Annotated in this window: 47 protein-coding genes and 2 pseudogenes; 15 read left to right on the forward strand and 34 right to left on the reverse strand. The window is 63.2% G+C overall.

Annotated features, from left to right (window positions below; all coding sequences use genetic code 11):
• The 6 genes and pseudogenes from EG19_RS13520 to EG19_RS00020 all read right to left on the reverse strand — a co-directional run.
• Nucleotides 1-740: hypothetical protein (locus EG19_RS13520; protein WP_038046088.1), on the reverse strand; the 740-nt coding region annotated here is incomplete at its 3' end.
• A gap of 32 nt (nucleotides 741-772) precedes the next feature.
• Entirely contained in the window at nucleotides 773-1,441 is a 669-nt protein-coding gene (locus EG19_RS00010) for a pilus assembly PilX family protein (RefSeq protein ID WP_038046090.1), read from the reverse strand.
• Between the two features lie 9 nt (nucleotides 1,442-1,450).
• The gene (locus EG19_RS13940; RefSeq protein ID WP_162472264.1) at nucleotides 1,451-2,221 is read right to left on the reverse strand and encodes a hypothetical protein; all 771 of its coding nucleotides are present in this window, start codon (nucleotides 2,219-2,221) and stop codon (nucleotides 1,451-1,453) included.
• A gap of 131 nt (nucleotides 2,222-2,352) precedes the next feature.
• Nucleotides 2,353-2,529: a hypothetical protein gene (locus EG19_RS13945; protein WP_235208672.1), complete on the reverse strand. Its 177-nt coding sequence runs from the start codon at nucleotides 2,527-2,529 to the stop codon at nucleotides 2,353-2,355.
• Nucleotides 2,530-2,659: 130 nt separating this feature from the next.
• Nucleotides 2,660-2,764 (reverse strand): annotated as a pseudogene (locus EG19_RS14355) (prepilin-type N-terminal cleavage/methylation domain-containing protein); the annotation flags it as partial.
• The gene (locus EG19_RS00020) at nucleotides 2,742-3,260 is read right to left on the reverse strand and encodes a type II secretion system protein (protein ID WP_038046095.1); all 519 of its coding nucleotides are present in this window, start codon (nucleotides 3,258-3,260) and stop codon (nucleotides 2,742-2,744) included. The gene EG19_RS00020 and the pseudogene EG19_RS14355, both read right to left, overlap by 23 nt.
• Before the next feature lie 191 nt (nucleotides 3,261-3,451).
• Here EG19_RS00020 and EG19_RS00025 point away from each other — a divergent pair, with 191 nt between their 5' ends.
• Nucleotides 3,452-5,491 carry a hypothetical protein gene (locus EG19_RS00025; protein ID WP_152543820.1) on the forward strand — a complete coding sequence of 680 codons (2,040 nt, stop codon included), beginning with the start codon at nucleotides 3,452-3,454 and terminating at the stop codon, nucleotides 5,489-5,491.
• A 127-nt stretch (nucleotides 5,492-5,618) separates the two neighbouring features.
• Nucleotides 5,619-7,427, forward strand: a complete 1,809-nt coding sequence (locus tag EG19_RS00030; protein WP_161685230.1) for a glycosyltransferase family 39 protein — start codon at nucleotides 5,619-5,621, stop codon at nucleotides 7,425-7,427.
• Here the strand turns inward: EG19_RS00030 and EG19_RS00035 are convergent.
• The 5 genes from EG19_RS00035 to EG19_RS00055 all read right to left on the reverse strand — a co-directional run bounded on the left by EG19_RS00035 (nucleotide 7,424) and on the right by EG19_RS00055 (nucleotide 11,093).
• The gene (locus EG19_RS00035) at nucleotides 7,424-7,984 is read right to left on the reverse strand and encodes a prepilin-type N-terminal cleavage/methylation domain-containing protein (RefSeq protein WP_038046101.1); all 561 of its coding nucleotides are present in this window, start codon (nucleotides 7,982-7,984) and stop codon (nucleotides 7,424-7,426) included. The two genes, EG19_RS00030 and EG19_RS00035, sit on opposite strands and share 4 nt — an antisense overlap.
• 35 nt (nucleotides 7,985-8,019) lie before the next feature.
• Complete coding sequence (locus tag EG19_RS00040) at nucleotides 8,020-8,847, reverse strand: UbiA prenyltransferase family protein (RefSeq protein WP_053334669.1); 828 nt, start codon at nucleotides 8,845-8,847, stop codon at nucleotides 8,020-8,022.
• A 29-nt stretch (nucleotides 8,848-8,876) separates the two neighbouring features.
• Nucleotides 8,877-9,653, reverse strand: a complete 777-nt coding sequence (locus tag EG19_RS00045) for a DUF4214 domain-containing protein (RefSeq protein WP_038046103.1) — start codon at nucleotides 9,651-9,653, stop codon at nucleotides 8,877-8,879.
• A gap of 60 nt (nucleotides 9,654-9,713) precedes the next feature.
• Nucleotides 9,714-9,932: a hypothetical protein gene (locus tag EG19_RS00050; RefSeq protein ID WP_038046105.1), complete on the reverse strand. Its 219-nt coding sequence runs from the start codon at nucleotides 9,930-9,932 to the stop codon at nucleotides 9,714-9,716.
• A gap of 63 nt (nucleotides 9,933-9,995) precedes the next feature.
• Complete coding sequence (locus EG19_RS00055; RefSeq protein ID WP_053334670.1) at nucleotides 9,996-11,093, reverse strand: UDP-N-acetylmuramate dehydrogenase; 1,098 nt, start codon at nucleotides 11,091-11,093, stop codon at nucleotides 9,996-9,998.
• 103 nt (nucleotides 11,094-11,196) lie between these two features.
• Between EG19_RS00055 and EG19_RS00060 the strand changes: the two genes are divergently transcribed.
• A complete protein-coding gene (locus EG19_RS00060) occupies nucleotides 11,197-13,161 on the forward strand; it encodes a PAS domain-containing hybrid sensor histidine kinase/response regulator (protein WP_038046107.1) in 1,965 nt (654 codons plus the stop codon).
• Here the strand turns inward: EG19_RS00060 and EG19_RS00065 are convergent, their stop codons facing one another.
• Nucleotides 13,162-16,701 (reverse strand): multifunctional oxoglutarate decarboxylase/oxoglutarate dehydrogenase thiamine pyrophosphate-binding subunit/dihydrolipoyllysine-residue succinyltransferase subunit, encoded by a 3,540-nt coding sequence (locus EG19_RS00065; protein WP_038046109.1) that lies wholly within the window; start codon nucleotides 16,699-16,701, stop codon nucleotides 13,162-13,164.
• 119 nt (nucleotides 16,702-16,820) lie between these two features.
• Between EG19_RS00065 and EG19_RS14360 the strand changes: the two genes are divergently transcribed.
• The coding region (locus EG19_RS14360) for a lipoate--protein ligase family protein (RefSeq protein WP_407702142.1) at nucleotides 16,821-17,214 on the forward strand (394 nt) is incomplete at its 3' end.
• A gap of 347 nt (nucleotides 17,215-17,561) precedes the next feature.
• Nucleotides 17,562-18,392: a ferredoxin--NADP reductase gene (locus tag EG19_RS00075; RefSeq protein ID WP_038046113.1), complete on the forward strand. Its 831-nt coding sequence runs from the start codon at nucleotides 17,562-17,564 to the stop codon at nucleotides 18,390-18,392.
• A 3-nt stretch (nucleotides 18,393-18,395) separates the two neighbouring features.
• Here EG19_RS00075 and acpS read toward each other — a convergent pair whose 3' ends face one another.
• Both acpS and EG19_RS13295 read right to left on the reverse strand, forming a co-directional pair.
• The gene (acpS, locus tag EG19_RS00080; protein ID WP_038046115.1) at nucleotides 18,396-18,761 is read right to left on the reverse strand and encodes a holo-ACP synthase; all 366 of its coding nucleotides are present in this window, start codon (nucleotides 18,759-18,761) and stop codon (nucleotides 18,396-18,398) included.
• Nucleotides 18,758-18,988 carry a hypothetical protein gene (locus EG19_RS13295; RefSeq protein WP_152543821.1) on the reverse strand — a complete coding sequence of 77 codons (231 nt, stop codon included), beginning with the start codon at nucleotides 18,986-18,988 and terminating at the stop codon, nucleotides 18,758-18,760. The genes acpS and EG19_RS13295 overlap by 4 nt, the downstream gene beginning before the upstream one ends.
• Nucleotides 18,989-19,048: 60 nt before the next feature.
• Between EG19_RS13295 and EG19_RS00085 the strand changes: the two genes are divergently transcribed.
• Nucleotides 19,049-19,402, forward strand: coding sequence for a hypothetical protein (locus EG19_RS00085; RefSeq protein WP_038046117.1), 354 nt, complete (start codon nucleotides 19,049-19,051; stop codon nucleotides 19,400-19,402).
• Here the strand turns inward: EG19_RS00085 and EG19_RS12080 are convergent.
• The 11 genes from EG19_RS12080 to EG19_RS00140 form a co-directional block, all read right to left on the reverse strand.
• Nucleotides 19,399-21,915: a serine/threonine-protein kinase gene (locus EG19_RS12080; protein WP_152543822.1), complete on the reverse strand. Its 2,517-nt coding sequence runs from the start codon at nucleotides 21,913-21,915 to the stop codon at nucleotides 19,399-19,401. The genes EG19_RS00085 and EG19_RS12080 overlap by 4 nt on opposite strands.
• Nucleotides 21,916-21,958: 43 nt before the next feature.
• Nucleotides 21,959-23,323 (reverse strand): CheR family methyltransferase, encoded by a 1,365-nt coding sequence (locus tag EG19_RS12085; RefSeq protein ID WP_053334673.1) that lies wholly within the window; start codon nucleotides 23,321-23,323, stop codon nucleotides 21,959-21,961.
• Entirely contained in the window at nucleotides 23,323-24,750 is a 1,428-nt protein-coding gene (locus EG19_RS12090) for a GGDEF domain-containing response regulator (RefSeq protein WP_053334674.1), read from the reverse strand. Before EG19_RS12090 ends, EG19_RS12085 begins: the two co-directional genes overlap by 1 nt.
• The gene (gene cheB / locus EG19_RS00105) at nucleotides 24,747-25,766 is read right to left on the reverse strand and encodes a chemotaxis-specific protein-glutamate methyltransferase CheB (RefSeq protein WP_038046120.1); all 1,020 of its coding nucleotides are present in this window, start codon (nucleotides 25,764-25,766) and stop codon (nucleotides 24,747-24,749) included. The genes EG19_RS12090 and cheB overlap by 4 nt, the downstream gene beginning before the upstream one ends.
• On the reverse strand, nucleotides 25,766-27,772 hold the full coding sequence (locus tag EG19_RS00110; protein WP_081799775.1) for a hybrid sensor histidine kinase/response regulator: 2,007 nt from the start codon (nucleotides 27,770-27,772) through the stop codon (nucleotides 25,766-25,768). Before EG19_RS00110 ends, cheB begins: the two co-directional genes overlap by 1 nt.
• On the reverse strand, nucleotides 27,751-29,385 hold the full coding sequence (locus EG19_RS12095) for a methyl-accepting chemotaxis protein (protein WP_053334675.1): 1,635 nt from the start codon (nucleotides 29,383-29,385) through the stop codon (nucleotides 27,751-27,753). Before EG19_RS12095 ends, EG19_RS00110 begins: the two co-directional genes overlap by 22 nt.
• On the reverse strand, nucleotides 29,382-29,678 hold the full coding sequence (locus tag EG19_RS00120; protein ID WP_038046124.1) for a hypothetical protein: 297 nt from the start codon (nucleotides 29,676-29,678) through the stop codon (nucleotides 29,382-29,384). Before EG19_RS00120 ends, EG19_RS12095 begins: the two co-directional genes overlap by 4 nt.
• Nucleotides 29,675-30,100, reverse strand: coding sequence for a chemotaxis protein CheW (locus EG19_RS00125; RefSeq protein ID WP_038046126.1), 426 nt, complete (start codon nucleotides 30,098-30,100; stop codon nucleotides 29,675-29,677). Before EG19_RS00125 ends, EG19_RS00120 begins: the two co-directional genes overlap by 4 nt.
• A gap of 79 nt (nucleotides 30,101-30,179) precedes the next feature.
• Entirely contained in the window at nucleotides 30,180-31,652 is a 1,473-nt protein-coding gene (locus tag EG19_RS00130) for a class I adenylate-forming enzyme family protein (RefSeq protein ID WP_038046128.1), read from the reverse strand.
• Nucleotides 31,649-32,536, reverse strand: a complete 888-nt coding sequence (locus EG19_RS00135) for a cyclic nucleotide-binding domain-containing protein (RefSeq protein ID WP_038046129.1) — start codon at nucleotides 32,534-32,536, stop codon at nucleotides 31,649-31,651. Before EG19_RS00135 ends, EG19_RS00130 begins: the two co-directional genes overlap by 4 nt.
• Nucleotides 32,533-33,867: an amidohydrolase family protein gene (locus EG19_RS00140; protein ID WP_053334676.1), complete on the reverse strand. Its 1,335-nt coding sequence runs from the start codon at nucleotides 33,865-33,867 to the stop codon at nucleotides 32,533-32,535. The genes EG19_RS00135 and EG19_RS00140 overlap by 4 nt, the downstream gene beginning before the upstream one ends.
• Nucleotides 33,868-33,926: 59 nt before the next feature.
• Between EG19_RS00140 and EG19_RS00145 the strand changes: the two genes are divergently transcribed.
• The 6 genes from EG19_RS00145 (at nucleotide 33,927) to pyrE (ending at nucleotide 40,087) form a co-directional block, all read left to right on the forward strand.
• Nucleotides 33,927-35,309 (forward strand): sensor histidine kinase, encoded by a 1,383-nt coding sequence (locus EG19_RS00145; RefSeq protein ID WP_038046130.1) that lies wholly within the window; start codon nucleotides 33,927-33,929, stop codon nucleotides 35,307-35,309.
• Entirely contained in the window at nucleotides 35,299-36,015 is a 717-nt protein-coding gene (locus EG19_RS00150; protein ID WP_038046131.1) for a response regulator transcription factor, read from the forward strand. Before EG19_RS00145 ends, EG19_RS00150 begins: the two co-directional genes overlap by 11 nt.
• Before the next feature lie 83 nt (nucleotides 36,016-36,098).
• Nucleotides 36,099-37,118 carry a recombinase RecA gene (gene recA, locus EG19_RS00155; RefSeq protein ID WP_152543824.1) on the forward strand — a complete coding sequence of 340 codons (1,020 nt, stop codon included), beginning with the start codon at nucleotides 36,099-36,101 and terminating at the stop codon, nucleotides 37,116-37,118.
• A gap of 9 nt (nucleotides 37,119-37,127) precedes the next feature.
• Entirely contained in the window at nucleotides 37,128-38,147 is a 1,020-nt protein-coding gene (locus EG19_RS00160) for a quinone oxidoreductase family protein (RefSeq protein WP_038046133.1), read from the forward strand.
• 9 nt (nucleotides 38,148-38,156) lie between these two features.
• Nucleotides 38,157-39,518, forward strand: a complete 1,362-nt coding sequence (locus EG19_RS00165) for a sigma-54-dependent transcriptional regulator (protein WP_200867088.1) — start codon at nucleotides 38,157-38,159, stop codon at nucleotides 39,516-39,518.
• Entirely contained in the window at nucleotides 39,518-40,087 is a 570-nt protein-coding gene (gene pyrE, locus EG19_RS00170; RefSeq protein ID WP_081799776.1) for an orotate phosphoribosyltransferase, read from the forward strand. The genes EG19_RS00165 and pyrE overlap by 1 nt, the downstream gene beginning before the upstream one ends.
• Here pyrE and EG19_RS00175 read toward each other — a convergent pair.
• The 5 genes from EG19_RS00175 to EG19_RS00195 all read right to left on the reverse strand — a co-directional run bounded on the left by EG19_RS00175 (nucleotide 40,084) and on the right by EG19_RS00195 (nucleotide 43,900).
• Complete coding sequence (locus EG19_RS00175) at nucleotides 40,084-40,473, reverse strand: DUF2752 domain-containing protein (protein ID WP_038046137.1); 390 nt, start codon at nucleotides 40,471-40,473, stop codon at nucleotides 40,084-40,086. The two genes, pyrE and EG19_RS00175, sit on opposite strands and share 4 nt — an antisense overlap.
• Entirely contained in the window at nucleotides 40,470-41,186 is a 717-nt protein-coding gene (locus EG19_RS12100) for a YIP1 family protein (protein ID WP_053334677.1), read from the reverse strand. Before EG19_RS12100 ends, EG19_RS00175 begins: the two co-directional genes overlap by 4 nt.
• A 216-nt stretch (nucleotides 41,187-41,402) precedes the next feature.
• Complete coding sequence (gene lat, locus EG19_RS00185) at nucleotides 41,403-42,746, reverse strand: L-lysine 6-transaminase (protein ID WP_038046139.1); 1,344 nt, start codon at nucleotides 42,744-42,746, stop codon at nucleotides 41,403-41,405.
• Between the two features lie 81 nt (nucleotides 42,747-42,827).
• On the reverse strand, nucleotides 42,828-43,364 hold the full coding sequence (gene infC, locus EG19_RS00190) for a translation initiation factor IF-3 (protein WP_038046141.1): 537 nt from the start codon (nucleotides 43,362-43,364) through the stop codon (nucleotides 42,828-42,830).
• A gap of 89 nt (nucleotides 43,365-43,453) precedes the next feature.
• Nucleotides 43,454-43,900: a CoA-binding protein gene (locus EG19_RS00195; protein WP_053334679.1), complete on the reverse strand. Its 447-nt coding sequence runs from the start codon at nucleotides 43,898-43,900 to the stop codon at nucleotides 43,454-43,456.
• Nucleotides 43,901-44,041: 141 nt separating this feature from the next.
• Here EG19_RS00195 and EG19_RS00200 point away from each other — a divergent pair, with 141 nt between their 5' ends.
• From EG19_RS00200 to EG19_RS00210, 3 genes are read left to right on the forward strand one after another with little or no spacing between them, the layout of a single operon-like run.
• Nucleotides 44,042-44,404: a cytochrome c gene (locus EG19_RS00200; RefSeq protein ID WP_053334680.1), complete on the forward strand. Its 363-nt coding sequence runs from the start codon at nucleotides 44,042-44,044 to the stop codon at nucleotides 44,402-44,404.
• Nucleotides 44,405-44,420: 16 nt separating this feature from the next.
• Nucleotides 44,421-46,058 carry a DUF3373 family protein gene (locus tag EG19_RS00205; RefSeq protein ID WP_053334681.1) on the forward strand — a complete coding sequence of 546 codons (1,638 nt, stop codon included), beginning with the start codon at nucleotides 44,421-44,423 and terminating at the stop codon, nucleotides 46,056-46,058.
• Nucleotides 46,059-46,115: 57 nt separating this feature from the next.
• The gene (locus tag EG19_RS00210) at nucleotides 46,116-47,519 is read left to right on the forward strand and encodes a hypothetical protein (RefSeq protein ID WP_081799778.1); all 1,404 of its coding nucleotides are present in this window, start codon (nucleotides 46,116-46,118) and stop codon (nucleotides 47,517-47,519) included.
• 49 nt (nucleotides 47,520-47,568) lie between these two features.
• Here the strand turns inward: EG19_RS00210 and pncA are convergent, their stop codons facing one another.
• From pncA to EG19_RS00230, 4 genes and pseudogenes are all read right to left on the reverse strand, one after another.
• Nucleotides 47,569-48,174, reverse strand: a complete 606-nt coding sequence (gene pncA, locus EG19_RS00215; RefSeq protein ID WP_038046145.1) for a bifunctional nicotinamidase/pyrazinamidase — start codon at nucleotides 48,172-48,174, stop codon at nucleotides 47,569-47,571.
• Between the two features lie 7 nt (nucleotides 48,175-48,181).
• The gene (locus tag EG19_RS00220) at nucleotides 48,182-48,466 is read right to left on the reverse strand and encodes an HU family DNA-binding protein (protein WP_038046147.1); all 285 of its coding nucleotides are present in this window, start codon (nucleotides 48,464-48,466) and stop codon (nucleotides 48,182-48,184) included.
• A 42-nt stretch (nucleotides 48,467-48,508) separates the two neighbouring features.
• Nucleotides 48,509-49,747, reverse strand: a complete 1,239-nt coding sequence (locus EG19_RS00225; protein ID WP_161685234.1) for an RsmB/NOP family class I SAM-dependent RNA methyltransferase — start codon at nucleotides 49,745-49,747, stop codon at nucleotides 48,509-48,511.
• Nucleotides 49,731-50,029 (reverse strand): annotated as a pseudogene (locus tag EG19_RS00230) (methionyl-tRNA formyltransferase); the annotation flags it as partial. The gene EG19_RS00225 and the pseudogene EG19_RS00230, both read right to left, overlap by 17 nt.
• Nucleotides 50,030-50,185: the final 156 nt, after the last annotated feature.

Raw genomic sequence — 50,185 nt, forward strand, 5'->3', positions numbered from 1 at the left:
GCCGGGGTGTTGGTGCGGGTTGGGGTGCGGGTAGGCGTCACCGCCGGGGTGTTGGTGCGGGTTGGGGTGCGTGTGGGTGAAGGGCCCGGAGTGTTGGTTGGCGTGACGGTTCGGGTTGGAGTGACAGTTCTGGTGGGGGTGATGGTACGCGTAGGCGTGATGGTGGGGGTGGGAGTGATGGTTCTAGTAGCGGTTGGCGTCCGGGTGTTGGTAGGAGTGCGGGTGATGGTAGGCGTGAGGGTGACAGTCGCAGTTGGGGTAATCGTGCGCGTGGGTGTAATCGTCCGGGTGGCCGTCACGGTGGGTGTCGTGGTGGGCGTGCTCGTGGGCGTCGGTGTGGGTGTGGGGGTCACACAGGGTTGGACAAAGGGCCCTTCCCACACGGGCACGTTGGCGTTGCCGATTTCCCGGTTTTCCAGTGTTCCATCCCCATCCACATCCACCAGTACCGCTGGTACCATCGGCTCTGGCCGGCCGCCCCGGTTGTCTAGGTTGGTGTCAAGGTAAAGATCCTGGATGTAATCCGCCGGCTGACCGTAAAGGTCCATGGCCATGGAGCGGGACAGGTCAAGCACCACCACCAGATTCGGGAAAAGAATTTGCCGGGTGATTTGGTTCATGAAGTCGTACCCTTCCTGAGCCGGAGCGGGCGGGACCGCCGACCAGGCCATTGGCGGCAAGGCCACGGTGGCGCTTAAATACGCGCTCAGGATTACGGTCAAAAAGGTCCTGCGTTTCATAAGCTCACCTCCTGCTTCCCGCAGCCTCCATCTCAGGTCCCCGGGGGGCTGTAGACGATCGACCCCGTCCCCTGCTGGTTGACGTTCTTTTGGGCCATGTTTGATGGCGAGGACTGCCCTTCAAAACTGTACTCCTCCTCCAAGATCTTCACCGCCCGCACACCCCTGCCTGAAAAAGGTGCGTTGGGGTCAGCAGAGGAGGCCACCCAGCCCACGGCTACCAAGCGGATCACCAAGTCGCCGTTTGTTGTTGGCTGCTTTGAAGGATCTGTGGGGTTATTGCGCACGAAAACCGAGAAAAAAGCCGGCAACCCTTTGGCACCGGTAAGCACCACAGGAACGTTTGACAATTCCGTACCATCAGCAGTGCGCAGGTAGGTACCCAAGTGCAGGCCGTCCCAGCTGCCTAAGTCTGTGTAGTCCGGGTGCTGGGGGGTGCTGGGCGTTTCCCGCCAGGCCTCCGGGGTGCTGCTGGCGTACTGCAAAAGCCCGTTTGCTTGATCCACGGTGTAACCAAGGAGGGTTTCTTCCCCCCGTCGCAGACCGGCCTCGGCCGCATAAAGGGCGAGCTTTTGTAAATCCTGGCGGCTGGAGATTCGGTCCTCGCTGGTCATGATCAGCGAAACGGCAATGCCCAAGGCGGTCAAGACCAGCATGACCAAAAGCACGGTAATAAGGGCGGCGCCGCGTTGCGAGTTCATAACACCTCCCTATGCCCGAGGCGTGCGGTTACGCAGCAACACAAACACGCTGTTTTGGTAGCGGTAAAAGCGATCCTGTGCTGCTCCCGGGTCGTGATTTTCGGCCACTGGTTGGCGAAACCGCGCGCTTGGTTCCTGAACCACCGGTACCTCTTGACTCGAACGAGCGGTAAGCGTGATGCGCAAACCAATGACGTTAGCGGCATGGGTTTCGGGGAGGGTCCCGGCGGGTCCGAAAGCGGGATCTTGAACCGGCACGCAGTTGGTGGCCCAAGTGCAATCTTGGGGAGGTCGGTCGTTTCGCACGGTGCCATCCCGGAAAAAGTACGCAACCTGCAGGTCCTCCACGTTGGGCACGACGGTGAAAAAGCCATCGTCTGGGTTGGTTGGGTCAAAGACCCCATTTTTCTGCTGCAAAGATCGGTTTTTTACCCGCAAAGTGACGTAACGTAACCCGAGACCCAGCTGGGGGTCCTTTCCCTGAAAGTCAGGGCAACAACTGGGAATGTTATACCCTCCGGAGACGCCAGGGTTGGCGATAACCCAAATTCCGGGGAAGCCACAGCTGCCCGTCGGACACTTGGAACAGTGGTCGTTACTAAGATTTTGGTTGTCTTTGTAATCCGTGATTTGGATGAAAGTCCAGGAACCATCGTTACCTGTCACCAGCAGAGGTTCGCTCACTTCATGGCCAGTGACAGGGTCGGGGTGGGCACCTGTAAGGTCCTTAAAGAGTTGAAAGTTCGCCGCGATATTGTTACATCCCTGGGTAAATGCCACGCAAAAGTTAACAGCGTTGAGGCCGCCAGGCCAACAGGGAAAGCCCACCGAAATATGCTGCTCTGCCCTCGCAAAAGTTAGAATGTCGGTACCAACGTCTGCATAGTTAGGGTCAGTGACATTGTCGTAGGTTATCTGACGTGGCGTACCTCCCCCGCCGCCACCGCCTCCTCCACCGCCTCCTCCACCGCCTCCGCCACCGCCTCCGCCACCGCCTCCGCCGCCAGCACCCCCACCACCGCCGCCAGAGCCGGGGTAAAGCCAAACCAAGAGCAGCGCGGGATCAGGGTAGGCTTCGGAGCGAGCATTCATATCGGTTGCGCCGCGCAGCAGGAAATGTACGTATTCGATGGCGGACCGGGCGGTTTGTCGCGCCTCCACCTGAAACCGTTGCCGCTCGGCGGACTCGCGGGTACGGAACAACAGTTGGGCCCCGGCAACCAAGATGATCACCAGGATAACCAAGGTCACGAGCGCCTCTATGAGCGTAAAGCCGCGTACCCAGCCGCCCGTTCGCGCTCTACTTGGGGAGTTGCGCCACATACCTGACTCCTTTGGCCGCAATGGCCATTCCAAGGTACCTAAGTCCTGTTTCCCGCGGATAGGCCCTTACCGTAACAAGCCAAAACTGCCCCTCATCGGTGATTTCGTAACGCAAATCGTAGCGGGCGCTGGCGCTGTCGGCATCAACTACCCGAAACAGCGGCTCGCCCCAGCAGGCGTCAGTGGGGTCGTTGGGAATGGATACTTCCCCTGGGGTGATATTGGAGAAATCGATGCCGCAAGCGGGAATGGGAACTGCCACATTCCGCTGGCGATAAATCGCGTACATGTACCGAATGCTTTCCGCCACCCGCTGGGCCCTGTATTGCAAGTCGGTGCGTGCCAACGAGCCCATATTGGCCAGATAGCTCATGGTGAACATTTCCAAAATCGCCAGGGCCACAAAAAGCAAGATGGCCAAGGCCACCAACACCTCAACGAGCGTCATTCCCTTTTGAGCCTTCCTCTTCATGACGCCACGCACCCGCGCCGTCATGGCCACCTCCTTCCAAGTAGTCTAAGCAAACTCTGTGCCACATTGACTAGTCCTAAGAAACCAAATAATTTGCTCTGCTTCACGAACGGCCGTGAAGGGTGAGTATGATGGTAATCTTGCTGAGTCTGTGACTTTCGGGAACACCGGGCACCTCTTCGTGGTCCCATGTTGGATGTAGTATAAAGCACACCGTGACGACGGCGGTAACAGGGGGCAAGGGGGCAAGTTGGGGTTTCTTCGGCACCGGTCTCCTCTACCTGGTGCTTACCCTCTGGGCTCTGGAGGACTTCCCGCCTTACTTTTTTTGTGATGAAGCGGTGAGCGCAAACTGGGCCGAGCACCTCCTGCAGCATGGTTTTCGGGGGGCAAACAGGGAACTGCTTCCCGCGTTCTTCCCGAACGGCGGGCGCTTCAACTTGGGAACTTCAGTTTACCTCCTTATGCCCCTGGTTGCCGTGTTTGGAAGATCGGTGGTGCTCTCTAGGGCTGCCACCGGCTTTGTGACGTTGGTGACCCTTTCGGTTTTGGCTCTAGGGTTAAGACGTGGGTTCGGGCTTTCCCTTTGGTGGTTGGTGCCGCTGTGGGCTTTAGTGCATCCTGTGTGGTTTCTCCATTCCCGAACGGGGTTCGAAATTTCACTTTCGGTGGGCTTTTTCGCGGCCTTCCTTGGTCTTGCCGTGATGTTTCTTTCCGGCAGAGATGGGGCGCTCCCGCTATGCCTCAGCATGGCAGCGTTGAGTTTTTACGCCCATGCGGCGGCTCGGGTGGTTGTGCCGCTTTCGGTTGTGGGGTTGTTTGTGAGTTGGTGGTTTTCTTCTCCGCGACCGTGCATTCGGTGGCGGTGGGTAGGGGCGGTAACGCTTTTGTGGGCACTACCCTTTGCTCGTTACTTGCTCAACCATCCGAGCGAACAAACCTCGCAGCTGGCCCTGCTTGGGTCCTTTTGGTCTAAGAATCTGCCCCTTGACGCCCGTTTTCAGGAGGCCCTGGCGAGCTACATGAGCGCTTGGTCTCCCCGCTTTTGGCTTGCGTCCGACGTCCATCCCCTGCGCCATGTCCTGCCAGGAATGGGGCTTTTGCAGCCGGTAGCCCTGGTTTTCGCGGGCTTGGGCCTGGGGGTAGCCTTGAGGCGAACCGTGAGAGGTTCGCACGCTGCAGGCTACCGGTTTTTGACGGTAACCCTCCTTTTTGCTCCGGCTGCAGCGCTGGTGTTGGCCCCGGGGGTTACCAGGCAAATGTTTGCTTTACCTGTATTGGCAGCGCTTTCCGTGGTGGGAAGCAGTTGGATCCGGGAGCAAATGGCCGAAGCGGCTCGCACCGCGTTCGTTGCGACGTTGTTGGCTTTCCTCATAATTGGGTGTGTGTGGCTTTTGCTGCGGGCTTGGGTGGTAGGTCCACCCCTTGATGCCGACTATGGGTACTACGGCTACCAATGGGGGGCGCCCCAGGTATTCCGAGAAATCAAGACGCTCCTTCAGTCCGCAGCCAATAGCACGGTCATGCTTTCGCCCAACTGTGGCAACAGCTACGAGGAACACGTGGCTTTTTTTCTTGGGCAGGAGCCCCGGTTGCAGTGGGCCTCTTTTGAGTGGTTGACCACTTACGTTCGGACGTGGCCCCCGGAGGCCGTTTTTGTCTTTCCCTACGACGAGTTTCAGCGGGTGCGGGCGAGCCCCAAGTTTGCAAAGCCGGGGCTTGTGACCGTGCTTTACGACCCGAGCGGTAAACCGGCGTTTGCGTTCTTTCGCTTGCGCTACTCGCCGGAAGCGTCAACCCTGATAGCTCGGGAAATCGAGGAGCGCCGCCAGCCGGTCCGGGCTTCCCTTATCCTTTCGGGCGAGAACGTGGAGGTCTGGCACAGCTTTTTGGATATTGGTCCGGTGGAGAACGCTTTTGACGGTAACAAAAGTACCCTCATTCGCACCATGGAAGCCAATCCCCTGCGCCTCGACCTGCATTTTCCCACTATCCGTAAGTTTGCCCAAGCTTCCCTGCTCATTGGGGCAGGCAAAACAGGGGTCCGGGTTTACAGTCAGGTGGGCAACGCTTGGGAGCTTACCGGAGAGGCAACTTACCCATCGGCTTCAGGAAACAGAAATGTGGTCCTCGCCCTTCGCCCGGTGCCATCCCAAGCTGTGCGGGTGGAAGTTGAAGACCTTGCCAGGAAGGGGGAGCTTTCCAACGTTCACCTCTGGGAGTTGCGCCTGACGGAGGCCGGGGGACATGAGTAACCAAGGGAAAGCCCCGGACGCCAAGTTTCAACCACTTCTTCTTATTGTTGGCTTCGTTTCTTGCCTTATCGGGCAATGCTTTCTTTCGTTCTGGCGAGCTCCGCTTCTGGCGTTACCGTTTTGGCTTATGGGCTTGGTGCTGTGGTTGCGCTTCGCGCCGACCCTGAGGCTTGCGCTGGCCCCCGGTGCCGAAGCACAACCGCCGTTCCGTTGTCGCTGGCCTTTTCTGGTTCTTGCGCTGCTTGCGGCTGCCTGGGCTTTTTTTCTCTTCCGTAACCACCAGTTTACCGTGTTCAACACCGGTCTTTGGCTAGCCGCCACGGTCCTTGGCGCACTGGCATTTTGGGGCAAGGGGGAGCGGCAGGCCAGGATTCGCCAAGGCGGTTGGTCGTGGCTTGTAGTTTTTGCTCTTTTTGTCCTGGCAGTTGTATTCCAGTTTTCCTCCCTGGATCAAATCCCTGCCAACCCTTGGAGCGATCACACCGAAAAGCTTGAAGACATCCACGACCTGGCCGAAGGCCAATATGCGGTTTTTTTTCCAAGAAACACCGGGCGTGAGGCTTTTCAGTTTTACTGGACCTATTTGGTTGGGCTCGCCTTCGGGACCGGCGTGAGCTTTTACTCGCTCAAGCTGGGGACTGCTCTTCTTGGTGTGATGACTTCGGCTTTCGTTTTCCTTCTGGCCCGCGTCCTCGGAGGCCCCCGGTTGGCTTTGGCAGCACTTTACATTTACGCCATTGCTTTTTGGCCCAACATCTTAAGCCGCATTGGACTGCGGTTTCCGCTATATCCTCTTTTCACCGCTGCGTTTTTGTTTTTTCTTTTCCGAGCGCTCAGCCAACAAAGACAAAGTGATTGGGTTTTTGCTGGGATTTCCCTGGGATTAGGTCTTCACGGCTACAGCCCATTTCGAGTTGTGCCGCTACTCGCCGTTTTGCTGGTGCTTGGGTTTTACGTTTTCCATCGGTGCGAACTCAATGCGCGACGGGCTGCGGCTCGGATTGCAGGGCTTGCCTTCTTGGCTTTTTTGGTTTTTTTGCCGTTGGCGCGCTTTGCCTGGGATCGCCCGGATTTGTTTTGGTATCGCGCCACCACCCGCTGGGCTTCGGCCGAGCGGCCGCTCGTCCAAAATCCACTCGCGACTTTTGCTCACAACGTGGTTCGCGCTTTGGCCATGTTCAACTGGGATGAAGGGGAACTCTTTGCCATTTCTGTACCGCACCGACCGGCCCTGGATGCGGTCACAGCCACCCTGTTCCTGTTGGGGGTGGCCATGGCCTTGCGAAACGTATTACGTCAGCGAAGCTTTGTGGAGTTGGCCTTGCTGGTGGGCCTGGTGGTGCTGCAGCTTCCCTCCACGCTTTCCCTGGCTTTTCCCAACGAAAACCCGGCTCCCAACCGCGCAGGTGCGGCCGCCATTCCTGCCATTATCCTTGCAGCTTGGGCTGCGAGCATGCTTTGGAAAGAGGTGAGTGGGTTGGGGGGGCGCCGAAGGATTCTGGCTTTTGGGCTCCTGTTAGGGCTGGCCGTCTTTTCGGCCGTGGAAAATTGGACGATGGTCATGCGCTACGGGGCCAATAACCGCTTGGAGCAGTTTGATACCCCTGCTATGGCAGCGGTAATCGAGGACTTCCTTAAAAAGGGGGGCAGCATACAGGACGTTCACATCGTTCGTGTCCCCCATTGGGTGGACACGCGCCTGCCGGCGTTATTGGCTGGCATCCCTCACCGGGATTTGGGGGTTGACCGGGAAGAACTACGCCAAATTCTGGTGCGGCCCACGAGCAAACTGCTTTTTGTTAAGGACGACGACCAGGAAACACAAGAGCTGCTTAAAGCCGCCGCCTTTCGCGGGGCGACCCGGGGGACCAACGTACCGGGCCGCCATTTTTGGGTTTTCACCAGCGTTTACGATCATCCTCGGCCAAAGGATTAGGTGTCAGACCATTCTTTGTTCACGCTGACTTCCCAGACTGGGTTGATGTAGAGCTTCCAGACGTATTGCGGCCGCAGATTACCGGTTTTCATCTTTTGATGCGTGAACACGGCGATTGCTTGGCTCCCGATTTGTTCGGTACCCGCCGAAGGGCTTACCTTCACCGTGCGGAAGAAGGTGTCACAGCCTATCCTGTAGACGCCTGACGACGGGTTTTCCCAGTTCGACCATTTCACATCTGCGGTGAGACCAAAAGCAATTGTGTTCTTGATTTGGAGCTGCCGCAAGACTTGGGTTCCGTTTTCGTCCCTGGTTACCTGGAGGATACCGCCGGGGCCGGTACCTCCCGTGGGCCTAAAAAATACCCAAAGTGGCTGCTGGTGTTTGCTAACCAGTTGCGGCACCTCTTGCAGAAACGCTTTCACCTCTTGCGCCTGGGTTTGCAGTTCGTTTTTTTGAATAATTGCCAATACCTGCACCGTGACCACCAAGGCAATGAAAGCCAAGAGCGCCAGCACCGCCAGGAGCTCCACCAAAGAAAAACCACGGTGCTTCATGAGGACCTCCCCGCTTGCACCAGGCAAGCCACTGTTCATTGTAGTCCACTTGCTGCCAGCGCCAAGACCAAAGCCAACCATCCTACGGCCGCCACCTGGAGAAGGCGGTCGCGGAAAAGGGCTTCGGAAGGGTCCGCAAGCCCCCGCAGGGCGAGTGTGCGGTAACGCCAAAGGCCGGCCAAGGCCGGCAATAGCGACAGCAAAAACCAATGGGGCAATTGGTGGGCGGGACCTCGAGAAACAGTGTAGGCAAGGTAGCTCACGGCCGTGAGCACCAGCAAGGAATCGAGGGCAACTCGCAAAAGCGCGCGGGGGTAAAGGCTTCGGTTGGTCTCCAGGCGTTTGCCGGTAGCCAGGGTCAAGGCTAGAAACCCACCGCACGTCAAAAGCCAGGGGGAGGGTGGCACGCTTGCTGCCAGAGCCCCCGCCCACAGGCGCAGTTGGTAAAGGCCGGCAAGGCTCAGCACATCCAAAAGTGGGACTTTCTTGAGCAAGAGGGAGTAAAGCCCGGTCGTGAGCAGATAGACGACGACCGGCAGGGCTACTCCCGGGAACCAGCTCAGGACCAACGCCGCCAGGGCAAACATTCCCGAAGCCACCAAAGCCAGGTGGGGCGAGAGGGCCCCTCGAGCTACGGGGCGCCGGCACGTTCTTGGGTTGTCCCGGTCCTTGTGGCGATCCACAACATCGTTAAGCAGGTAGGACGCGGATGATGCCAAACAAAAGCTCATGAACGTGAGGCCCACTTGAAGCATGATGGGGGGCTGGTGGAGCCGCAATCCGAAGACCGCGGGGGCGAACACGAAGAGGTTTTTTATCCATTGCCGAGGGCGCGCGGCTTCCCAAAGAGGAGCAATGAGCATAGGTGATAGTAGCTTACCCTTGTCAAAGTTCAGGAGCCAGACGCGGCTGCCAGCATGCCCTGTTCAAACTCCTCGGAGTGAATAATATCAGCAAGCACGCCTTTCAGATGGCCGCGTTCCACCTCCCGGAGGTAGCGGCGCACCCCTTCGCTGTCCGGAGGGCGGCCCAAGAGGCCCTGGTAAATTTGCTCCAAGAACTGAGTTGGTGGCTTGCCCCGCCATTTTTCCTTGAACTCCGGGCTTTTGAGCATGCCTTCCAGCAGCGAACCCAGGCGGTTGCGCTGGATTTCCGCCACTGCCGCGCGGAAGCCTTCGGGATCAGGCTCCCGGGCCAGCAGCGCCCGGTAAAGCCTGGTGGCAATGTACTCGGCCTGCCCCCGGGTGTAACCGCCGTGAGCCACCGAGGCAACCTTCAGGGTGAACGTCCACTCCAGGTTCAAGTTGCCTCCGGCCACCAGCCGCAGCTGGCAGCGACCGCGCTCGGTGCCAGCTGTTAGGCGAAAGGTGGTGGGGGAGGAGCTTTCCACGGTCACCAAGCCCTGGCAGGAACGGGGATCGTCCACGAAAAACCCCGAAAGCTCTGGGGGGAAAGGGCGTCCCCACTGGTCCTGTGGCTCTACGGTGAGGGTAGCCTCCTGGCCTGCCTCCAGCTCCACGGTTTGCCCGGCAATAAGCGGCTGACCACGCCGCTCACCCGCTTTTTGCAGCCAAAAACGGGCGTCGGCCACGTAGGGCCTCGACCACTGGGGCGACTGGGCCGCCAGCATCGCGGGGACAAGCAGCGCAACCGGCAAAAGCGCCCGCATTGGGGGACCTCCTGGTTTTTATCATACACGGGCAGGCAAGCTCGCGTTTGGACGGCAGCGTCACGTGCAAACCGGCCTGGCCACCGGGCCGCGGGTGTGGTCCCCGGCTCGCACCACCTCCCACTCCACCCCGAAGGCGGAAAAGCGCAGCCCCGGCTTTGGCGGGTGGGGGAGGTGGAGGAGCGCCACGGCGGCGCTGTCGCCCCGGTCGCAGATGACTGCGTAAGGCCGCCGCTGCCAAGCGCGGGCGTTGTGCTCCACTGCCAGGACCGCTGCCATGTTCACCTCCCCCCGGCTTCCCGGGTCCTTCACCGATTAAAACGAACGAAAAGCAAAAAAGGTTTAGAGGCAGGTGGCCCGCTCCAGCGGGAGGTCCTGGGAGAAACCCAAAAACACCGGTTCGGGCTCCAAGGTGATCCCAAAAGCTTGCTTGACTGCCCTTTGGATTTCGCTGGCAAAAGCCACCAGCGCTTCGGCGGTGCCCCCTCCCCAGTGGACCAGGCTTAAGGCGTGGAGGGGGGAAACCCCCACCGGCCCGCGGCGCGTGCCTTTGGGAAAGCCGGCCTGCTCCACCAGCCAAGCCGCCGGAACCTTGATGCCGGCGGGAACGGCAAAATTCGGGGGCTCCTGCGGAAAGGGCAGAACTCCCTGCTCCCAGAGACGGGTTTTGAGGCGCTCAAAGGCCTCGAGGCTCAGCACCGGGTTTTTGAAAAATGAGCCCACGGTGCGGCTTTCGGGAAGGCCTGGGGTCAGCACCATGCCCTTTTTCTGCCGCAGGGAAAGCACCGCTTGCCTCACTTCGGCAAGCGAAGGCCTGGCCGATCCCCGGAAAAGCTCGGCAAGCTCCGGGTAACGCAAGGTGGGCTCACCTTGCGGTGACAGGCGGAAGGCCACCCGGGTGATGATCCACTGCCTCTGGCCGCGGAAGATGCTGCTGCGGTAGGCAAAGCTACAGGCCTCGTGGGGAAGCCGTTGGAAAGTTAGGTGCTCGCGCTGAAAGACCTCCACCCACAGGATGCACTCTGCTACCTCTTGACCGTAGGCCCCTACGTTTTGCACCGGCGTAGCCCCCACCGAACCCGGTATCCCCGAAAGGCACTCCAACCCCGCCCACCCTTCGGCCACCGACAGCGCCACCACTTCGTCCAGGGGGGTACCGGCCTGGGCAATGACGGTGACGGTCTCTTCTCGCTTTTCAACCTCCAGGCCTTGCCAAGCGACCCGCAGCACCAGGCCGGAAACACCGCCATCGGCGATGACCACGTTGGAGCCCCCGGCCAGCACGGTGACGGGAAGCCCTATACCCTTGGCCCAAGCGCACACCTCTTTGAGCTCTTCCTGGGTGAGCGGCTGGCAAAAGAACTCCGCTGGTCCCCCCAACTCCAAAGTCGTGAAGCTGGCCAGAGGTTGGTTGCGGGTTACCGAGGCCGGAATTCGCACCGCACCATTGTAGGCGCTTGGCTATCTTTTTCCGGAGATTTCCCGTATGCTCGCGCTTGCTGGGGGGATAGTGCGGACTCGATCCCTTCGGAAGGAAGGTCACTTGGGGTGGTTTGCCGCGTTCAGTGCGGGCTTTGTCCAAATCACACCCCCAGAGCTCGTGTTGTTCATCGTTCTCGTGGGGCTCGTGAGTTTGGTATGGGCCTTGGTGCTGCGGGCCGCCCTCAAACGACGAACGGAGGAGCTTTTAGCCACCGAGGCTCGCTTTCAAGCTTTGGTGGAGCGTCTGCCGGTGGGGGTTTTTCGTGCCTCGTTGGACGGCAAGTTCTTAACGTGCAACTCGGCTGCTGCGCGGCTTTTGGGGTTTCCCAGCCGCGAAGCGATGATGGACGCTTCCGCTTGGGAGCTTTACACCAGCGCAGCCGAAAGGGAACGGTTCGTTAACAAGCTGCGGGAGAGCCGCCACCTGCCGGTGCATGAGGTGATGCTTCGCCGCAGGGATGGGACGCCCATTTGGGTGCTCCGCGACGCTTCGCTCTTTGTAGAGCAGGGCCGCGAGGTCATCGAGGGGGTGATCATGGATTGGAGCGAAGTGCGTCGCGCCCAGGAAGAAGTTCGGCTGCTGGCGCATGCGTTACGCAGCATTTCCGAATGCGTGAGCATTACCGACACGGAAAACCGCATCCTGTTCGTGAACGAGGCGTTCTGCCGGACCTACGGCTACGAACCCGAAGAGCTGGTAGGGCAGAACATTGCCCTTGTGCGGCTGCCCGAAGACCCCACACCCTCGCTGGAAACCACGTTAGCGCAAACGCTCGCCGGGGGATTCCGGGGCGAGGTGTGGAACCACACCAAAGAATGCCGGCGCATTTTGATTCGCCTTTCCACCTCGGTGGTGCGCGATGAGCACGGCAAGCCCTTAGCCCTCATCGGTGTAGCCCGCGACATCACCGCCGAGCGTGAGCGGGAAGAGGCGCTCCGGGAAATGCAAAAGCTGGAAACCCTGGGGCGGCTGGTGGGCGGCATCGCCCACGATTTCAACAACATCCTGCAAGCGCAAATGGCTTTGGTTCAGCTTCTGGAGGGGGTTTCCGGGTTGCCCCCGGAGGCGGGCCATTGGGTGCAACAGGTGGAGGGCCTCGTCCACCGGGGTTCGAGCCTCACCCGCAAGCTCCTGCTCTTTGCCCGCCGGGAAGGGGAGCACTTCTCGCCTTTGGACCTCAACGCCTTCGTGGGCGAAGAGCTGGGCTTTTTAAAGCGCTTGCTGCCTGAAAACATCAAGCTGGTGCAGGAGCTGGCACCGAGCCCCTTGGTGGTGAACGGCGACTGGCACCAGTTAGGGCAAGTGCTCATGAACCTGGTGGTCAACGCCCAGGACGCCATGCCGGGAGGCGGCACCGTGGCGGTTCGCACCCTGGCCGGTGAGGGGTGGGTGGGCTTTGAGGTGCGGGACACCGGGGTGGGCATTCCCCCGGAAATCCGGCACAAGCTCTTCGAGCCTTTTTTCACCACCAAGCCCGCCGGCCGCGGCACCGGCTTGGGGCTAGCGGTGGTGCATGGGATCGTCAGTACCCACGGCGGGCGGGTGGAGGTGGAAAGCCTTGTAGGACAAGGCTCGTGCTTCCGGGTGTGGCTTCCGCGCTTTGCTGCCGGTGAGGCGGTGGCCAAGCCGGCGCGCACCTCCGCTCCACCTTCGCCGCAGGGCCAGGGCCAGCGCCTGCTTTTGGTGGAGGACGAACCTTTGGCCCGGGAAGCCTTGGCCAACGCCTTGGCGGCCCTGGGCTACCAGGTGACGGCGGTGGCCAGCGCGGAAGAGGCGCTGGCCCTGCCGGATTTGGGAAGCTTGGCGATCTTGCTCACCGACTACGGCTTGCCCGGCATGACCGGTTTGGAGCTGGCGGCAAGCTTGATGTCGCGGGTGCCGCAGCTAAAAGTTGTCCTCATGTCTGGCTACGGACCCGAGCTGGCCACCATCAACGGCCGCTTTCAAGCCGGCGCGCACTTTCTGCAAAAGCCGTTTTCTCTGGCGGAGCTGGCCGCGACCCTCGCCAAGCTCACCGTGCAGTAACTACGCGGCAGGCCCGGCCAACGCCAGAGCGGCCAAGTGGGCCTGTTCGGCTTCGTGCAGCTTGGCGGAGCCGGTAGCCGGGCTGCAGGCGGGTGGACGGCTGACCACCCGCAAGCGGCGAGGGCCCGTCACCTCCGGCAGGTGCTCCTTGAGGAAAGGCCAGGCCCCCATGTTCCGGGGTTCCTCCTGCACCCAGCGCACCTCCTGCACGGTGGGGTAGGCGGCCAGGGCGTTCTTGAGCTCCTCCTGGGGGAACGGGTAAAGCTGATCCACACGCAAGATCACCACCGGGGCGTGGGTCTTTTCCCGTTCCGGGTAAAGGTCGAAGAACACCTTGCCGGTGCAGAGGACGGCCACGCTTGGGTTTTCCGGCGGGTTCGGATCGGCAACCACCGGCCGGAAGTGGCCGGAAACCAGCTCCTCCCCCGGGGATTTGGCCAGCTCGGCGCGCAGGAAGCTCTTGGGGGTAAACACCACCAGCGGCTTGGGGTGGGGCAGGTGGGCTTGCGAGCGGAGCAGGTGGAAGTAGTTGGCGGCGGTGGTGGGAAACGCCACCCGCATGGAATCACCGGCGGCCAGCTGGAGGAAGCGCTCGATGCGGGCAGAGGAATGCTCGGGGCCCTGCCCTTCGTAGCCGTGGGGCAAAAGCAGCGTGAGGCGGGCGTGCTGGTCCCACTTTTCGTGCGCTGACGTGATGAACTGGTCAATGACGATTTGGGCGCCGTTGGCAAAGTCGCCAAACTGCGCTTCCCACAGCACCAGCGCGTGGGGGCGGGCCACCGAGTAGCCGTACTCGTAGGCCATCACCGCGTATTCGGAAAGCAGCGAGTCGTAAATCAGAAACTGGGCGCGGCTGCCGGGCAGGTGCTCGAGGTTGACGTAGGCTTGCCCGGTTTGCTGATCCACCAGCACCGCGTGCCGCTGGGAAAAGGTCCCCCGCCGGGAATCCTGGCCCGAAAGCCGCACGGGAATGCCCTCCAGGAGCAAGCTGCCAAAGGCCAGAAGCTCGGCGGCTCCCCAGTCCACGCCTTGCTCCAAGCAGCGGGCACGGTAGGTCAGAAGCCGCGAAAGCTTGGGGTGGACGTGGAAGCCTTCGGGCACTGTGCCCAGGCAGGTGGCCACCTGTTGCAGCGTTTCCCGGCTCACGGGGGGAGCTAGCGGTACCGGCTCCGGGGGGGTGGGCTCCCGGAACACCACCTCCACCGGTGGCGGAGCCGACTCCTTGGTTTCCTCAAAGGCCTTTTCCAGAAGCTGTTGGAACTGCTCCAGCGCTTGCTCGGCTTCCTTGAGGGAAATGTCGCCGCGGTTCACCAAAAGCTCGGTGTAGAGCTTGCGCACCGAGCGCTTGTCGCGGATCTTGGCGTACATCAAAGGCTGGGTGAAAGCCGGCTCGTCGGCTTCGTTGTGCCCCCACCTCCGGTAGCACACCAGGTCCACCACCACGTCCTTGTGAAAGGCCATGCGGAAGGCCACGGCCAGGGCAATCACCCGCAGGCAAGCTTCCGGGTCCTCGCCGTTGACGTGGAAAATAGGGGCCTGCACCATGCGCGCCACGTCGGTGGCGTACACCGAGGAGCGGGCGTCGGCGGGAGCGGTGGTAAAGCCAATGCCGTTGTTCACCACGATGTGCACCGTGCCCCCCGTCCTGAAGCCGGAAAGCGCGCTCATGTTGAGGGTTTCCGCCACCACCCCTTGGCCGGCAAAGGCGGCATCGCCGTGAATGAGCACCGGCATGACCCTGGTGCGCTCGCTATCCCCCCGCTGGTCCTGCTTGGCTCGGGCCATGCCCTCCACCACCGGGTCCACCGCTTCCAGGTGCGAGGGGTTGGAGGCCAGCTCCACCGCCACCTTCTTGCCGGAAGGGGAAAGGTAGGTGCCCTTGGCTCCCAGGTGGTACTTCACATCGCCGGTGCCCTCCCGGGAGTTGGGGTCCAAATCGCCCTCGAACTGGCGGAAGATCTTGCCGTAGCTCATTCCCAGGATGTTGGCCAGGACGTTGAGGCGGCCGCGGTGGGCCATGCCCATGACCACCTCCTCCACGCCCAAGTCGGCAGCCTGGGAGAGCAGGTGGTCGAGCATGGGGATGAGCACCTCCCCACCTTCCAGGGAAAAGCGCTTGTGGCCGATGTATTTGGTGTGCAGGAAGCGCTCGAACGCTTCCGCTTCGTTGAGCTTTTGCAGGATGCGCTTTTTTGTGGCTAGGGGGAGCTCCGGCGGTGGGTCCTGTTCCACCCTTTGGGCAATCCAGGCCCGCTGCTCCGGATCCTGGATGTGCATGTACTCCACCCCCACCGTGTGGCAGTAGGCCCCGCGCAGCAAGCGCAGGGCTTCCCGCAGGGTGCTGCGGGGCTTGCCTCCCAGCCCGCCGGTGTAAAACTCCCGGTCCAAATCCCAAATGGAGAGCCCGTGGCGGGTGAGCTCCAGCTCCACATGGGTGCGGGGTTCGGAGGAGAGGGGGTTGATGGCAGCAATGAGGTGCCCGCGCACCCGGTAGGTGTGGATGAGCTGCAGCACCGCCGCTTCCTTTTCGATGAGGTTGTCCCGGGCCACCAGGTAAGGGTTGGCATCCCGCACCAGGCGCAGCGGCTCGTAGGGGATTTCCAGGGAGGCAAAGATTTCCTCGTAAAAGCCGTGCTCACCGTTGAGCAGGGCGGCAATCACCGCGAGGTACGTGCCGCTTTCCGCCCCCTGGATCACCCGGTGGTCGTAAGTGCAGGCCAACGTCATGACCTTGCTCACCCCCAGCTGTGCCAGGGTGCGGGGGTCGGCGTGCTGCAGCTCCGGGGGCCAGTCAATGCTACCGGTGGCCAGGATGAAGCTCTGTCCCGGCATGAGCCGGGCCAGGCTCTGGGACGTTCCCAGCATGCCCGGGTTGGTGAGGCTCATGGTGGTGCCGGCAAAGTCCTCGGGGGAAAGCTGGTTGCTGCGGACCTTGCGCAGGACCTCGTTGTAGGCGGCAAAGAACGTGGGGAAGTCCATGGTTTCTGCCGCCTTGATGTTGGGCACCAGCAGCGTGCGGCTGCCGTCCTTCCGCTGGACGTCCACGGCAATCCCCAGGTTCACGTGCTCGGGCACCACCCGGTAGGGCTTTCCTTCGTAAACGGTAAAGGTGTTGCGCAAGGCCGGCACGTGCTCTAACGCCTTGACTGCAGCAAAGGCCAAGATGTGGGTGAAGCTCACCTTGCCGGCCAGCTTGCGGGCCAGGTACTCGTTGATGAGTTCGCGGTTTTCCTCCAAGAGCTTAATGGGCACCGTGCGGAAGGTGGTGGCCGTGGGCAGGGTGAGGCTTTGCTCCATGTTTTCCACGAGACGGGCAAGCCCCCCCACGATGGGCACTGCCCCCGGCGGCAGGCCCTCCTCCTTGGCTGGCTTGGCTTCTTCCGCGGTGACCAACTGCAGGGCGCGCACCCCCTGGGGGCGGTAGTCGGAGAAAAACTCCCGCCAGGAGTCGCTCACCGCTTCCGGGTGAGCCAGGTACTCCCGGTACATCTCGTCAATAAGCCAAACGTTGGGGCCAAAGGCGGCAGAACGATCGGACACGGGCCACTCCTCCGGTACTTTCGTACCGAGACTCAAATTTTACCAGCATCCGGACCAGCTACACTTGCGCCATGAGGTGGCGACTTTTGGTTACGGAGGCGGCGCCGGGGGCTTGGAACATGGCGGTGGACGAGGCGGTGGGGCGAGCGGTAGCTGATGGCAAAAGTCTTCCCACCTTGCGTTTTTTCCGCTGGCAGCCCCCTTGCCTGTCCCTGGGCTTTAACCAGCCCTACAGCGTGGCGGACGAAGTGTTCTGTAAGGCTCATGGTTTGGACATCACCCGCCGGCCCACCGGTGGGCGGGCGGTGCTGCACCACCACGAGCTCACCTACTCGGTGGCCGTGCCCCTGGGGCTGCCGCCTTTTCCCCGCGACCTGCAGGGCTGCTACCGCCTGATCTGTCAGGCGCTCATTGCCGGGTTGCGGCAAATGGGGGTGGCGGCAGAGCTTTCTTCGGCCCCGGAAAGCTTGATTCCTCCGAAAAGTGCAGCTCCCTGCTTCATCCAGCCTGCAGNNTGCGGCGGCTGGGGGTGGCCATTTTGCAGCACGGGTCCTTGCTTTTGGATTGGGATTCCCAGCTGCAAGCGGGGGCCTTGGGGCTTTCCTCCGACCAGAGCCTGCGGCCGGCGGTGGTTACGCTTTCCGAGGTTTTGGGGCACATCCCCCCTTGGGAGGAGCTGGTGGCGGCGTTGGCTGCCGGTTTTGCGGCGACGTTGGAAGCGGAGCTGCACCCCGGTGGGTTATCGGAAGATGAGCTGGGCTTGGCCCAGCGTCTGGCCCGCGAGGTGTACGGGCACCCGCGGTTCGTGAAGGAAAGAGAGCACGTGATGACCGGGGCCTGGGAGCAAGCCCCGGGGAGGGATGCTACCGGTGGATAAGCCTTCGCTGAAGCTCAACGCGGTGCTGGCGTTAAAGCAGGAAGTGGCGCCGGGGCTTGCCATCTTTCGGGTGGTCCCGGAGGGTTGGGAGCTTCCCGACTTTGAGCCCGGGCAGTTTGCGGTTTTGGGGTTGCCGGCGGAATCCCCACGGGTGGCCGGTGCGGACCCGGAAGAACCCCCGCCCAAGCCGGGAACCCTCATCCGCCGTTCCTACTCCATTGCTTCTTCCTCGCGGCAGAAGGAGTACCTGGAGTTTTACCTGGCCCTGGTGCGCTCGGGAGCCCTGACCCCCCGGCTTTTTGCCCTGGAGCCGGGAAATAAGCTTTACCTGGGGCCCAAATTCTCCGGCCTCTTCACGTTGAAAGAGGTCCCACCCGACGCCAACCTCGTCATGGTGGCCACCGGTACCGGCCTTGCCCCGTACATGAGCATGCTGCGCACCCATCTGGCCGAGGGCGGCCTGCGCCGTACCGCGGTGATTCACGGAGCCCGGCACGCCTCGGACCTGGGCTACCGCCACGAGCTGGAAGCCATGGAACGGCAGTTCCCCAACCTGGTGTACATCCCGGTGATTTCCCGCCCGCAGGAGGAGCTGCACCGTTGGACCGGGGAAACCGGCTATGTGCAGGACGTCTGGCGAAGGGGGGTGGTAGCGCAAAAGTGGGGCTTTGCTCCCAGCCCCGAGCATACTCACGTCTTGTTGTGCGGTAACCCAGCCATGATCGAGGATATGACGGCGCTCCTGACCGCCGAGGGCTTTCGCCAGCACAGCCGTACCCAGCCCGGCCAAATCCACACCGAAAAGTACTGGTGAGCCTTAGAGGCTCAGAATTACCACTGCAGCGGCCCAGTGGTCGGTGTGGGTAATGGAAACCAAGACCCTTTGTGCACCCAGCGTTTGCATGCGTTCCTGGGCGGGGCCATGAAAGGTCAAGTTTGGCTTCCCCGCGGCGTCTCTTTCCACCACCACGTCGTGCCAGCCAACGCCCTCACCCCACCCGGTGCCCAGGGCCTTGAAAGCTGCTTCCTTGGCGGCAAAAAGCCCGGCTACGTGCTCGGGGTCATGGGGGCGGGCAAGCTCTCCGGGGAGAAAGCAACGGAAAAGGAAGCGCTCCCCGTGGCGAGCAAGAGCCTGCGCCACCCGCGCCACCTCCACCACATCCAGCCCCAGCCCCACGATCACGAAGTGCGCTCCTTCTTGGTGGCAAAGCCCAGCGCTACCAGCAGGTGCAGCACCCCAAAACCGGAAATGGCCCCCCGCAAAGCAGGATGGGAAAGCAGCTGCGCCCAGGCCGGGGGCAAGCTCCAGGTCCACGCCAGCCAACCGCGACTCCAGGGCACCAGCACGCACACCCAGCCTGCCAGTGCCAGGTAGACAACCTCTAGCCAAAAACGAACCTCCTGTCTCACCCCCCCATTGTAGGGGTTGACGGGCGATGCTAAAGTATTTCCAAAACAACGGGAGGCGCTATGAAGGGCTACCGCGAGGTGAAGGTGACGCTGACGGGCAAGCGCATTACCTGCGATCCGGACCCGGCGGTGCTGTACTACAAGGCAGGCCCCGACTGTGTGCGGTTTACGTTCCCCGGAATTCCGAAAAACGTGGATTCAGTGGTCATCCGCTGGAAGGACGGCCAAAGGCCCCTGTTTGCGGGGATGGGTTCGGCCCCTTCTTCGGTGGGCTCCCACCTGCCGGACCTCATCACGCAGGGGAACTGCCAGGTGGACGGTCGCTACCCCTACGCCGTGGAGCTTTACGATGCCCATGGGCAATTGGTCGCTGAGGTGGATCCTGAGGTGGAAAACCAAGGCGACCCGCCCTAAGGACTGGCCTTGAAAAGGGCTTGGAACTCCGGCATGTTTCGGTAAGGGGCAAACTCGGGTCCGGCAAACCATGCTTTCGGGGCCCGCAGTTGCAGGGCCTTCCGTGTATAGGCCATCATCGAGGTCTTGTCGCCGGCAAGAGCTGCCACCTCGGCGACCACAAACGCGTTCCAGTTGCGGTTAGGGTTTTCCTCAAAGCCTTTTTGGGCAGCCAGGACTGCATCTTCGAGGCGCCCCAAGTGGGCCAGGATCCGCGCCCTGTCCCGCCAGTAACGCTGGGGGTGGGGGTTCGCTTCCAGGAGTTCCAGAGCTTTCTGGTAGTGAAGCTGGGCTTTTTGCCTGTCTCCCAGCCAAAAATAGGTGTCCGCCAGGTTGAGGTAGCTGCGGTAGTCGTTAGGGGCCTTGGTCTGTGCTTCGGTGTAAAGCTCAAGCGCCTTTTCGAGGTTTCCCAGATAAAAGGCGCAGGTGCCCCAGTTAAGAAGGTCTAAAAGCAAGTTGGTCTTCGGGTACAGCTGGGAAAAAAGTTTTTCGCAAAGGGCAAAGTCACCTTCTAAAGCCGCTACATACCCCAGGCGAAACAACCCCAAGGGGTCGTTGGGTGCCCGTTTGAGGATTTCTTCGGCAGCTTGGCGAGCCCCGGCAAAATCCCCCCAGTCGGCGCGAGCTGATGAGAGTTGATCCCAGATTACGATGTTTGGCTGCAAGCTCAACGCGCGGGCAAAGGCCTTTTCGCTTTCCTCCTTCTGTTGCAGTTGAGCGAGGGTTGTACCTAGGACGCGCCAGGCCATGGGGTCACCGGGCCGGGACCGGGTAAGCTGGCGGAGGATTTGCGCTGCTTCTTCAGGCGCGCCTCGAGCTTGGGCCAGTTGCGCCCGCCGTAAGGGGATCTCCGGGTGCTCCGGGTCGAGCTGTGCGGCCCGCTCCAAAAGCTGTTCGGCTTTTTGCAGCCTCTTGGGGTCGTTTAAGTTGCCGCCCAGAAACCGCTCGATGGAGGCGTGGGTAATGAGGGCGTCCACAAAATCGGGTGCGGCGGCTTCCACCTTTTCCAAAAGCGCCAGCTCTTCGGCGTAAGCGGGGGAGGCCTTACCGGCATCCAGGCGGCGCTTCACCTCCAGGTACGCCTCCAGCGCCTCTTGCGGCGGGATGCGGGGACGCCTCCGGGATTGAAACCGACGAAAGCCATCCTGCAGCGCGGTAGCCACTCGCTCCTGCAGGAGCCCGGGGTTGGTGGCGGCTACTTCCAAAGTTTGCGACCAGAGGATCCGTCCGGTGGCCCCTTCCACCCGCGAGATTTGTACGCGCACCGTAGTTGGTTCGGCCCCTGGGGTCAGTGTGGCTTCCACCAGCTCTTGCACCCCCAGGGCCCGCGCTGCTTCCCGCACCCCCATCCCTTCCCGCAACACCGAGCGTACCTCCCGCCCGGCCACCACCTGGAGACCCTGGAGGTTGGCGAGAAAGCCCGCCAAAGCGTCGGCTACGGCGGTAGAAGCCAGGGGCATTTCCGCCGGAAGCTGGCCGCTGACCGGCATCACCGCCACGGTGACGGGCCTGGGGGCGCCCACCCAGCCGCGGAGCAGGGCTAGGGCCAAAAGCCCGGAGGTGACCAGCACCGCCCCGATGGCGTAAGGCAAATGACGGGAGAGCTTGCGCACCAAGAGCGTAGCCCTGGGGACGGGCTCCAGGTAGGCGGTGCCCAGGGTTTGGGAGACCCCGCCCAGCACGCCGGCAATTTCCGAAGCGTCCTGGAACCTTCGGTCAGGGTCGCGCTCCAGACAACGCTCGATGACCTCCGCCAGCGCCCGGGGCAGGTGAGGCGCCTTCTCCCGCAGAGGGACGTATTCCGCCCGGGCCACCCTGTGCATGGTTTCCAAAACGGTTTCCCCCGCAAACGCGGGCTCGCCGGTGGCGGCCTCATACAGCAGCGAGCCCAGGGAGAAGATGTCCGAGCGGTGGTCCAGGGGCTTGCCCATGGCCTGCTCCGGAGACATGGCCCGGGAGGTGCCAACCACCAGGCCCTCTTGAGTGAGCCTTTGGTCGCGGGGCAGCCCCTGAATTTGCGCCAGGCCAAAGTCCAAAACCTTGGCCACGCCTTCGGGGGTGATCATGACGTTTTCGCACTTGATGTCGCGGTGGATGATCCCCCGACGGTGGGCAAAAGCCAAGGCGCGGGCAATTTGCGCACCGATGCGGGCCACCTCTCCGGGGGAGAGGGGTCCGGAGGCCACGAGATCGGCAAGGGTCTGCCCCTCTACCCACTCCATGACCACGAAGTCCTGGTCTTGGAAGGTAATGACGTCGTAAATTTGCGCGATGTTCGGGTGGGTGAGAGCTGCTGCGGCCCTGGCCTCCCGGCGCAGCCGCTCTCTCCTTTCGGGGGTGGCTTGGCCGGTGCCCAAACCCTTGATGGCCACGTGGCGGGAAAGCTCGGGGTCGTAAGCCAGGTACACGGTACCCATCCCGCCGCGCCCTAGCTCCCGCACGATTTGGTAGCGGCCTACCGCCGTCAGTGTCACAGCTGGAATTGTAGCGAACGGATGAGAAAAAAGCTTGTTTTCTTTAAGGGCTTTGCAGCCCCTCCAGGGCCGCTTGGGCTTGCCGGGCCGCTTGTTCGCGGGTGGGAAGTGGAAGCGCGGCTAAGCGGTCCAGCTCTCTTCCACCCCCGCCGGCCAGCGTGCTCAACAAGTGCCGGTACTCCGCCTGGGCGCGGGTGGTTTCTCCAGCGCGCCGGAGGGCGTGGGCTAAGAGCAGCCGGGCCTGGAAGAGGTCGGGCTCCAGGTAAAGACAAGCACGAAACGCGGCAATGGCTTCCGCAGGGCGGCCTGCCACCTCGTGGATGTAGCCTTCCAGGGCGTGGGCCTGGGCGTCCGCGGGGTTGGCGGCCAGAAGCTGGCGTAACGCTTCCTGGGCTTCCCCGAGGCGGCCCTGGGTGAGAAACGCCACCGCTTCCGCCAGTGGTTCGGTTTCGGGCTTGGGCGCTGCCGGTGGCGCTTCTTGTTTGGGCTGAGGCGGCGGCGTTTTTCTTTCCGGAACCGCGGGCTTTTGCGGTTTCCTTGGCGGTGTGGGCCTGGGGCGCGTGGGCGTAGAGCGTCCGGCAACCTGGGGGCGGTACACGAAGCAGGTGCCCAAATCCACGGGCTCGAAGCGGTCGCTCACCTGCCACACGGTTTCTGCCGGCCCCAGGAACAAAAAGCCATCGGGGGCCAGGGCTGTGGCGATGTTGGCCAGCACCCGCTTTTGCGAGGCCAGCCGAAAGTAAATGAGCACGTTGCGGAGCATGATGATGTCGAAGGGTTGCGGGAAGGACGGAAACGGTTCCGCTATCAAATTCAAATAGCGGTAAGTAATGCGTTGCAAAAGACGTGGGGAGAGCAGCCAACCGCCGGCCTGGGGCGTGAAGTAGCGCTCTTTGAGCTCGGCAGGCACGGCAGCCACAGCTCTTTCACTGTAAAAACCCCGACGGGCCGCTTCCAGGGCTTCTTCGTCCACGTCGGTAGCCAGGATGCTCCAGCTCCAGCCGGAAAGCAGCGGGTGCTCCGCCAGCACCATGGCCAGGGTGGCCGGCTCTTCCCCCCGGGCACACCCCGCGCTCCACAGGCGCAAGGTGCGCGACGCGTGTCTTGTTTTCACCAAAAGCGGAATGATTTGATCCTTCAAAGCCTCGAAATGCTGGGGCGTGCGAAAGAACGATGATTCCTTGATGGTAATGGCGGCCAGAAGCTGTCGCCACTCCTCGGAGAGGCGGCCCGAGGCCAGGGCCTTGACGTAGTCCGAGAGGTTGGCAAAACCGCGGGCCACACGCCGCTCCTGGGCCACCTCGGCGAGGAAAGGGAAAAAGCTCTCCGGCACCACGTTGCCGCTGACCTGTTCTACCAGCTGAGCCAGCTGTCTGACGGAAGGCTCAGGGAGCGCTGGCGCCGGCATTAGGGCTTGACACAGTTGCGGCCGGCGGCCTTGGCCTGGTAAAGGCGCATGTCGGCCAAGGCCACCAAGGCATCGGGGGTTGGAGGTCCCACCACTTCGGCGCTACAGGCCACCCCAAAAGAGGCGGTGATATGGACCTTGTCACCGGAAGCCAGGGCAACACTCTGTTTTGCCAGCGCTTGACGCAACCGCTCAGCGGTGTGGGCGCCTGCTTCAAGACCCGTTTCCGGGAGCACCATCATGAACTCCTCGCCCCCGTAACGACCCAGGGCATCTGAGGTGCGCAATAATTGCCGGAAGAGCTGAGCCGCAGCCCGCAGTACCGCATCACCGGCCAGGTGCCCGTAGGTGTCGTTGATGTTCTTGAAGTGGTCAAAGTCGCATAGGACCACGGAAACCGGCAGCCCGCGGCGGTTGGCACGAACCAGCTCCTCCCCCAGCCGCTCGAAGATGGAGCGGTGGTTCAAAAGGCGGGTGAGGCTGTCCAACGACGAAAGCTCCCGCAGCCTCTGGGCCAAGCGGGCGTTGTCCAGGACCAGGGCCAGGTGGTTCACCAGCTCGGAAATCAGCGGCAGCGAAAGGGCGGTAAAGGAGGCACTGTCTTTGGGCAGGATGGCCAGGACCCCCTCGGCATCCCGTAACGGCAGCTGGAAAAACTGAAGGACTTCCAGGCTCTGGTGGAAAGGGTCGTGGTTGTGTTCGCCGTCGTAAGTGAGTTCCACCTCGGCCCCCGGGGTTACCGGCAGACGATCTAAAACCGCTTTGTTCACCGCATCGAAAGCCGCCAGCGGTATTTCCGAGGTGGCGTTCACGTACATGCTGACGGTGTGCGCTTCCGCCACCCCCAGGGCAAAAACCTCCCCGTCAACCACTTCCCGCAAGAGCCCCACCACGCGACGGCAAGCGGTGACCAAATCCGGGCTGCCCATGCCCTGGGCCAAAAGCGAGCTGGTGAGCGTGGCCTTCATGAGCGCCTGGTCCAGTGTGCGGGCAACCCGCGCCAGCACGTCCAGAGGCCCTTGGGGCAAGGGACCCGTGACCTTGGGCGTGGGGCTGGAGCGGGAGGCTAGCTTTTCCACGGCTTCCACCAGCTCCTGGGGGGAGGCGTCCTTGGTGATGTAGGCATCGGCGCCGGTGGCCAACCCCCAAAACCGCGAGGGTGCCTCCCCGTGGCTGGTGAGGATGATCACGGGAATGGAGGCGGTGGCCGGGTCGCTCTTGAGCAGGCGGAGGAGCTGGTTGCCGTCCATGGTGGGCATTTCCAGGTCGGTGAGCACCACATGAGGCAAGGTGCGGAATGCCGCAACCGCGCCTTCCACGCCGTCGGCGGCTTCCAGAACCTCAAACCCAGCCTGGGTGAGGGCGCGCACCACCAGCGCCCGGGCCAGGTGGGAGTCATCAATGACCAATACCCTGGTCCGGTTCATCCTTCCTCCCCGCAAGTCACGGCTACAAAGTGGGCGAGTTCTTCGGGAGGGAGGGCCACCTCGGTTGCCCCCAGCTCGAGAGCCTGTTTGGGCATTCCGAACACCGCCGAGCTTGCCTCGTCTTGCACTGCTGTTACGGCCCCTGCCCGTTTCAGTTGCAAAAGCCCCGAAGCGCCGTCGCTGCCCATCCCCGAAAAGAGCACGGCCACCACGTGGGCCGGCCGCAGGGCCAGGGTCGACTCAAAAAGCACATCCACCGAAGGGCGGTGCCCCTGCCGCGGGGGGGTCTCGGTGTCCACCTCGAGGGTGCCGTCTGCCGCCAGCCGCAGGTGGGCGTTGGCGGGGGCGAGCCTCACCGCCCCCGGCTTGAGTTGTTCCCTGGACTCCGCCACCCGCACGTCGCGGCCGGTTTCCCGTGCCAGCCAATGGGCAAGGCCCTCTTCGAATCCGGGGGCAATGTGCTGCACCACCAGGATGGGGACCTGGACGGCCGGAGGCAGCGCCGCCAGAAAGGCCCGGAGCGCCCCGGGGCCGCCGGTGGAGGCCCCCAGGAGGATCCACTCCACCACCCGCGGTGCTATCCGGGGAAGGCGGCGGGGGCTTTTGAGCACCGGGCGATGGGCGGGAAGACCTGCGGCGGTGCGAACGAGCTCCGGCAACCGCTGGGCCAGCTCTTTCCAACCCTCCGGAGCCTCCGGCTTGGGCAAAACCTCCAAGGCCCCCCGGCGGACGGCCTCGAAGGCCACGGCCAAGCGGTCACGGGTAGCGCGGGAGGTGATCACCAAGATCGGCGTGGGCCGCATCTCCATGATGCGCCCAATGGCGTCCAGGCCGTTCATCACCGGCATTTCCACGTCGGTGAGCACCACATCCGGCCGCAGCTTGAGCACCAAATCCACGGCCTCCTGGCCGTTGGTGGCTTCACCGGCCACCTGCAAATCGGCATGGGAGGCAAGCAGCCGACGGAGCACGGCCCGCACCGTGGGGGAGTCGTCCACGATGAGTACCCGGACCATCAGCCCCGCCCTCCCAGACGGCGTACCAGCGCCACCAGTTCGGTGGCATCCAGGCCTTGCTTGGCAAGGTAAGCATCGGCGCCGGCCGCGAGCCCCGCCAGGCGATCTTCGGGGCGGTCACGGGTGGACACCACGATCACCGGCAAGTGGGCCAGCTGCGGCAGCGAGCGCACGTGGCGGGTAAGGTCGAGCCCATCCATTCCCGGCATTTCAATGTCGGTGATCAAGCAGTCCACAGGGTTTTCCGCCAGGATGGTGAGGGCCTCCTGGGCATCCCCGGCCACCAGCACCGAAAAACCGGCATCGGCCAGCAACCTGCGCTCCATTTCCCGGGTGACGAAGGAGTCATCCACCAGCAGCACCTTGAGGCTTTTCCTCACCGGCTTTGAGGGTGCCGCCTTGGCGGTAGGCGCCACGCGAGCCTGTTGCAGGGCCAGGGGCGAGATTAAAGGCATGGGCTCGCCGCTGGCGGTGACCGCTGCCCCCGAAAAGAAACGGGAGGGGAAGGCTTGGGAGTGGGTCTGGTCGCGCACCACCACCTCCTCCTCCCCTAACACCGCATCCACCGCCACCGCCACTTCCACCCCCGCGGCTTCGCCTTCAAGCAGCACTTGAACCGCTGGGATCGGTTGGGCGAAGAGCCGGTGGGTGGAGATAAAGGGGCGCAACCTGTCACCCAAACGCGCGAAGGTGTGGGAGCTCCTTTCCACCACGTTTTGCGCGGGAAGCAGGTGGAAGCGCTTCACCGCGGACTTGGGGTACAACAGCTTGAGCTCGCCCACCTTGACGATGAGGACCTCTTCCCCCCGCTGAGCTACCGGCAGGGTCAGGGTGACGCGGGTGCCACGTCCCGGGGTGGAGGTGATTTCCACTTCGCCCCCTACCCGGGCGCAGGCGGCAGCTACCGCGTCCATGCCGATGCCGCGGCCGGAAACCGCGCCGGCCTCCTCGCGTGTGGAAAAGCCGGAGAGGAAAAGAAAGCGGAACGCCGCTTCGGGGCTCAGCCCCTGCGCTTCCTCCTTGGTGGTGAGGCCCCGGGCGATGGCTTTTTCCACCACCTTTGCGGCATCAATGCCGCGGCCGTCGTCGGTTACCACCAGCCGAACTCTCGGCCCCGAGGTGGTGGCTTCCAGGGTCAGGGTGCCGGAGGTAGGCTTGCCCGCTGCGGCTCGTTCAGCGGCTGGCTCCAAGCCGTGGTCCACGGCGTTGCGAACCAGGTGAATGAGGGCTTCCTCCAGCTCCTTGGTAATGCGCCGATCCAACCTCACGTCCTCACCGCGCAGCAGCACCTGCACGTCTTTGCCCAGCTCCCGGGCCAGCTCCCGGGCGTGGCGGGCCAGGTTCTGGAGGAAGGGGCCTAGAGGCTGCATTTGCAAGCTCACCGCGTGGTCGAGGTGAGCCTCCGCCAGCCGCTGCAGGCGGGTTTGGCCCAGCTCTAGCTCCAGAGCCAGCCGCCGCAGGGTAGTCACCACCACCGCCAAAAGCTGCTTGGGGTCTTCCTCGTGGAGCCCTTCCTGCGCCAGCCTTGCCAGCTCGCGCAGGCGTTGGTGGAAGACCCGAGCCCCCCGGGCAAGGATGCGGATGCGCGTGGCGCGGTCGGCCAGCGTATTCAAATCGCGACTGGACAGGCGCACGTGGTCGGGCGCGGAAGCGGGCGCCGCTGCCTCTTGTCCTGAAGTGGGTGCTTCTTGCCCTTCTTTTCCCAGCTGGTTGAGGGCCGAGGCCAGTTGGTCCAGGCCCCTTTGCAGAGAAGCGAGCCACCCCGGGGGCGTCTTTTGCACCAGCTCCTCGAGCTCGTGGCAGAGCTGGGCAAGGGAAGGAAGCTTGAGCATTCTCCCCGCGCCTTTGAGGGTGTGGAGCTCCCGCTGGGCTTCCCGCCGGCTTTCGGGGTCCTCTTCCAGGCGCGGCAAGAGCGTGTGCAGGCGCTCCAGGCGACCGGAAGCTTCGGCCAAAAAAACCGGCAGGAGATCGGAAAGCTCGCTGTTCACGCGACGATCTTCGTCCAAGATGTGGCGTTCACATCCAACCCCAAGACCCCCGCCAGACGACCTTGCGGGTCATAGACCGGCGCTGCCACGGTAAAGCACTTTTGACCGGTAAGCAGGGAGGTGTAGACGGGCGTGAGGGTCGTCCGTCTGTCCCGCATGACCGCCTGGAACCAGGGGCGCTCGGAGAGGTTTTGACCCACCGCCACCGGGATGGCAGTATCGGGAAGCCGCAGCTCGGGGTTGGGCGTAAACGCCACCAGGTTGCCTTCGGGGTCGGTGAGGAAGGCGTTTTCCAGAAAGCGGTGCTGTTTGAGGGCTTGGACAAAGGTGCTGTCGAGAGCTTCCCAGTGGCCAGCTTCTGCCCCCAGGGCGTCGGCCAGGGTCTGGGCGATGTGTTTGACCGAGCGGGGGGAGTCCAGGTGGAAGGACTGGGTCAAAAGCTGAATGGACAGGGCGAGCTGGTTGAGCCGTTCGGCGGTGGCGGAGAAAGCCTTCAACCCTTCCGCCATCTTTTGGATCACCTGGCTCACCTCCTTCAGCGTGAGGACCACCTGGTCGGAAGCGCTTCGCTGCTGCTGGGTGGCCAGGGAAATCTCGCGGGCGGCATGGGCGGTTTCGCTCACCGCCCCCCGCAGCTGCTCGATGCTGGCCGTGGCCGCCCTGGCCCGCTCCAAAACCTTGCTCACTTCCTTGGAGGATTCCTCGGTGGCCACCACCGTGGCGCGGATGGAGGCGGAAAACTCCTCGAGGAGCGTACGCACTGATTCCACCGATTCCCGGGAGCGCTCCGCCAGACGCCGCACCTCATCGGCCACCACTGAAAAACGCCTGCCGTGCTCACCGGCGGCGGTGGCCTCGATGGCCGCGTTGAGGGCCAAAATATGGGTTTCCTGGGCAATTTCGGTGATGAGGTCCAAAACCCGGTAGATCTCCCGGGAACGGGTACCCAGGGAATCGGCGCGGGTGGCAATGGCGGCAATGCGCTTCTGCACTTCTTCTACCCCCCGCACCGCATCCTCCACAGCAGCGGCACCCATGGTCCCCGCTTCCTCCGCTTGCGCGGCCAGGTCTGCTTGGTTGGCGGCGTTGGTGGCAATTTGCGCGGCGGTGCGGGCCAACTCCTCCATGGTGGCGGTGATTTCCACCACCGCTGCGGCCTGTTCGGAAGAGCCCGAAGCTAGCTCTGAAGCGGTGTTTTGCACCTCTTGGCCGGCCACCGCAATATCCACCGAGCTGGTGAGGATTTGCTGCACCAGGGCGCTTACCGCCCGGTTGGCCGACAAAAACTGGTCCTCCACCTGTTCTGGTAGCTCGCGGGCGGCCTGCTGGGCGGCCACCAAGTCCCCCGCTTGGAGGTGCTTGAGCACGTGTTCAAAGGCCTTTTCGGTCTTTTCCGCCTGCGCGGCCAGGCGGGCAAACCGGCGCGTGAACTTGCGGGCGGGCTGCAGCACCAACCCGATGTACAGGCCCAGGATGCCCAAAGCCACCACGAGGTACGTGTCGAAAACCCACCGCGGCAAGCCGTAATAAGTGGCCGCCAGAACCCCCGAAAAACCCAGCAGGCCCAAAAGGCCTAAAAGCACCACCCCGAAGATCGGGACCAGCATCACGGTCTTTTCCTGCTCTTTCATGGCTCCCCCTTGCACAGCAAAGGCGGTACGTGGTCGGGCGACAGGACCACGGTAGGCTGGTTTTCAAAAAGTCCCAGGCCCTGGCAGCGATAGGGCCAAAAGGCCCCCAAGGTGCGGCCGGCAGGCACCTGGTGAAGCTCGTGGCAAACCCCCACCACCTCGTCGGCGGCGACGGCGGCGTGGCCAAGGTGAATTTCCGGCGTGGAGCCGGGAGCAATGGCCGTCACGTGCTGGGCGGGCAAGGCCCAGAGGCAGCCAAAGCGACGAAAAAGGAGGTACGCTTCCCTGCTCATAAGGCTCCTAAGCGCGAGAGGTCCAGAACTTCGGCTGTCCCTTGGGGCAGGGCTGCCTCTCCCACCACCAGGCCCTCGCCGGTGGGCACCACCTGCTCTGGGCTGAGAAACACCAAATCCACCGCGGCATCGGCGGCCAGGCCCACCAGCTCCCGCTGGGATGGGGGACCCACCCAGACCACAACTGTTACCGGGAAGCTTGCGGGCTGACCAGGTTTGGCGCCAATGAGCTGGGCCAGATCCAAAACCGGCAGCGGTTCCCCTCCAAACTCGGCCAACCCCAAAAGCTCCGGCTGCGCTCCAGGCAGCGGAACCGTGGGCAAGGCGCGGAGGATGCGGCGCACTTGCCGGGCGTCTACGGCGGCCAGGCGATCACCAGCAGAAAGGAGCAAGAAGCGCCGGCTTCCGGCTTCGGCCGTCATAATAAAAGACTACCATCCTTGCGCTGGCTTTCGCTTTTGACCCGAAAACTCCTGGCTAACCACCCCATGGACCTGCGGGTTACCTTTCAGCGGGGGTCTTTTTGCCGTTCAAAAGCGCCAAAAGGTCCCTTTTGGCGACCTTGCCCCGGGCGGTGAGGGGAAGCTCGGGCACCAGCGCCACCTTGCGCGGCACCTTGTAAGGCGCCAAACGAGAGCGGCAGTAGCTAATGACCTTATGCACGGTGAGCCCCGCCTGCGGCGCCACCGCCAGCACCGCCCCCAGCACCTGACCCCGGTGAGGATCCGGCACCCCCACCACCGCGGCACTCAATACCCCAGGCAGCGCTTCCAAAACCCGGCGCACCTCCTCGGGGTGCACCTTTTTACCCGCCACGTTCACCACTTCCGAAAGCCGGCCGGTGAGGTGGAGGACGCCCTGGTCATCGAAAAAGCCCGCATCGCCGGTGAGGAAGCACCCAGGGGTGAGTACCTTCGCATCCGCCAGGGGGGGTACCGCGCCCAGCACCACCGCCCGGGAGCGCACCCGCACCCGACCTTCGGTGCCCGCCGGCAGGGGATTGCCTTCCTCGTCCACCACGTCCACCCTCACCCCGTCCAGGGGCGTTCCCACCGCTCCTTCTTGGTGCGGGCAGGCGTCGGTGCGATCGTAAGTGATGCCCCCACATTCGGAAGAGCCGTAAAAAACGTGGGGCTTGTGGCCGGTGGCGGCAAAAAAGGCAGCGGCGTCGCGGGGGGTGAGGGGGGCGCCGGCGGTGAGACAAACCCGCAGGGCAGGCCAGGGGGGCAGGTCCGGCAGCGAGGCCAAAGCCCGAACCATGGCGGGCACCGCCGGGAAATGCTGGACTTTGGCCACGGCCAGGGTGTGGGCCAGGGCGGCCGGGAGGTTGCAGGAGGGCAGCACCAGCGGGGTTCCCCACACCAAAAGCGGCACCAGGCACGAGCCGAGCCCGTAGGAGTGGGTGAGGGGGATGGCGGCTAAGGTGCGATCGCTGCGCTGCAAACCCATGGTGCTGAAGATATGCACGGCATCGGCGTAGAGTTGCGCCGCCGCCGCGGCAAAGGCTTGCGGTTCGCCGGTGGAGCCAGAGCTCAGCTTGAAAACCGCTGTGCCTTTGGGAAATGGGACGGGCTTGGTGTCCTGCCGCTCCACCCCCACCCCCGGGGGCATGAGCTCCTGGCCCTTTTCCAGCCGCTCCATGTTGGCCACCAGCGCCCCTGCCCCCAAAGCTGTGGCGACCCTCGCCAGCTCCGGGTACGGGGCGGTGGTATCGGCCAGAGCCACGGGGTGTCCAAGGCTGCGCAAGGCCAAAAAATGAGCCACCAGGGCCGGTCCGTTGGCCAGGGAAAGCACCACGGGGCGGTGGGGGAGCTTCAGGCGCCCGTAAAGTTCGGCTAAAAGCTCGCTCTGCTGGGCCACCAGCGCCCGGGGGGCCAGGAGGTGTCCATCCGCATCCAAAAAGGCAGGGGCAGCCGGCTCTCCCTGAGCTAGCCGGAAGAAGCGAGCGACAAAGGGACAGAGGGGGCGAATCATGGGGCTTCCCGCAGACGGGCCAGCATCACGCTTACCGTGGCGTTGGCCCGCTCCTGGTAAAACTTGTCGAGAACCGCCGACACCTCCGGGTGCCGCTGGCAAATTTCCGCCAGGATTTCCTTTGAAATTTCAATCACCGTGACCGGGCTTTGGGCTACCACCGTGGCGGTGCGCGGCTTTCCAGTGAGCACCGCCACTTCCCCAAAGAAATCCCCGGGGCCCAGGGTGGCCAGCGTGACCTTTTTGCCGTGGGGGTCGGTACCCTCCACCACCACGTTGCCTTCCACGATTAAGAACAGCGAATCGCCGTACTCCCCCTCCCGGACGATGGCGTGGCCGGGTCCGTAGGAGCGAACCGACGTGGAACCCAGAAGCTCGGTGAGGGCCGGGCTGGGGAACGCCGAGAAGAAGCGCAACGCTTCGCTTTCCGGAGCGGGCTGGGGAGTCGCCGGGGGTGGCGGGGGAGGCTCAGGGGCCGGGGCCTGGGACACCGTGACCCTGGGCGGTGGGGTGGGTGTCCTGGCAGCTTGCAGCAGCCGGCTTTTTGCTTTTTCTTCCTCTTCCTTTTGCGCGGCTAAAAGCGCCTGCAGCTCTTCGGCGGCTTCGGTTTGGGAGGGGTCCAAGCGGAGGATCTTGTTGGTCACCGCAATGGCCATGGAGTAGCGACCCTGCTTGGCAAAGTGCCGGGCAAGGTTGCGGTAAACCTCAATGGCGTGCCCACGATCGCCGGCCATTCCCAAAATTTCTGCTTGCCGCAAGAGCAAGTTGAAGTTTTCCGGGTGTTTTTTGAGCTCTTCGGCAATGGCCGATAGGGCAGCGCCGTAGTCCCGCTTGGCCAGGTACTGGTCCAGCTCCTCAATGCGGTAGCGGGGGCGGAGGATCATGGCCAGGCCAGCCTCCCGGCCAGCGCTTGGGCCGCCTGGCGGGCTTCCTGTTGGATGGCGGCGGCATCGGCGGTGAGGAGCCTTCCCTCCTCCACCACCACTTGGCCATTGACTACCACGTGTCGCACGTTCGCTACCCCGCCCCCAAAGACTACCATGCTGGCGGGATCGCCCCAGGGCTCCCAGCTCAAGCTGGGGGAAAGCACCACCACATCGGCGAGAAAGCCCTCCTGGAGACGGCCCAGCTCCTGCCCCCAGCCCAGAACTTGCGCCCCCCGCCAGGTGGCCAGCTCCAGGACCCGCCAGGGGGAAATAGCCCCTGGCCCGTGACGCAGGTTGTGGAGGGTTCCCGCCAGCGCCATCTCGTGAAAGATCGACAGCCGATTGTTACAGGGGGGACCGTCGGCTCCCAGCCCCACCCGCACGCCGCTGGCCAGCAGCCGGGGCAAATCGGCAATGCCCGAGCCCAGCTTGAGGTTGGCCCCGGGGCAGTGGGCCACGCCGGTTTGCCGGCGGGCCATGAGCTCGTATTCGCCGTCCTCCAGGTGCACGCAGTGGGCCAGCACGGTATCCGGTCCGGCAAGGCCTAAATCGGCCAGGTAAGCCACGTTGCCTTTGCCGGTCAGGGAACGCACCAGCTCAGTTTCCTTTTGGTTTTCGCTGGCGTGGGTGTGAAGCATGAGGTGCTGGCTTCTGGCCAGCTCCACGCAACCCACCAGCAGCTCGGGCGAGCAGGAAAGCACAAAGCGCGGGGCCACTGCGTAGCGCAGGCGGTCGGAAGCCGCGCCGTGCCAGCGGGCGGCCAGCTGTTCGGCTTCGGCCAGTGAGGTTTCGGGGTCCTCCAAGAGCGGCTCGGGGACCTGTTCCCCGCGGTCCATGTGGCACTTGCCGGAAACAAAGCGGATGCCTAGCTCGGCGGCCGCGGCAAAGACCTGGTGATGGTGGTGCACGGTGCCCATGTCCAGCGCGGCGGTGGTGCCGGAAAGCAACAGCTCAGCAACCCCCAGGCGGGCCGCCACCGCCACCTCGCTTTCGGTGAGCGCCGCTTCGTAGGGCCAAATCCGCCGGGAAAGCCAATCCAAAAGCGAAAGACTATCGGCGCGGTTGCGGGCCAGGCTTTGCACCACATGGACGTGGGTTTGCACAAAACCCGGCAGCACCAGGCAGCCTCGGGCGTCCAAAACCTGGCAACCCTCAGGTGGGCGGATGTGAGGAGCTACTTGGATGATCCTGTTGCCCTTGATCAAAAGGTCAGCAGAAAAGAACAGGCCCTCTTGCGTCATGGGCACCACGGTTCCGGAAGCGATCAGCAAGAAGCGGGCCTCGTTCACGTCTCGATTGTGAAAGCCGTTGCAAGAGCTGTCAACTTGCCTTTCGCTATACTCGCCCCATGCGTGCCGAGAGCCGATTTGCCATGCGCCACGTGCTGGTGCTGGTGGTGCTGGCGGTGGTGCTGAACGCTCAGTTCACCTGGTGGGTCGTCTATTCCCTGCGGGAAAACGGGGTGCGGTTGCGCTTGGAACGCCAGCTCATGGTGGACGGCTTGCGGCGGGTGGCGGCGCGGGTGCAGGAGCGCTTGGCAAGGCTGGAGGCCTCGCTGCCAGCCGGAGGCGTGGTGCCCTCGCCAAAACCGCCCTTTTCCTCCCTGGTGCTGATCCCCCGCAACCTCAAGGAACGGCAGTGGGAGGCGCGAGAAGGGGGCATTGCCCTGCTGGTACCCGTGCGTGGTGGCTTGGTAGCCGAGCTGGGCTTGCCGCTGGAGGTGGTAAGCCGCTGGGTGGAGGAGGAAGAGCCGGGGGCGTGGCTGGTGCCCCCCGACGCCCCCCGCCCCCGAGGGATCGAAACCGTGCCCTTGGGTTTGCCGGTGGCGGGTTACGCGCTGGCGCCGGACCGGGAGCAGTGGGAGGTCGCCACCATCCGCTACCAGCGGCGGGTGCTCATGGTGGTGAGCGAGGGCGTCTTCTTCTGGGTGGGGATGGCGGCGGTGGTGGCGCTGCTCTGGCGCATGCTGCGCCAGGAAGCGGTTTTGGAACAGCAGCGGCAGAACTTTATTTCCGCGGTGACCCATGAGCTGAAAACGCCCATTGCCGGTATCCGTTTGAGCTTGGAAACGGTGCTTTCGGGGCGGGCCCAGGGCCCCTCCCAGGAGCAGTTTTTGCGCAACGCCTTATCCGATGCTGAGCGCCTGCAGAACCTGGTGGAAAAGGTGCTGGAGCTGACCCGCTTTGCCTCCGGTGTGCACCGGCTTAACATTCAACTGGCTGACCTTTCGCAGCTGGTGGAGGAAGAGCTCTTGAGCGCCCAGGTACGAGCGGAGGCCCGAGGGGTGAAGGTGGAAGCTGACATCACCCCGGGGGTCATGGTGCCCCACGACGGGGAAGGCGTGGCCATCATCCTCTCAAACTTGCTGGAAAACGCCTTCAAATACGCTTCCACTACGGATCCCAGGGTGTGGGTGAAGCTTTGGGTGGAGCATGGGCAAGCCGTTGTGGAGGTGCGTGACAACGGCATTGGCATTGCCCCCGAGGAATTGCCTAAGATCTTTGGGGTGTTTTACCGGGGCGGCGATGAGGTGGCCCGCCGCACCCCCGGCACCGGCATCGGCCTTTTTGTGGCCAGGGAGATTGCCAAGGCGCACGGGGGCAAGCTGGTGGCCTCCAGTGCCGGTCCCGGCCAGGGGGCAAGCTTTAGGTTGATCCTCCCCGGTGCCCAGCAAGTGGACGGAGAGGGGGAGTTGGAGTACGATAACGATGAGGTGAGCCATGGCAGCTAAGATCTTGGTGGTGGAAGACGAAAAACACCTTGCTGAGGCGTTGGCCCACAACTTGCGTTTTGAAGGCTACGAGGCCACCGTCGTCCACGACGGCGAGCAGGCCCTGGAGCGCTTGGCCAACGAAGACTTCGATTTGGTGGTTCTGGACGTGATGCTTCCCGGGATTTCGGGTTTCGAGGTTTGCCAGCGCCTGCGGGACATGGGCAACCGCGTGCCCATCCTGTTCTTGACCGCCAAATCCTCGGACGCCGATCGCCTTCAGGGGCTCCGCCAGGGTGGCGACGACTACATGACCAAGCCGTTCCTGCTGGAAGAGCTGGTGCTGCGCATAAAGGGCATCCTCCGGCGGCAGGAGTGGTTCAAAACCCCGGTTGCCGAGCGCGGGGTTTTCCGCTTTGGGGACAGCGAGATCAACTTCCGCACCTTTAAGGCCAAAGGCCCCCACGGCGAGGTGGAGCTAACCGAGAAGGAATGCATGCTGATGAAGCTTTTGGTGGAGCTGCAGGGGCAGGTGGTTTCCCGGGAGCTCATCCTGGAGCGGGTTTGGGGCTACAAGTACGGCTCCTCTTCCCGCACCATTGACAACTTCATCGTGCGCTTGCGCCGCTACTTTGAACCCGATCCCCGCCGCCCGCGGTATATTCACTCGGTGCGGGGTGTGGGGTACCGCTTTACGCCTGAGGGTCTTCCGGCGCAAAAGTCTTGACCTGTGGGTAGACGGGTGGTACCTTGGCGGAGGCTATCCAGTCCCGTGCCACGCCGCGGGAAGGAGTGTGGACAATGGGTGATGTGAGTCAGGAAAAGCTCAAGGCTTTGGAAGTGGCTGTGTCGCAAATCGAGCGCCAGTTTGGCAAAGGCGCCATCATGCGCCTGGGTCAGCGGGAAGCGCTGGCCGTGCAGGTGATCCCCACCGGCTCCCTGGGGCTGGATGCGGCCCTGGGCGTTGGGGGGATGCCCCGGGGGCGTGTGGTGGAGATTTACGGCCCCGAATCCTCGGGGAAAACCACCTTGGCCTTGCACGTCATCGCTGAAGCCCAAAAACTTGGGGGCCTTGCGGCCTTTATTGACGCGGAACACGCCCTGGATCCCGAGTACTCGGCCAAGCTCGGGGTGGACGTGGACAACCTGCTGGTTTCCCAGCCGGACAACGGCGAACAAGCCCTGGAAATTGCCGAAACCCTTATCCGCTCGGGCTCGGTGGACGTGGTGGTCATTGACTCGGTGGCGGCGCTGGTGCCCAGGGCTGAGCTGGAAGGGGAAATGGGCGACGCTTCCATGGGGTTGCAAGCCCGCCTCATGTCGCAGGCCCTGCGCAAGCTCACCGGTGTGGTTTCCAAGTCCAAAACCTGCGTGATCTTCATCAACCAGATTCGGGAAAAGATCGGCGTGATGTTTGGCAACCCCGAAACCACCACCGGCGGCCGGGCGCTGAAGTTTTACGCCTCGGTGCGCCTGGACATTCGCCGGATTGCGCCGATCAAGTCCGGAGAAGAGGTGGTGGGCAACCGCACCAAGGTGAAGGTGGTGAAAAACAAAGTGGCGGCGCCCTTCCGGGTGGCGGAGTTTGACATCCTTTACGGTGAGGGCATCTCCCGCGCCGGCGAAATCCTGGATTTGGGGATCGAGCACCGCTTGCTCACCAAATCCGGCACCTGGATTTCCTACGGTGACGTGCGGCTCGGCCAGGGGCGGGAAAACGCCCGGGCTTACCTCAAGGAGCACCCCGAGCTCATGGCTGAGCTGGAGGGCAAGCTGCGCAGCATGCTCCCCAACCTGGCGCGGCCGGCAACGGCAGCGGAAGAAGCCTAAAGCCCCCTCATGCGGGCCTGGGTTGCGCACCGCTACGGTCCTCCTGAAGTTTTGCGGCTGACGGAGCTCCCCGATCCCAAACCTGGGCCCGGTCAGGCTCTGGTGAGGGTTCGCGCCATCGGCTTGAACTTTGCCGACTGCATGGCGCGAGCAGGCGTTTACCCCAATACCCCCAGGCCCCCTTTCGTGCCCGGCATGGAAGTGGCGGGGGAGGTGGCGGCGTTGGGGGAGGGTGTGTCTGAACCGCCGGTGGGAACGCCGGTGGCGGCCGTTCCCATCTTCGGCGGGCATGGGGAGTACGTGGTGGTGAAGGCCAGCCACCTGCGCCCGTTACCGCCGGGGCTTTCTTTTGTGGAAGGAGCCAGCCTGGTGGTCACGGGGCTCACCGCTGACCACGCGCTTTTTACCGTGGGGCGCCTGCGCCCCGGTGAAAGGGTGGCCATCCTGGCGGCGGCCGGTGGGGTGGGGACAATCGCCGTGCAAATGGCGATGCGGGCGGGAGCGCAGGTGCTGGCGGTGGCTTCCACCGAAGCCAAGCGGGAGCTGGTGCGGCAACTGGGGGCCCAGGAGGTGGTGGACTACGAGGCCTATCCAGAAGCGTTGGCCGACGGCGTGGATGTGGTGCTGGATTCGGTGGGGGGAAGGCTCTTCCGGATCGGGTGGCGGGCCTTGCGGCCCGATGGGCGCTACGTGCTCTTCGGTTTTGCCTCGGCGGTGGGCCGCCGGCGCATCCGCTACCTCAAGGCAGCGGTAGAGCTCTTGCGCATGGGTGTGGTTTTCCCTAGGGCCTTGCTGCAGTCCTGCCGCACGCTTTCGGGCTTTAACCTCTCTTTGGTGCCGCACCTGGCTTCGCACCTGGCCGAACGCTACCAGGTGCTTTGCGAAAAAGTTGCAAGTGGTGAGCTCAAGCCGGTGATCGGAAGGGTTTTCCCGTTTTCAGAGCTGCCGGCAGCCCACGCTTTCCTGCAGGGACGGGCTTCCTTTGGCAAGGTGGTGGTGACGGTTCCGTACCTGCTAAGCAGGGTCTAGACTTCCGCCGTGGAGAAGAAGGGGCGAGTGCTGGTGGTGGACGACGATGGGGCCAACCGCAAGGTGGTGGCCACCATCCTTGGGGGCGAAGGCTTCGAGGTTGCGGAAGCGGCTGACGCCTTTTTGGCCTTGGATCGCCTGGACCGTTTTCACCCCCACGCGGTGATCCTGGACATCAAGATGCCGGGGATGGACGGCCTGGGTCTCTTGCGGGACTGGCGGGCCCGGGGGCTGGAGGTGCCGGTGATCATCCTCACCGGTCACGGGGACGAGTTCACCGCCAGCCACTGTTTGGCCGCCGGTGCCGATGCGTTTTTGGACAAGCCCCCCCAGCGGGCCGAGCTTTTGTTGGCGGTGCAAAACGCCGTGGCCCGGGGCAAGCTCCTGGAGGAAAACCGCACCCTCAAGGAGGAGCTGCGCTACCCGCCGCTTTTGGGTTCTTCCGCGGCCATGGAAAAGCTCCGGGAGGACATTGCCCGGGTGGCGCCGGCGCGGGCCACGGTGCTCATCGTGGGGGAATCCGGCACCGGCAAGGAGCTGGTGGCGCGGCGCATCCACGAGCTTTCCCCCCGGGCGGAAAAGCCCTTTATCCGCGTGAACTGCGCCGCCATCCCCGAAGAGCTCATCGAGTCCGAGCTTTTTGGCCATGAAAAGGGCGCCTTCACCGGTGCCGTCCGCCGGCAAATTGGCAAGTTCGTGCAAGCCGATGGTGGCACGATCTTCTTGGACGAGGTGGGGGATATGTCCGCCCGCACCCAGGCCAAGGTGCTGCGGGTGCTGCAGGACGGCGAGGTGGAGCCGGTGGGTGCGGGCGAGGTGAGGCGGGTGGACGTGCGGGTCATTGCTGCAACCAACAAGGACCTGGAAAAAGAAGTGGCCGCTGGGCGCTTCCGCGAGGACCTTTACTTCCGCCTTTCGGTGGTGGTGCTGCGCACCCCTCCGCTGCGGGAGCACCCCGAGGACATCCCCGAGCTGGTTTCGTACTTCACCGCCCAGGCCTGCCAGGAGTACAACCGCCACTGCAAGAAGTGGAGCCCCGAAGCGCTGGAGCAGCTGGCCCGCTACCCCTGGCCGGGGAACGTGCGGGAGCTCAAGAACCTGGTGGAGCGGGTGGTGATCATGGACCTTGCCGAAACCATCACCGCGGTGGATCTGCCCAGCGTCAGCGGCAGGGGTCAGGACCCGGAGCTGGCGGCGGTGTTTGCCGCACCCACCCTGGCCGAGTTCCACGCCCGTGCGGAACGGGAGTACTTGAAGCGCATGCTGGAGCGCCACCACTGGAACGTAGCCGCCACTGCCCGCGCCATCAAAACCCCACGGTCCAACCTGTACAAGAAAATCGAAGCCTACAAGCTTCGCCGGGAGGAGTAATGCAAGCGGTAAGCCTTGAAGATATGGCCGCGGTGGGTGCCTACCTTTCCGGCCATTTTGTGCTGTCCTCAGGCCTTCATTCCCCCAACTACCTACAGTGCGCCCTGTACCTGGCCTCCCCGCCGGCGGCGGAAGCCGCAGGCAGGCAGTTGGCTGCTCGTCTGAAGCACGTGGCGCCGAACCTGGTGGTCTCCCCGGCTTTGGGCGGGGTCATCATCGGCCATGAGGTAGCCCGCGCTCTGGGGGTGCGGTTTTTCTTTACCGAGCGGTGGGAAGGGAAGATGACCCTGCGTCGGGGCTTTGCCGTGCCGGCGCAAGCGCGGGTTTTGGTGGTGGAAGACGTGGTGACCACCGGCGGCTCCACCCGGGAGGTCATGGCTGTGGTTGAAGAGCAAGGCGGCACGGTGGTGGGGGTGGGGGCCATTGTGAACCGCTCGGGAAGCGACAACCCGTTTGCGCCGTTGCCCTTTGCCTCGCTTTTGTCGGTGAACATCCCCACTTACCCGCCGGAGGCTTGCCCCCTTTGCCAGCAAGGGCTGCCGCTGGAAAAGCCCGGCTCGCGCCGCTAACCCCTGGCAACCACCCAGACCCAGTTGGCCACCAGAGCCAGGGTCACGCCCATCCGCAGCCACCACGGCCAGTGCCGTTCCAGGGAGGCCAGGGCTTTGGGGAGGGTCTTTCCGCCGGCGTGGGCGAAAGCCCAAAGGACCGCGGCAAGCCCCGTGAAGAACAGCCCCACGGTGACCATGGGGTTGTGCAGGAAAGCCTCCCCCACGTGGCCGTGGCTGAGGGCCAGCACGGCGCGGGTGGTGCCGCAGGTGGGACAGGGGACACCGGTGAGGGTGCGGAAGGGGCAGGGGGGCAGGCTGTGGCTCAGCTCCGGCCAAAGGGGGACGGTGAGAGCCAAAAGCAGACCCACCCCCGCCACAAGAGCCAAAGGACCGCAGCGTTTCACCGCAGCTGCTGCAAGGCGCCGAAGATAGCGGCGCCCGCCATCACCAGCACGGCAATCACGCAAACGCAACACAGCAAAACCGGGGTCAAAACCGCACCGGCAGCTCGTCCGGTGGTGGTGCCGTGGGCTTGGGCCAGGCCCACAATGCTCACAAAAAACCACCAGATGACGGCAACGATCCAACCTACCAGCGGAATGATCTGGAACACGTAGGTAGCTTCGCTGTAGGCCAGCGTGCGAAGGGTGGTCTCAAAACCCCGTTGAGCCCCGCCGAAGAGCAGCAAGAACAGGTGGATGAACAGGGTGGTGAGGCCAAGACCGAAGAGCACCCACACCGGTGCGGTGATCACGGTGATGACCGAGGCTACCTTGGAGAAGAACATGTCTTGGCGGGCAAACATACCGGGCATGAGGGAGGCCAGGGTGGAGCGGAAGGCCCATTGGTAAATTTGCCCCACGATAATGCCCACCCATCCCAGGATGACGGCAAAAAGGATGGGTTTTCCTAAGCTCACCGTGAGGCTCATACGGGAAAAAGCCTCCCGCGGGTTGAAGAGCACCAGCTTGGCGGTTTCGTAAAGCGCTTCCAAGCGCGGATAAGCGGGGTCCTCCCAGGGGAGCAAGGGCGGAGCCGGAGGTGGCGCGAAGGGTGGTTCGGGTGGGGTTGGTGGTTGCGGGGGCTCAAAGCCAGAAGGCGGCATGACATCGGCCATAGGTTCCTCCTTTCCTCAGGTGCAACCTTACCCGAATTGCCGCGGAATCAAAAGGCCACTTTCTTCATCATGGGAGAGGAATTCGCGTTTTTTGCTCTTGTTCATGTGGGGCCGCCGCGGGCAATGTGGGGCCGCCGCTCCTGCTGTGGGGCCGGCGCTCCGCGCCGGCTACCACAAAAAGACCCGCGCAGGAGCGCAGGTCACTCCGGCTGTTTTTCAGCCCAGTCGTCTGAGGGCATTGGCCAGAAGCGCCAGGCCCTTTTGTGCGTCCTCTGGCGTGAGGTCCAAAAACGGACGGAGGCGAATGGACTTCTCACCGCAAGGCAAAAGCAAAAGCCCCTCGGCACGGCAGGCTTCCACAGCCTTCTTCCGCGTTTCCGGGTTGGGAAGGTCAAAAGCGATCATCAAACCCCGTCCCCGAACCTGCGAGAGGAGCTGGGGGAACTCCCGCTCCAGCTGGTGAAGTCCGGCGAGAAGCTGAGCCCCCACCCGGCGAGCGTTCTCCACCAGGTTTTCTTCGGCAATGATCTCCAAAATCCTGGTGGAGCGCACCATGTCGGTGAGGTTGCCGCCCCAGGTGGAGTTGATGCGCGAGGAAACTCGGAACACGTTGTCCGGTACCTCGTCAATGCGCCGGTTGGCGGCAAACCCGCCCACCTGGACTTTCTTCCCGAAGGAAAAGAGGTCCGGCTCCACGCCTAAGCCTTCAAACGCCCACATGGTGCCGGTCAGGCCCAGGCCGGTTTGCACCTCGTCGAAGATCAGGAGAAAGTCGTGCTGGTCTGCAAGCTTTCGCAAAGCTTTTAAGAACTCAGGCCGGAAGTGGTTGTCCCCGCCTTCCGCTTGAATGGGCTCGATGATGAGGCAGGCGATGTCGTCCCCGTACTGGGCCACCGCCTTTTCAATTTCGGCCAGGGCCCGGGCTTCTGCCGCTTCCACCTCGGCCAGATGTTCGGACAGGGGGAAGACGATTTTGGGGTTGGAGATCCGCGGCCAATCGAACTTGGGGAAGTAAGCGGTTTTCCGGGGATCGGCAGTGTTGGTGAGGGAAAGGGTGTACCCGGAACGGCCGTGGAACGCTTGGCGGAAGTGCAGCACTTTGGTACCCACCGTCTCTGGAAGTCCTTTGGCCATGTTCTTGCGGATCTTCCAGTCGAAGGCTGCCTTGAGGGCGTTTTCCACGGCCAGCGCCCCCCCTTCGATGAAGAACAAGTGGGAGCGGTGGGAAGGGGGAACGGCCACCTCGGCAAAGGTAGCCACGAACTCGGCGAAGAAGCGGGTGTAGACGTCGGAGTTGGCAGGCTTGTGCAACGCCGCCAAAAGCAGCCGCTCGCGAAACTCGGGATCGGCAAGCCCGGGGTGGTTCCAGCCTAACGCCTGGGAGGCAAAGTTGGAGAAGAAGTCCAGGTAGGTTTTGTTTTCCCTCTCGTCTACCAGGTACGAACCTCGCGAGCGCTCCAGGTCCGGCACAATGTGGAAACCGTCCACCAGCATGTGGGAACGGAGCACATCGTGGACCTGCGAAGCGTTGAGTCGGATGGCTTTGGTGGCTGTGGCCATGGGAACCCTCCCTACAACGAGAAGCTTTTGCTAGCTTCCCCTTAAAAAGCTTGGATCCGCCGCAAAACCTTGTTACGTCACTTACGACGAGCCGCGGCGGAGCGGCACGAAGACCATGGTGAGATCCCGCCCACCGTCGGCCATGGAGGCGTCCTTTTCCACCTTGGCCACGTCGGCCAAGGCTTCCCGCACCCGTTCCAGCACCTCGTAGCCGTTCTCCAAGCGCCGCATTTCCCGCCGCCGAAACATGATGGTGACCTTCACGTGCTTGCCCTCGGCGAGGAAGCGCTTGACCATGTTGAGCTTGGTTTGAAAGTCGTGATCCGCCACCCCGGGCCGAAACTTCACTTCCTTGACCTCGATTTGGTGCTCCTTCTTGCGCGCTTCCCGGGCTTTCTTTTCCTGCTCGTAGCGGTACTTGCCCCAGTCCATGATTTTGCACACGATGGGGCGAGCGGTAGGCGCAACTTCAACCAAATCAAGTCCCCTCTGGCGGGCCAACTCGAGGGCATGCTCGATGGGGACGATACCCACCTGGGTACCGTCAGCATCGATGAGGCGCACCGGCGAAAGCCGGATCATTTCGTTAATCCTTACCCGATCTCGATCGTCTGCGATGTTTCCCTCCTCGTGGAACCTGGCTTAGCCCAGAGCTCCACCTCCTGCCCTGCAGGACAGAGGCATTATAGCAAGCGGCAATAAAAGCTCTAGCCCTGCACCAGGCGGCGGTGCTCCACCATCATGCAGCGGTCCATCACCACCGCCAGGCCGGCAGTCCGAGCTTTGTCGGCGGCGGCGTTGTGCGCCAGACCCTTTTGCATCCAAACCGCTTTGGCACCGCGGGCAATGGCCTGATCCACGATTTCCGGGATGAACTCGGGACGGCGGAAGATGTCCACCACATCAACCTTGATGTCTTTCGGGATGTCGCTCAGGGTGGGGTAGGCCCGCTCGCCCAGCACCTCCCGGACGTTGGGGTTGACGGGGATGATGCGGTAGCCCTGGGCCTTGAGGTACGCAGCTACCTGGTACGACTCGCGCTCGGGGTTGTCGGAAAGCCCCACCACCGCCACGGTCTTGGCCTCCTCGAGGATCGCCTTGATTTCCTCGTCGCTGGCGTTGGCCAACGGAAACTCGCAGAACTCGGTACTCATGAGGTGTTCCTCCCCACTTGGGCATGATAGCTCACCATCAATAACTTTATGGTTCTAAGCATGGTTGACAGTATCGGCAACAGGGATTATACTTTTTTGTGACAGCTGGGGGGTAAACCCCCTAATCTGCGGGAGGTGCTTGTGAACGGGAAAACAAGGTTTAAAGCCTGGATGGCCGCGGTGGTGCCGGTGCTAGCCGTGGCGGTGGGTTTGGTTTGGGCTGCCGACAAGGCTCCGGACGGGAAGACCCTGTTCCGCGAGTACTGCAAGCCCTGTCATGGGCCCGATTCACCCAACGGTGAGGTCACGCCCATGACCCTCATCCAGGACCAGTGGGAGCGCTTCTTCAAGGAAAAGCTGGTGCCCTCGCACGGCAACCTGGACGATCCCAAGGGAAGCGGGAAGAAGCTCCTGGAGGTGTTGACGCCGGAGCTTCTGGAAAAAATCAAGAAGTTCGCTTTGGAACACGCTGCGGATTCCGAACACCCCATGACTTGTGGCTAAGAAAGGAGGCCCAAACATGAAACGTGTTTTTGCATCGTTCCTGCTCCTGGTTGCTCCGCTTGCCGTCTTTGGCCAGCAGAGCAGCCAAGACGAAGCGGAAAAGCTACGGCAGCAACTGAAGGAAATCGAAAAGCGCTTGCAAAAGGTGGAAAAGCAGGCGGCCCAGGACCGTATTCGGTTCGGTGGCGACTACCGCTTTGAGGCCCATTCCATTGCTGCCACGATCCCCGACTATTACGACGGCATGGCCCTGCAAGCGGGGTTGGTGAACACCATGTTCTACTACGGGGCGACGGGTCAGCTCCCCACCTCGCCGGCGGCGGTGCAGCAGTTCATCGCTTCGCACTACGGCGACTACCTGTACTTCACCAACTCGCTAACGTTTGACCAGCTGAAGAGCGCCATGGCTTCTTTCCCGCCGCAAATGCAGCAGCAGCTCATGATGATGCTACTCCCCGGTGCGTACCGGCACGGGTACGATGCCGACAACAGCCTCATGTACACCAACCGCCTGCGCCTCACCATGGATGCGGATGTGGCGGAAAACGTCACGTTTTCCGGCCGGCTCGCCATGTACAAGACCTGGGGGGACTCCACCGCGGTTCAGGTGTTCAACGGCCAAGCCAACAGCTTCAGCATTGACGGCAACACCGTAGGCGTGCCCAACTCCGACATCCTGCGCGTGGAGCGTGCCTACTTCACCTGGAACAACATTGCCGGTTTGCCGCTTTACCTGTCCATCGGTCGTAGGCCTTCCACCGGTGGTCCGCCCATGAACCTGCGCAAGGGCGAGCTGCGGGGCGGCACGCCCATGGGCTCCCTCATTGACTTTCAGTTCGACGGCATCACCGTTGGCTACCATTTGGGTGAGCACTCCACCTTGCGGTTCTGCTACGGCCGCGGGTATGAGTCCGGCTTTGGCAACGGCGAGGTTTTGAAGCAGCCCGCCGACCGGCTTGAAGACGCCGACTTTTTCGGCATCAACTGGGACGTTTACAGCGACGACAACACCCTGCTGCAAACCACGGTGGCCCGGGCGTTCAACATCACCGACGGCTTTAACGGCCTCATCGTGCTGCCGGCCAACCCGCTTACCGGGCAACCGGTGAATGCGCCGGTGGTGATGCGGTTTACGCCTTCCGCCAACCTCGGCGATATGGACATTGCTGGCGTTCTCCTGAAGCGCAAGGACGGACCCTTCGATTGGTTCCTCAACGTCAACTACGTGAAGAGCCACCCTGACCCGGTGACCACCCCCTTTGGTGGTTTGTTCAGCGATCCCTTTGAGGTTCCCAAGTCCCATTCGGGATCCATGTGGTACCTGGGGGGCCGCTACACCTTCAACAACGACCACACCATGGTGGGGTTGGAGTACAACCACGGCTCCAAGTACTGGTTCAACTTCACGCCGGCCCAGGACGACATCTTTGCCCCCAAGACCGCAGCTCGGGGCGATGTGGCCGAGGCTTACCTCATTCACCAGCTGGCCAAGCGCTTCTTCGTGCGGCTGGGAGTCATCAACTACCAGTACGACTATTCGGGCTCCAGCTGGCATCTGGGAGCCCCCAAGAAGCTGGATTCCAAGCCGATTCTGGGCTTCCCGACCTACGACGACGCCACGGTGGTCACGCTTTCTATGACCGCCCGGTTCTAACGTGATTTTGGGGGCCAGCGTGCGCTGGCCCCCAACTCTTTTCAAAAGGGGGGAGAAATGAGGTTTCAAAGAGGAGTGATTTGGGCCATGCTCTTGGCTGCGCCACTTGCCGCCAAAGAGTACAGCCACCAGAAGTACTTCGAGCACTACGAAGGAACCAAGACCTGTTTGAGCTGCCACGAAAAGGAAGCCAAGAGCTTCTTCCGCTCGCAGCACTACCAATGGCGCGGGCAAACCCCTAACCTGGTGAACGCCCGCGGTCAACGGTTGGGGAAGATCAACACCATTAACGACTTTTGCACCAACCCCAGGGCTTCCTGGATTGGTGTGGTGAAGAACTCCCGGGGCGAGGCGATTTCTGAAGGTTGCTCCAAGTGCCACGCCGGCCTTGGGCTCATGCCCTCCGAACAGGAAACCCCGGAGCAACTGGCCAACATTGACTGCTTGATTTGCCATGCCCAGGGCTACCAGCGGGATCTGTACCCCGACGGTCAGGGGGGCTGGGTTTGGAAGCCCGTCCTCTGGAAAAACCAGGAGGGGCTGGATGCGGTGGCCAAGCGCATTGGCATGCCCACCCGCAATACCTGCTTGCGCTGCCACGCCGGCTCCGGTGGTGGCCCCAACTTCAAGCGCGGGGACTTGGAGTACGCCCTTGCTGACACCACCCGGGACTTCGATGTGCACATGGGCACCGACGGCGCCAACCTCCAGTGCATTGACTGCCACAAGGGCGAGGACCACCGGGTGCGCGGGCGGGGGAGCGACCTCTCCGGTACCGACTTTCCGGCCAAGCCGCTTTCCTGTGACGATGGTACCTGCCACGATTCCCGTCCCCATCCGGCGGAGGTCTTAAACCTCCACGCCCAACGGGTGGCTTGCCCCACCTGCCACATTCCTACCTTTGCCAAGGCCGATGCCACCGACATGGTGCGCGATTGGTCCAAGCCGGCATACAACCAGGAAGCCGACAAGTGGTCAGCAACGATCGAGTTCGCCAAGGACGTGAAGCCCGTGTACGCCTGGTTTAACGGCACCACCTGGGCGCAGCTCCCCGGTGAGCCGGTGAAGCTGCAGCCTGACGGTACGGTGGGCATGATGTTGCCGCAGGGCAGCCGGAAGGACCCCAAGGCGCGCATTTACCCGTTCAAGCTGCACCGTGGTGTGATGCCGGTGCTGGAAGGCAAGAACTACATCCTGCCCATTGCCGTGGAGGAGTTCTTTGCCGAAGGGGAGATCCACAAGGCCATCCAGCACGCCGCCGAAGAGATGTACGGCGTCAAGGACGCCCGTTACGGTTGGGTCAAGACCAAGCGGTACATGGGTATTTACCACGAGGTTGTGCCTAAGGAAAAGGCCTTAACCTGCTTGGATTGCCACGGTCCCAACGGCCGGCTGGACTGGAAGGCGCTGGGTTACGGTGCCGATCCCATCCTCCAGCGCTGGGCCAAGACCGGCAAATAATCAAGAAAACGCAACCGCAACAAACCCAGGGGCGACCGGCCGGTCGCCCCTATTCGTTTTCGATAAGCGTGACCCCGGCCTGGCGCAAGCGCTCCAGGGTCTTTTCCGTGTGCCCGGGGGGAGCCCCCACCGCCCGACAGGCGGGGAGAAACACCCTGGCGCCAAAGCCCAGCTCCACCGCGTCCAGGGCTGTGGCGGCCACGCAGTAATCGGTGGCCAGCCCCACCACGGTAACGGCGGTAACCCCCAGCTCCCGGAGGAAGCCGGCCAGCCCCGTAACGCGGTCCTTGCGGTTGTCCCGGAAGGCGGAGTAGGAGTCCACCCGGGGATCGGTGCCCTTGCGGATGATCATGCGGAAGAAACGGGTCTCCAAGCCCGGGTGGAAATCCGCTCCCCAGCTGCCGGCCACGCAGTGGTCAGGCCAAAGCACCTGCGGCTGGCCCTCTACCTCCACCACGTCCAGCACCTGCTTGCCCGGGTGGTTGGAGGCAAAGGACACGTGATCCTCGGGGTGCCAGTCCTGGCTTGCCACCACCACGGGAAAGCGGGTACACAGGCGGTTGATCACCGGCACCACCTCGTCCCCGTGGGGCACCGGCAAGGCGCCTCCTGGGCAAAAGTCGTTTTGCACGTCCACCACCAGCAGGGCTTCCATGGCTTCCTCACCGCTTGCTGTTCAGGATCTCCTTGAACTCCTTCGCTGGCCGAAAGCGCGCCACCCGCACCGGCGGGAGCTGAAGCTCCTCCCCGGTTTGGGGGTTGCGGGCCTTGCGAGCGGACCGCTCGCTGGCGTAAAAGATCCCCAGCCCCGGGATGGCCACCTTCTCGCCGGCGGCTACCCATTCCTGGAGGGCGTCCACCAAAATCTCCACCGCCCGAGCCGCGTGGGCCTTGGGCATCCCGGTTTCAAACACAATTCTGGAAACAAGCTCGGCCTTTCCTGGCATTCCTGCCTCCTGCTGTGTCTTACGTGTACCACTGCCGGTGGTTTAGCGCACCGGCCCCACAAGGTGTACCACAAAACCGTCCCCCCAGGGCCCGGGGGGGATGAGGCACCCACCCGAAGGCAACACCACCCGCGGCAACTGGGGGGGAAGGCCATCGCTCACGGGGGACACCGGCAAGCCCAGGGAAGCCACCACTTCTTCGTTTTCTTCGGGCTCCAGAGAGCAGGTGGCGTAAAGCAAGAAGCCGCCGGGCTTCACCAGGGGAACGGTGGCGGCCAGGAGCTCCTTTTGCAGGCTTGCCAGCTCCGAAAGCTGGTAAGGGGTGAGCCGCCAGCGGATTTCCGGGTGGCGGCGCAGGGTGCCGGTTCCCGAGCAGGGGGCGTCCAGCAAAACCGCATCGAAGCTATGCCGTCGCAAGGGCGGCCGCGTGCCGTCGGCGGCTAACAGGTGCGGCGGGCGGGAAAGCAAGCGCGTGGCCCTGGCCAGGAGCCTCACGCGGCTCACCCGCAGATCCAGGGCCACCCGCAGGGCCTGCGGGTGTTCCAGCCCAAGCACAAGGCTCTTGCCCCCCGGTGCGGCGGCCACCTCCAAAAGCTTCTGGCCATGGGGTACCAGCCGGGCCACCGCCACCGCCGTAGGGTCCATGGCGTAGGCCTGTCCCTGGGCGCACGCCTGGGCGGCGGCTTTGGCCCCTGCGGTCACCACCAAAACCCCCGGCACCTGGGGGTGCGGCGCGGTTTGCACTTCGGGGGGAAGCTTGGAAACCCCGGCCAGAAGGCACATGGGCGCCGGCTCTTGGGCGGAGGCCAATGCCTGCCGCAGGAGCTCCGGTGGCAGGCGCTTTTCCCAGCGCTCCACCAGCCACGGAGGGTGAGAGGTGCGGAGGGCCAGGGGCACGCTCTCGTCCTCGGGCGAAGGCCACCGTGCCTCCACGGCCCGCCGGAGGCAGGCGTTCACCAACCCGGAAGCCTTGGGCACAAAACCCTTGCACACCCTCACCGCTTCCGCCACCGCCACCGGCGGAGGGGTGCGCAGCAAACGAGCTTCCGCCAACCCCATGCGCAGCGAGGCCCGCACCAGCGGATCCAGGTGGGGCAGGGGTGTCTTACAGAACCTCTGGAGCAGGTCATCCAGGGTGTGCTGCCAGCGAAGCACGGTGAGGACCAGCTCCCGGGTAAGGGGTAGAGCCTCGGTGAGCAAGCGGGCGGCGTGGGCCTGGTGGGCATCCACCCGGGCCAGGATGCGCACCGCCTCCCGCCGGGGATCAACGGAACTGCTCACCTTTGACCACGCGCTCGCCGAGGATGAAAGCATCGGCCGGCAAACGCCGCCTGCCTTCCCGCTGCAGCTCGGTGATGATGCCCACGGTGCCCTCCCCGCAGCGCACCTCAATGCCGGCTTTACTCACCGCCAGAACCGTCCCCGGCGGCTCGTCCCCGGGGCGCGGTTCGCCTACCCGGAAGTCGTGAATCTTGAGCCTCCCCCCCCGGAAGTTGCAGAAAAGCCCGGGCCAGGGATCGAAAGCCCGGCAGCGGCGGGCCAGCTCGTCGGCGGGGAGGTTCCNNCAGTCCACCCGCCCCATCTTGCGCTCCAGCTTGGGGGTGACGGTGGCTTGGGAGTGGTCCTGGGGCCTGGGGTGAACCGTGCGGTTGGCCAGCCCCTCCAGGGTTTCGATCATCAGCTCGGCACCCATCTGCGCCAGGCGGGCTTCCAGTTGCG

The sequence above is a fragment of the Thermoanaerobaculum aquaticum genome, from assembly GCF_000687145.1.
In the GTDB taxonomy this organism is placed as follows: domain Bacteria; phylum Acidobacteriota; class Thermoanaerobaculia; order Thermoanaerobaculales; family Thermoanaerobaculaceae; genus Thermoanaerobaculum; species Thermoanaerobaculum aquaticum.

What these genes read in the sequence shown, in the direction of transcription:
- EG19_RS00010 (WP_038046090.1), bottom strand. Translation starts at nt 1,441, where the DNA reads ATGAACTCGCAACGCGGCGCCGCCCTTATTACCGTGCTTTTGGTCATG.
- EG19_RS13945 (WP_235208672.1), bottom strand. Translation starts at nt 2,529, where the DNA reads ATGCTCGCTCCGAAGCCTACCCTGATCCCGCGCTGCTCTTGGTTTGGC.
- EG19_RS00020 (WP_038046095.1), bottom strand. Translation starts at nt 3,260, where the DNA reads ATGACGGCGCGGGTGCGTGGCGTCATGAAGAGGAAGGCTCAAAAGGGA.
- EG19_RS00030 (WP_161685230.1), top strand. Translation starts at nt 5,619, where the DNA reads ATGGGCTTGGTGCTGTGGTTGCGCTTCGCGCCGACCCTGAGGCTTGCG.
- EG19_RS00035 (WP_038046101.1), bottom strand. Translation starts at nt 7,984, where the DNA reads ATGAAGCACCGTGGTTTTTCTTTGGTGGAGCTCCTGGCGGTGCTGGCG.
- EG19_RS00040 (WP_053334669.1), bottom strand. Translation starts at nt 8,847, where the DNA reads ATGCTCATTGCTCCTCTTTGGGAAGCCGCGCGCCCTCGGCAATGGATA.
- EG19_RS00045 (WP_038046103.1), bottom strand. Translation starts at nt 9,653, where the DNA reads ATGCGGGCGCTTTTGCCGGTTGCGCTGCTTGTCCCCGCGATGCTGGCG.
- EG19_RS00050 (WP_038046105.1), bottom strand. Translation starts at nt 9,932, where the DNA reads ATGGCAGCGGTCCTGGCAGTGGAGCACAACGCCCGCGCTTGGCAGCGG.
- EG19_RS00075 (WP_038046113.1), top strand. Translation starts at nt 17,562, where the DNA reads ATGCTACCGGTGGATAAGCCTTCGCTGAAGCTCAACGCGGTGCTGGCG.
- EG19_RS00085 (WP_038046117.1), top strand. Translation starts at nt 19,049, where the DNA reads ATGAAGGGCTACCGCGAGGTGAAGGTGACGCTGACGGGCAAGCGCATT.
- EG19_RS12085 (WP_053334673.1), bottom strand. Translation starts at nt 23,323, where the DNA reads ATGCCGGCGCCAGCGCTCCCTGAGCCTTCCGTCAGACAGCTGGCTCAG.
- EG19_RS12090 (WP_053334674.1), bottom strand. Translation starts at nt 24,750, where the DNA reads ATGAACCGGACCAGGGTATTGGTCATTGATGACTCCCACCTGGCCCGG.
- cheB (WP_038046120.1), bottom strand. Translation starts at nt 25,766, where the DNA reads ATGGTCCGGGTACTCATCGTGGACGACTCCCCCACGGTGCGGGCCGTG.
- EG19_RS12095 (WP_053334675.1), bottom strand. Translation starts at nt 29,385, where the DNA reads ATGAAAGAGCAGGAAAAGACCGTGATGCTGGTCCCGATCTTCGGGGTG.
- EG19_RS00120 (WP_038046124.1), bottom strand. Translation starts at nt 29,678, where the DNA reads ATGAGCAGGGAAGCGTACCTCCTTTTTCGTCGCTTTGGCTGCCTCTGG.
- EG19_RS00125 (WP_038046126.1), bottom strand. Translation starts at nt 30,100, where the DNA reads ATGACGGCCGAAGCCGGAAGCCGGCGCTTCTTGCTCCTTTCTGCTGGT.
- EG19_RS00130 (WP_038046128.1), bottom strand. Translation starts at nt 31,652, where the DNA reads ATGATTCGCCCCCTCTGTCCCTTTGTCGCTCGCTTCTTCCGGCTAGCT.
- EG19_RS00135 (WP_038046129.1), bottom strand. Translation starts at nt 32,536, where the DNA reads ATGATCCTCCGCCCCCGCTACCGCATTGAGGAGCTGGACCAGTACCTG.
- EG19_RS00145 (WP_038046130.1), top strand. Translation starts at nt 33,927, where the DNA reads ATGCGTGCCGAGAGCCGATTTGCCATGCGCCACGTGCTGGTGCTGGTG.
- EG19_RS00150 (WP_038046131.1), top strand. Translation starts at nt 35,299, where the DNA reads ATGGCAGCTAAGATCTTGGTGGTGGAAGACGAAAAACACCTTGCTGAG.
- EG19_RS00160 (WP_038046133.1), top strand. Translation starts at nt 37,128, where the DNA reads ATGCGGGCCTGGGTTGCGCACCGCTACGGTCCTCCTGAAGTTTTGCGG.
- pyrE (WP_081799776.1), top strand. Translation starts at nt 39,518, where the DNA reads ATGCAAGCGGTAAGCCTTGAAGATATGGCCGCGGTGGGTGCCTACCTT.
- EG19_RS12100 (WP_053334677.1), bottom strand. Translation starts at nt 41,186, where the DNA reads ATGGCCGATGTCATGCCGCCTTCTGGCTTTGAGCCCCCGCAACCACCA.
- lat (WP_038046139.1), bottom strand. Translation starts at nt 42,746, where the DNA reads ATGGCCACAGCCACCAAAGCCATCCGACTCAACGCTTCGCAGGTCCAC.
- EG19_RS00195 (WP_053334679.1), bottom strand. Translation starts at nt 43,900, where the DNA reads ATGAGTACCGAGTTCTGCGAGTTTCCGTTGGCCAACGCCAGCGACGAG.
- EG19_RS00205 (WP_053334681.1), top strand. Translation starts at nt 44,421, where the DNA reads ATGAAACGTGTTTTTGCATCGTTCCTGCTCCTGGTTGCTCCGCTTGCC.
- EG19_RS00210 (WP_081799778.1), top strand. Translation starts at nt 46,116, where the DNA reads ATGAGGTTTCAAAGAGGAGTGATTTGGGCCATGCTCTTGGCTGCGCCA.
- pncA (WP_038046145.1), bottom strand. Translation starts at nt 48,174, where the DNA reads ATGGAAGCCCTGCTGGTGGTGGACGTGCAAAACGACTTTTGCCCAGGA.
- EG19_RS00220 (WP_038046147.1), bottom strand. Translation starts at nt 48,466, where the DNA reads ATGCCAGGAAAGGCCGAGCTTGTTTCCAGAATTGTGTTTGAAACCGGG.